The following is a 57,671-nucleotide window of genomic DNA, read 5'->3' as shown; positions in this document are numbered from 1 at the left end:
AGAAAGAGAATAATATCATCTAATGTCATAGATAAAGAGTATGTTTCTTTTTTTGTTGAGAGGGAGAAATATTGTTTCCCACTTCTCGATTTTGTTTTGCTTGTTGTATTTCCTCTTGGTATTGTTTTCTCACGTATGAATTCCAGCGAAATCCACAAGCTGCAGGTGTCCGATTTAGTAGCTTTGCTACTTCCTTGAATGCAGTTAACTGTGTTCCACCGTTACGAATATTCTGGAGTACTGTGGATGCGAGAAGTAAATCGTTATCGTTCGTCCAGGAATCTTGTCTTGAGAGTACCACGTTTTAACCTCCTTTATATGTTTTATAACATTAATCAAATTAAACGTTCTCTTTTCCTTTTGTAAATTTGATATCAATCTCTCATTTTAATCTACTTAGAATAAATCCGTTAATACGTAGATTGCTGATGATGCGTTAGGTGGATTTACTTATATCACCCACCAATTTATTAGTGAAAAATTAATTTCGTTGTACATAATATTATAGGATCTTCTGACAAGAGACAATTACGCTGATATAGCCACTAATAGGAAATAAGAGTACTTTATCTGTTTGTATTTTGGGTTCTGGATAACGATTGTAATATGAGTTTTTAATAGACATTTAGTAGATATTTGTTAATTTAACATCTCTAAATTGAGGCATGTAACTTGAATATAATAGATTAAAAGAGGATATATACTATTGGGGTTAAAAAGAAAACGAAATAGAGAGGATATTTTAGGGTAGGAAAATTTGAATGGAATTGTCATTAAAGATAGGACCTTTCAAAAAGGGAGGATAATTGACAACTGTAGGTACTATGATTAGGAATTTAATTCTAATCATTTTATGTTGAGAAATAAAAAATTATTTTGTAAAAGGCGCGATGGGATGGGAATTCATATAAATTTTACAAGAAGAGAAGGTAAAAGTAGAATTTTATTGAGAATAACTTGTGCTAGATTAACTTAAAAAACCTTATAATATAATTATATTATAAGGTTTTATTTTAACTATAATAATATTTATTGTGATTTTTTATCGAAGAATAAATTTAAATCTGTTTTGTCTGTGTCGTCTGCTAAAGCATTTTGTATAATATCATTTAATAATTGCATTTTTTCTTTTTCAAAGAATGGGACACTAATATAATAAGGTGTTCCTGCTTTTTCAATTCTTAATATTGTCTGGATACCGCTACCCGCAATTCCAATACCTAATAGTAGTAAAATTAATCCACCAATAAAACTATCACTTAAAGTACCTAATCCAAATAAGAAAATTAGTATTCCTAAAATCATTGGTTTAAAGAAATACTTGGTAGATAACATTGCTCCAGAAATATTTTTTAGAGGAATGTTTTGTTGGTCTTTACCAGCAGGAACAAAACCAAATAATGTGTTTGATAAGTTGGTTTTTACAAACCTATTATCAACGTCTACTCTGCCTTTTATCCAAAAGAATAATAGGCTGGTTGAAAATTCAAGTCCTTTCATCTTTTCATCTCCTGTTATAAATTACTAATAATAAAATCTATATATCGTTATATTAACATTAATTATGAAATATGTGTATATTTTTTTGCGATTTTATATAAAATTATAATATACAGAATAACAAGAGTGAAAAAGTGTTAAGGGCAATACGATTATAGGGAGACTATTAACTAGTACAGGTTTTGCTGAAGTAAAAGCGAAACGAATTCTGTTTGATGAGGTGCCAATGGATTATTGGTCATTTATGCAATATATAATTTATCTAATGAGGGAAATGTTATTGTAGGATACGGAGATGGTATATTTGGTTTGGGAGATAATGTACCTGTGAACAAGTAGATGCACTACTTTATCGAGCGCATTTGAAGGGGTATGTGAAAGATGATCAGATACTACATATTCAAGGGAAGTCGTCATTTGCTAATCTTTATCATGATATTAATGAAAACTCAACAATGTTTTTAAAAGAAATTTTGACGGTGACAGAGTTAGGGATTTTTAAAGGAGACAAAAAAGGAAATCTTAGGACAAAAGGTACGTTTACACGCGCGGAGATGGAACAAATAATTAAAAATGCTTTTCCCTACAGTGTGAAAGCTCCGCATTAATTTAAAGGTATACCTGCTAACTTTTGGGTAGAAGAAGAAATTAGTGTAGTTTACTCTAATTATATTTTAGCAGGAGTAGAGATAGGGGAATTTGCTCCATTTATGACAGCAACTCGTGAACAGTATGCTCAATTTTTATATAATGCTCTTTGAAATGATCTTTTATGGAATCTTAAAGATCTATTTGAATAATGAGAAGAGCTTTTTCTAAAAGGTAAATCAGTTATTAAACAAAGGCTATGGGATTTTCTTACTGTAACCATTTCTTATTTATCACTAGACAGCTTGATTAATAAGAGAAAAAAGTTGGTGAGATAAAGGGCATCATTCTAATTAGAATGATGCCCTTCTTAATTTTAAATATAATTTAATGAAATACTTTTTCAATTGTGGGCATAACAGCTATTGGTGGTAGGGATTTAGTCCATGCAGCTGCATATACATTTAATTTCTCACCTAATGTGTAGTTTTCACTATCTGAAACAGGAACTCTTAAAATCTTATTTTGAGAAACTAGATTCCACCAATCATGTTGATAAGCAAGAGCTTCATCTTTTGTAGACGTAGCTGCAACTACTAAATAATTGTTCTCTACTGAAATGACATATCCAGTAAAAGGTTCTTGTTCTTGGTTCTGAATAGAATGAACAGGAATATTGTTGGCGGAAATCTTGTTAAAATCTGCAAAGGCCGGTGTTAATCCGAATGTAAATCCACATCCTAGTGTTAAAGCTGTTACCGTTGTTACGAATGTTTGTTTTTTGTTAAACATGATATATCCCCCTTATATTTTATCCTTACACTATCCACTTTCAATTTACATACATATAAAGCCTTTTAATATTAAGATATTTAACAATTTTGTAACAATTATTCCATAAATGTTAATATTATCTATTAATGGAATTGGGTTTATGTTATAATTCACTAGGTGAACTATTATTGTTCATTTCATCTCTTGATGAATGTATGCCCTTCCTTAAGTGTAAAGATGTTCGATTTTATTGGTGAAGAGAGGATATATCCCTCTTCTTTTTTTATTAATATGGGACTTTAGGGAATGAACAGAAAAAGAACCCTATGGGGTTCTTTTTCTAGGCATATTAACAGTAAGGAGAGTAATGAAATGCTATTTTCAAATCTTTACAAGGAGAAAAATTTGAAAAAGCTTATCATGTTATTATTTTTACATATATGTAATATAAAGTGAATTGATAATATTTAGACTTACTATTAGTAATATTTAATTAAGATAGTTAGTACTACATTAATAGTGTTAACTATCTTGATTGGTATGGAATGTGATAGAAAGCATAAGTTTGTCGCAAATTTATAATTTCAGAATTTGAAGAATATTCTTTATATGGATTTTAAAGAAAATACAAAATTTTTACTAGATGTGAGAAAAAAGAATCGAAAATATCCTTTAAAATAAGATATATTTGGTTCAAAAAATTAGAGGGCACCAATTCATTAAAGCAGTAAAAACGTTTTAATGAATTAGTGTCCTTTTTGTTTTAAAAAGAGAATATATTTTCTCAACAGGACAAATGGTAATCAGCTATAAGTATTAGTTATAAGAATAAAAGGAAAATAGAAATTAATAATAAAGGAGAATGCGAAATGATAACATTAATATCTGAAAAAAATCTAGCTGAAATCCACGAAGACGATGTAGATGTATTAAAAGTAATGGCACATCCTGTTCGATTACAAATTGTAAATGAATTAATGCACCATAAAATGTGTAATGTTACACAGTTAACGGAAATATTAAGAATCCCCCAATCTACTGTTTCACAACATCTATCAAAATTAAGGGGAACCGTACTCCGTTCAGAAAGAAGAGGGTTAGAGATGCATTATTATATAGATAATGCTAAGGCACGTCAGATTGTTGAAATTTTAGGTTTGTAGATTAATAATACATAAAAGGTTTTCTGTTACAAGGCAGGAAACCTTTTTTATATGTATAACTAATTGTGTGATAATATCATACTGTAGAAACTACCTAACAATAATTTAAATTTAACAGCTTGTTTTATCTTGCCATACACAATTTAACACGATATATAGGTATAAACTTACAAAGAAGGGTTTTAATTAGAAATTAGATATAACAATGGATAATGGTAAGTGTATTAAAGAAATTATAGAATTAATGAAATAAAAAATAATCAATAGTTGTTGTAAAGGCATATATTTATAAGAATGTGGCAGGAATGAAATGAACTTTACAGTTACTTTAACTTGGATGAAAAGAGATTTAATAATTGTTTAATAGAGTTCATTACCTAGTAAATACGGAGTTCCTGGGCTTGAAGGGGAGGATATAAAAAGATAATGTGAATAATCCGAAACAAATATGTTTCGGATTAGAGGTTCGAGATTTTATCCATTTTCATTCAACGGTTTGTAAAAGGTAATAAGTTGAATTTTCTGGATTTTAATAAAGGAAATGTATTAGGTTAATCAATAGATACTCCACCAGAGACAATCAGTTTTGTTGGTGCTGGCGTATCTCCACCATTAAACGAAGAGTGTTGTGATACATTTAAACTAATTATGCTACATGCTAATGCACTTACTACTACCATATTTAATACAATTTTCTTAATCTTTTTCATTATTTTAACGCTCCTTTTCTCAAATATTTCTTATCAGCATTATTACTAATATAGAAATATTTGCTTGCCTTAACATGATTATCTGCCTCATAAAATTGGATTGCTAAAATCCCTGCATATTCTTTTACACAATCCCACATTTCCTCTTTTTCAAAATAAGAAATAGCATCAGTAACTACTTTTTCTAGTTTAATTCTAGGTAGTTCTGTGATTAGTTCATTTAAAACTGCGAAACGATGCTTATATTCCTCATTTCCTGATTCATTTGTATACTTCATTCCTTGCTCGATATATGATTTTGCTGTTTCAATGCCTTCTAAATTATAATATGCTCTTGCTAAGACAAATAATGCTTTAAAATGATTCGGTAGGGTATTTATAATTTCAGAACTCTGTCTGATCGCCAATGGAAATAAATCTTGAATATTATATAACCAGCCCAAATTATGACGTACTCTTAATAATAATTGTTCTTCATTATACTTTTTAAAAACATCAATAACCGTATTGAGACATTCTTCAGCTCTTTCAAACTCTCTTAGATCTATACAAGCTAAACCGTATACATTGTCGCATAAGGCAACATTAATTTCATAGCCTACATGATTCTGGTATACTTTTTTTGCCTTTACTACATGTTGAATTGCTTCAAATGGTTGATAAGATTGATAACAGTAAGTTGAAAATCTATACTCAAACTCGGCTTTTTCTACTGCGTCAGGTATATCAATTAAAAGTTCTTCCGCCTTTTCATAGTGTGTTTTTGCTTCAGTATAATTTGCTAAAATTGTAGAATGAATTGCCTTAAAGAAATGATAATAGTAAGCTAAAAATAAAAAATCATCTTTGATAGTAGAGAGTTTTTCTATTTGATTAAAAGAATCTTTTGTAATACTCATTGCATCTACCAAGACCATATATCTAAAATTCAGTAGGGAATAATAGAATGATACATAGTGATCTGCTTTTAGTCCTTTTAAACTTTCTTTTACTTTTAGGTATGTTTGTTTTGCTTCTTTTACATGATATAAACGAATTTCTTCATACCATTCGTGTAATAATCCCATCAATTGCTCATTACTCTTCTCTTGAACAGTCATAATATCCCCCTTTTCTATGTAAAGGCTTATTCTGATAATAACAGGAATTAGATACATTAAATTTAACAATGAGTTTTTTTCATCAATATACAGAATATTCAGGATATGGCAGTTACCCACCCTTTGTAATGCGACAAAATATAGCTAAGATAGTACAAATTTCGCTAAGTGATTTTTTGATGCTTAAATGTTTGCTATTGAATATATCGTATAAGAGGTGTCTTAGTACTATGGTAGAAAAGGAGGTAGCTTACATTGCTATTTTTTTGAGAAAATATTGGACTTATTAAGTTTGAAGGAATTCAATATAAGTATACTCATGTCTACTTATATTGAAAAGTGAGCGTTAGTTTATGATAAGTTTTGGGATTAATTTACTAAGGACAATGACAAATTTAAGAACAAGAAGAAAAGTAATGGATGCTAGAATTCTGCAAGCGTTAGGGTAGAATTTAAATGTTTTTTGAAAAAAAGAATTAGCTGAAGGGGATACAGTTGCTCTTCATGTACATTCTCGTACTAATTCTCAAGATAAGGGAGTTGCTATAGTTGATATATTTCGTATCAAGGATGGAAAGATTGTCGAACACTGGGATGTAATTCAAGAGATTCCAAGTGAAGCAGTTAATGATAATACGATGTTTTAGGTAGAAGGATATATATAAATTTAGATTTATAATAAAAAACCCCATTTTGATTAACCTTTTTTCAAAATGGAGTCTTTTTATTTTCCATATAAAATTAACAGTACCCTTGATGTATGAGTCACATCATAGTAAAAACTCTTCTATAGGCAAGAAGAGTTTTTTAGTAAGTCTATAGCATTCTGGGAGAAATTAATGTTTTTATTATTAATAATGAAAAATAATTAGGATAAGAAGGGGAAAATAGCATGAAAATGAAAGTAGTGATTTTAACAGGTTCAGTACTTGCAGCAACAAATGTTACGGGCAGATACAACTTTTAAAGATGTTCTTACTGATCATCATTTGGTCATATAAAGCATAAAAGAGAAAAATATCGTAGCAGGTTATAGAAATCGTATATATGGTTTCGGTGATAGTATTATACGTGGTTAAGTTGCTAGATTACTTTATCATTTTAGCCAAGATGGTTTTTAAAACATAATCAGTACGATTAAATGGGAGACATGAGTCATTGCTTATCGATGGTAAAGTAGACGTATATAATTTAAAAGGAAACCCATGCAACAATATAAATAATAATTTGTATGTGAACGTAAAAAATACCAAGATGGCCCTGAAGGGGAGGGGGGGCTTGGTGTTTTTTAGCTAATATCACGATTTTTAAGTAATTTTCATATTCTGTTAACCGCACTAATATCAAGTTTTTTAATTCAATCGTTTAAATTTCGCAAGTGTATTCTTTATCTCTTTATCTTCCACATATCAGTGGGTAATCTTTGTATAATCTGATCTTATCTCTAAATCACAACTGTTACCCCAGTACCATCAAGTTAAAGTTTCATTTTATTTTGCTAACTTGATGGTGATGTGACGTAACCTTAATTATTTGGAAATTTTAAAAAAGTCCCCTTAGTCATGTTAAAGGGACCTTGATCACGCAAATGATCTGTAAATCAATTCATTTTTGATAGACAGATCATTTGTATGATAATTTTTGTAAATAATTGCTGAATAGTGAATTTACATAAATGCTTTTAGAAGTTCTTGAATTAATGGGATTGCTCCACCTATAAATTTTAAAACTGCCATTGTGATTTCCATATTATTCTCTCCTCTTTTTTCGTATTAAGATATGATAAATCTTTATAAATTCATTATAGTAAGCGCTTACAATTATTACAATACATTTTCGTATGCAATATTGCATATTTATACATTAGATCTCTATCATTCATTTTTTAATGGTACTATAGCGAGGTGAGAGTCTTTAAGGGTTCTCCTTAATAGGAGGAAATATGGAAAGAGTGCAAGCGATTTACAGTAATCAAAAATTTAAGAGTTGGGTTAAACAGGTATTAGCTGTAGGAGGAGTAATAGGGTGCTGTTATTTGGTGTTATATGTTTTCTGCTTCTTAGTTATCATGTAAATATTATACAACGAAACTAGTAGAGTCTTACCTAGAGAGGTAAGGCTCTTTTATTGTAGTACCTCGAGATGAGCAAACTACATACAATATCTATCAGGTTTTTCAGATCACTTTGTATGGTTCCTTGTTTAGAACAATAATTCCTATCATTGAAATTAAATAAACTTCTATTTAAAAGTTTGAATTTATATTGAAAACAGAATTCTATTGATAAAAAATATGTTTTTACTAGATACATATTAAAAAGACAAGTATAAATTATATTAGATTTTGGCAAAGTCTTTTTGACTTGGAAAAGGATTTAAATATTACTTGTAGATTTGATTCCTTTTTACATACTATAATCCTTATATTGCTACGTAAACATAATACAGTAATAATGATTTAAAAGCAAGAATTTTAGTAGCGGTACGTTCACACATCCATCAACTTAAGATTTTAAAGTAGCTCTTAAACAAAAAACTTCTTTTTTTAATTGATTCATAGTAAACAAGAAAGGTTGGCAAATTAACAACTAAAGAGATTTCTTCAGGTAAGCTAATAAGTAATCTATCAAAAGGTCCTTTACAAAATTTATACATAAGTCAATTATAAGATCATGTAAAATTTAAAATTATGTAAATGTTATACATTTTTGTAAAAGACATTCATTGACACTTGCGTATATAAGTAACTATACTCGTTACATCAAATTGAATGTGTGATAATACGATTTTATTATTACAAACATGTAAATATAAAAATAGAAAATCCCAATTTGATAAATACAATGGTAGAGGTGTTTATTTTAATGAAGCACAAATTAATTGCAACAGGTATCCTTGCAGGATCTATATTATCCTATTCTTCTAATATTTTAGCAGATACTCATAAATTCCCTGATGTTCCTGTATGGGCTGATAAATCTGTTAATTATTTAGTTGATAAACAGGTATTGAATGGTTATCCAGATGGAACTTTTGGTTCAAATGACTCATTAGACAGAGCTTCGGCTACAAAAATTATGTCAAAAGTTTTAGGGATACAAATTGATCCTAATGCAAAACCATCTTTTACAGATTCACAAAACCACTGGGCTACTCCTTATATTGCTGCTGCTGAAAGAGCTGGTATTGTTAAAGGTGAAGGTAATGGAATCTTCAATCCATCCGGAAAAGTAACTCGCGCTGCTATGGCTACGATGCTAGTAAATGCATATAAACTACAAAACACACCAAATTATAACGAGCAGGTTAGATTTGAAGATTTAAAAGGGCATTGGGGAGAAAAATATGCCAATATTTTAATAGATTTAAAAATTTCTAATGGTACTGAGAACGGTTGGCAACCAAATAGATTTATAACACGTGCTGAAGCTGCTCAACTTACTGCAAAAACAGATATGTTACAACAAAATTCAAACGATGAAAAAGAGATTATTACTGCTACTTCATATGAAGATTTAAATTTAACAGTGGCTTCGAAAATTACAGCTCAAGAGATTGATAGTTTTATTGCGAAATATCATTCGGATAGTCCTTTAGTTGGACATGGGCAAGATTTTATCAATGCGCAAAATCAATATGGCGTGAGTGCTCATTATTTAGCAGCGCATGCGATTTTAGAATCTGGATACGGAAAATCAGAAATCGCATATCAAAAACATAATCTATTCGGTCTACGTGCATATGATGGAGATCCGTTTAAATATGCGAAATATTTACCAAGCTACGGCGATAGCATTGCTTATAACGCTAATTATGTACGAGAAAGATATTTAGAAGAAAGTGGTATGTATTATAACGGGCCAACATTAACTGGCATGAACGTGAAATATGCATCAGATAAAGGTTGGGCTAAGAAAATTGCGGGTATTATGGAACGTATTAAACCGTTTCGTGTAGAAGACTATACATATGCAAAAAAATTACCAAAGAATCCTGAAACATTAGATGTCGACGCATTATCTAATGAAATTCCATATAAAATGTATGCAGACGGTTCAAGCTCAAATGTTGTATCATCAGCTACTTACTATCAGGTACCTTATCCATTTAATTTAAAAATTAAAAGTAGACCAGATGTAGCTGTCGAGGAGAATAAAGTTGGTACAGTAACTTCTGGAACAACCATCTTTATTTATCGTGAAGATCCAAATGGATGGGTAGAATTCTCTTTTGAAGCGAATGGAGAAAAATACTGGACATTAAAAAGTAAATTAAGTATGTAATTAAAAAGATCTATTTCACTACTTTTAATCGATTAGATTATAATCTCATATAATTGAGAGACAATTTTTTTACTTTCTTAAAATAAAGTTATGTATACAAGAAAAGTTAGAGGATTATTTTCTCTAACTTTTCTTCGCTAGTATTTGAAATTAAAAAGATGGTGGAGTTACTCCAAATATAACAGTGACCTTGTTTAAAGAAGTGTTTTCCCATTTATGCTTTGCATAAGGTGGGATTTTAACACTATCACCTGTATTGAGAAGTAAAACCTCATCATTTAGATATAGTTTTACTTGTCCTTCCATAATAAATGCTATTTCTTCCCCTTTATGTGCCACAGGCTCCATAGATGAAGCAGTTTGAGGTAACAGATTCATTAAAGCCAATTCTAGTGATCCATCTAAATTAGGAGATAATAGCTCATACGAAACATTGCCGCTTTCAGGAAAAGTTATTTTTTTTCTTTGGTTAGCTCTTACAACTAATTCTTCTGTACTGGTATCCTCTAAGAAAAAATTAAACAATGGAATATTTAATGCTACAGAAATTAATTTTAGTGTTTGTAATGATGGATTTGTGATTCCTTTCTCAATTTGACTTAACATGGAAGGTGTTATATCAGCTAACTCTGCTAAACGTTTACTGGTTAATCCGGCACCTTTTCTAAATGCCATAATTTTTTGACCAACATTAGTATTGTTCATATATGTAATCCCCTTTAAATAAGTAAATGAAATTAAATTATTATTAATTTTATTTACTTATACTTAATATATTGTTAATATATACTTAATTATAATAAATTATGATTAATTTTAAAATATCGTATGTACATATGGCAGCAGCTGCGAAAAAGTGGGAAAAAGATTTACTTAGAAATAAAGGGGCTACTATTTTTGAATATACAGCTGGTTATAGTAAAGCAGTAGAAGAAGGAGGAACATAAGTTAATAAGAATCAAATGTGCTATTTTATTAACGATGAAAAATCAAAGCATGTATTTTAAGGTAATGCAGTAGTTGCTACTCGTCTGAATAATTGATATACAAATAAAAGTTGATGGATCGCATCCTCTATTTGTATATCTACCATGTGGAGTAGGATTTGGTGGAGCTTCGTTTAGTTTAAAAATTATGGTATGGGATCATGTACATGTAATTTTTGCTGGGCTATCCATTCTTCGTATATGCTAATAGGTATGATGACCGGATTATATGATGGGATTCCCATACAAGATTTTTAATGAAAAGGATTCTAATAAGTAAAGGACAACTTAAGAGTAGACTTCAATGCTGTATTGTAAAATTTTTAAGGAAGTGAAAAAAGTATGAAATCAGCTTTAAATAGTATTATGATCTCCTCGATTTTTGCAGTAGGAGGGATCCTTTCGCTTTTGTTTAATTTAATGGGGGATCAAGATTGGATCTGGAATTGGGTAGGGCTATTACTAGCATATCTATCTTTGGGCATTTTAATCGGTTTATATAATAAAACTGTGGATCACAAAACATTTCCTAAAATACTAAAAAGAACTTTGTTTATTTCCTTTAATGTTACTATATTAGGGATAATAATAGGGGTAACATACCAACTATTAGGAAAGTGGAATCTTACTATAATGATGTATTATTGGCTGATAATTTTATTACTACATTTAATTACTGTAATAACATTAGTCATCCTAGTATTCGAAAACGGTAATAGTAAAAATTACAGCTTACTATATAGTTTTATTATACTTTTAAACATTGTCCTTACCTTAGGACCAGTATTATTTCCAGTAGTTCTAACTATTATAGGAAATGCCATGAACGTTAGTGCAGGGCACTAATTTTCACCTATATAGATTATTAAAATGATTAGTCCAAAATTGAGATTGGTTAAGTTAAAAAACTTAATAAGCTAATAGGATAGTAAAACTAAACGACATAAAGTGGAATGATTTGATAGAAAGAAGATTATAATATGAAAATTAAGCTTAAGAAAAAAAGAATTATAAGTGTATTGTTAGCTATTACATTAGTAGCAATAGGGTATTACATGTTTCAATCTATTACAAATCCTAAGCTGGTAAATGCGGAAGAGGGAAACAGTGTTCAACAAGTGAGCAGTCTACCTAAAAATGAATTAAAAAAACCAATACCTAATCGTTTTGATGGTAAAGAAAGAAAAGTTGCATATTTAACTTTTGATGATGGACCAGGAAAATATACAGCTAACCTATTAGATGTATTAAAGAAAAATGATGTGAAAGCAACATTCTTTTTAATTGGCGATAATGTGAAAAGGTTCCCAGATTTAGTGAAACGAGAGCATGTAGAGAACCATTATGTGGGTATGCATAGTATGACACATGATTTTAAAAATTTATACACCAATCAGGAATATGTGAAGGAAATGAAAGAGGATCAATCTTTAATTAGAAATGTTATTGGAAACTCCCCGAAATTAACACGCCCACCATATGGATCAATGCCTGGATTAAATGAATCACTTCGAAATGAAGTAGTCAGAAATAATTTAAAAGTATGGGATTGGACAATTGACTCTCTAGATTGGAAATATAATAAACTACCTGTGGATGTAGCGGCCGCAAAAATTGTTCAAAATGTCTTAGCAGGTGCGACGTCTTCAAAGGAAATTGTTTTAATGCACGATATTCATCCACAATCTGTTGCGGCAGTTCCAGCAATTATAAAAGGATTAAGAGAAAAAGGGTATGAATTTGAAGCTTATGGTGAGAACAATCATTTTCCAATAAACTTCTGGCATGATAGCCGGATATAAAAGTATTTATGAGTTAAATGAATGGAATAAGAAATTGATATAGGGTTTAAATATATGTAAGAGCGCGTTGATCTAAATATATACCAACACGCTCTTTATTTATTTTTTATTATTTAAATGTAAGTATAGGGTTTTTATCGTATATAAATAATTAAATATCTTTTATTTTTATACAATAAATTACTTAATTGTTATATAAATATTGAATGAATTTAATTGTCGTTTTTAAAAAACAGTAAAATTGGCACAACACTAAACGTAATGGTAGTTATAGCAAGTGTCTCTTGTATCATATTATCTATACTAGGATTTTGGGGCCTTAATAAAGGGGAGCATTGTGAAGTCTTTTAATAGTATGCTGGATAACTTGCAAAAATTAATTGGAGAAGTAAAAAACACAACACAAGAAGTTACTTTTTCTACTGATGGGATGTTACAAGTTACTAAACGAGCATCTCATATATCAAGAGAGGTTGTTCATACTTATATTTGTTATCTATCTTGTCTCTTATTACTTGTATCTTCCAACCACTTAGAAACATATTCTTGCATACGAGATTCTAATGATTGAATCGTTTTATTTGATATAGCAAGTGCTTGATCCGCATACTTATTCGGGAACATGTTGCGCAAAGTAGGTTCATTTTCAGCACCATCTCCTGGTTCACGGTAATCTTCAATGATGTAATCATCGCCATTTTTTGTGACTGTCACACGGACTGGAAGTAAATGTCCTGCTTGAGGAACTGTCTGTGTTTCGCGGTTATATCCTTGCATGAGGGAATGGAGATAGACATACATTTTTTCATCCTTCATCTCAGTTCCATAGATTACATGCGTCTCAAATTGTTTTTTTGTATGATTTAATTTGTCTTGATTCCAGGCAATGATACTTTCTGAAATAAGGGAATCTAGTTTGCTGTTTAGCGGAATCTCCGTTACATCCTTTGCATCATTTTGGACTGAATCACACCCTGTTGTAATGAAAACGAGTGTGATAATGCTTACGGTAATCATTATCTTTCTCAAAATCTTATTTTCATATGTTAATGCAAAACGTCTGCTCATCAATTCACTCCATTTCTCTTCGTGCTAATCATCCACTGACATAAATATTTTATATAACAATAGTAAAATCGTCTTCAAACTAGAAACTTATTCTATCCAAGGGAATATATTGCATTATATAATACATACTATACCATTCTTACACATAACGGGAGAGACTCTATGAGAAAAGTTATAATGTATTGTGGGATCTTTAGTATGATTCTTTTAAGCGGTTGTATCCGATTCGGAAAAGACACTACAGATACCATTTATCTCATTCCAGAAGCATACGAAGGAGACCTTTTGGTTCTATACAATGTTCCAGGAGCTGAGTTGTTGCCAGAAGAAGATGGGTTTCGTGTTGTTACTTTTTCTGCAGACGGGACCGCAGTAACATCAACACCTAATATGAAATATGGGGAAGTCAACGATACCTATTACACGGTTAACAAGGAAGGAAAGCGCACCAAACTTGACGAAAGCTGCATACGCGTTGGTTCAAATGGAAGCACTACTGAAAACATCGGTGAAGAAAATGAGCATACTTTCTCATACGCGAAATTGGAAGTCACACCTAGTGCATGCTCACAAAGCTTCTCATCATACGGGAGAGAAGTACCAGAAAATCAAGAACATCCTGTAGAGAAGAAACTGAGGGACTTACTGGTGCGTGTAAAAGAGCAGTATATGAAAGTGAAGAGCTAAATTTTAAAATTCTAAAAAGGGTGAATGGATGGATGATGTTAGGGATAGGGCTAATTGTATTAGGCATTTTACTTGTCAGCATAGTATCATACCGAGAAATAAAGAAAGCAGGGGGCGTTACCTGGATTGAAATTCTAGTCTATCCCTTTTTATTATTAATATGCGCGCTACTCGAGCATATTGATTTGCCAGGGTTTTTAATATTTTTAGGTTTGGTATGTATTGTTTTTGGTAGCTGTATGGTCATGGGCGTCAATATTCTATAACATTAAGAGCAAAGCATCTAGTTCAGATGCTTTTTTATTTTATTTTGTAATTTTTATTTTTAATGTCTATCACACTAGTTACCCAGACATACAGGGTTCCAAGTGCTGGTAAAAAACTTAGCAAGTTGAATGTATTCTCTATAATATAGAATGAAATAAAAATGGAGGAAAAATAAATAGACAATGGAAGAAAAATGTATACGTCACGTTTTAAAGATTTTAAACTTTGCACTTTATTCACCTCAGCTTTTCTGGCATTATGTTTTAAATAAGAACCCGTAAATTTGCAGATTCTCCTGGTGATGATTTTAAAATATGTAACTCAGTTTTAATCATAGAATGTATTGAGTCACTATAAAAATCAAATATTAATTTTCTAAAGAATCCTATACAAACCTTATTGCGTTAGAAATACAGACCTAATTATAACCGTTGTAAATGGATCCAATTAGATTTCGGCCATCCCAGTATCCGCATCATAACTAGTAACACTTCCTGTCATCCCTTTTAAAATACCAACATGGACTGTTGCATCCGCACTAACTGTTACAATTTTCATCACATTCAGCTCCGTTTCGATAATATGCTTTGAATTCCCGCGTGATCATTTATTCGTTAGATAACAAAAACGCACCGTAACCCAGTGCGTTTCAGACAAATATACCTATATGTTTTACTTTGTAATTTGGAAGGAGCCACCATAATAATATGAAGTGTCTATCTTCAGTACTGCTACATATGTACCTGGTGTGTAAACTGTTGTAATAGGTGTTGTGAACCTAGAATAGTAGTGGTGCCCAGCCTCACCTGCAGAAATGGTTTTGTAGCGCTGCAATTCACCTTCTCCGTTCAATCTATAAATCTTTACAACACCCACATCTTTTCCGCCTATATATACCGTCGTATCAAACGTACCACCTTGTTTTAACCTACCAGGGGCTAATTCTTGTATATAGTCCGCATTGTGATGCAATAAGAAATACGTTTGCCATGGCCAATCATCCACAACAGCTGAAGCTTGCTTAATCGTATTTACTTCAGCGCGCGCTTTATCAGGTAGCGTACTGTCTAAAACGATAAAACCCGAAAAGGTTAAGGCACCAATTAAAGCAAATGAACATAATTTTTTCATATTAAATTCCTCCCGTTTATCTGACATTTTCATAGTCTACTTACAGGTATTAGGTTGTCATCCATTAATTGGATTGTTATTATAAAATCAATATATCATTTTCTTTTAATTTAATCAAATTAGAATTTTCTAACAAATTATGAGAATAGATAAAATTCTACCTTTCTCCGTTTTTTCTATCATACAGAAGAAAGAACAGAGGCGATAAAGAAATTTTATTCCTCTCTCTTTTTAAACTAACAATATTCCCCACTTGTACGGTACGAAACTATATAAAATAGACACGAAAGGGGACTTGAATTAGCGAATATTTACATATAATCTAAGAGATGCAAGCTTAACATTTCATAACGGATCGATGGTGCCGTTTCAAGATGGACAATGCGCTATAACAAGTGAAATGTTGTATTTTTACCATGATGTTTTACTCCAAGTGCGACAGAAAACACCCAGTATTTTTATTCGTAATCATCCAACAAAGAAAGAGGGATATGGATATTTGGTACAATCACGGAATTGTAGAAGAAAGAGAATAAAAGAAGAAAATATATACTGTTCCAAATTAATATTCCATGTGCTTTTGAACATACATTCCCTACTTTAAATGTATATATTTAATATATAAATATATCGTGTTATAATGTAAATTAGAAACTCGCGTGTTTCAAATACAACATTTTTATCTTCTTGATGACCTCTTATCTTTCCGTAAGAGGTCTTTTTTTTATCCCTTCGTATTGCATAGCCGCTAAAATACTATGAAAAGATACTAGAGATTACTCCACTGTGATATTCTCTAGTATCTTTTCTTTATCTATATTATCTATTGTTGGGTAAACGATGAATTATTACCTTTTGTATAATTTTTATACATCCTGCAAATACGTTATTTTTTAGTAGGCAATTAAAATTTATATACATAATGCATAGAACAGTAGTGAGGAGATAACAGGAAGTAATAAATATTTTGGATGACTTCTTATTTTGTAAAACTAGGGTGTAGAAAGGATGAAACAGATGGAAGAAAAACGAATTGCGATTTTTGTAGTGGATGGCAATGTCAAAGTCGCGAGCAAACTCCGTGATGTTGTGTTAGATATTGTTGATTTTGATAATTTAGGAGAATACGTAGAGCCTGCTTTTACAGGGATATTGTATTAAGAACAGGAGGGAGTATGATTCCAAAAGAAGTAATGGTATAATACGTCTCAATTTCCTGATTTAGCAAATCTGCTACCAACTGAAATTGTTGTTTATCCGGCTATTTGCCGCGCAGCCCGATTGGTGAGGGCTGATTAAAGTTTCACTTTATTAAATTGGATTAAGAGATTCTTGAAATGAGGTAGAAACAAAACAGCTTTGTGGGAATTAAACAAAAGGCTGTTAAAACAATTAAAGTGTTAGTTAAAAAAAGCTGATAGCTGAGCGAGAAGTAAACAATTAAAAAACTTTACTACATATGTAGCAAGTTTTTTCTTAACGTACGAAAATCTCATTATGCATTACTATTAACTTAAGATCATGTATCTTATGATGAAATTCTATCTCTCTATTCATTTATTCGAAGATTCTTAAAATTCTTGCGATAAAACGTGGATGTATTTATAATTATAGTTAGTTAAGCTAACTAATTATAGTTGGATTTTCAACACAGGAATAGTTCAATAAAAAACAAGAATCTGAAGCAAATTTGTTAATCTATAGGGCGATTCCTCAAAGAATAGAGCTGTACGCAGAATGAATTTAAAAAAACGGTAGCGAAGGGAAACTAATTAAATGGCAGCTAAGCTTGGTTTATTTATGTTATGAGTATCTGATAATGCACGAGACAAAGAAATGGTATGTCGCTAATTACTTGCTTTCTGTGCTTCTTGTGCATCATTAATTGAGAAGTAAAGTTATTAAATAAAATACATGTAAGTATAAAAGATAAAGTTGGAGAAGGTAGATAAATACGTTGGATTATTAAATTCAACGTATTTTTACAGAATAAAAGTTAGTCTAACTTATTATAAGTTAAGCTAATTTAATTAGAAGGAGGTGAAAATTGTTTACAACTTGTCTTAGTAATAACACAAATTACTTAAATATACTGATTTCTATGGAACTTAAGAAATTTGGAACAAATAACAAGGAGGGTTTAATTAATGAATAGTTCTAAAGAAAATAATCCTATTTTGGCGGTCGTTAGCTCCAGCGGTAATCAAATTCATTTCTTCAATACGAAAAATTTTGAAAGAATAGGGGTTATAGATTCTCCAGTTACAGAACCTCATGAATTATGTTTCGATTCTAAGCGTCAATTGTTATATGTAAGTATTACTTATCGCTCAGGTTTTTATAGAAATAATCCGGAAAAAAGCCATGAAATTTTAGTTATCGATATTGATCAATTTAAAGTAATTGATATCATTGATATTTCGCCGGAATTTGCACCACATGGTTTAGTTTATAATGAAAAAAAAGACTTATTGTATGTAAGTGTTGAATCTGGTGAAGGAGGAATTTTAATTATTAATCTTAACACGAGAAAAGTGCTAGATAGAATCTCTACAGAAGCAACAGGTCCACATTGGTTTGTGACGAATCCAGATGGTACAAAAGGATATTCCTCTAATAAAGAGGCGCCCTTTATATCGGTTTTAGATACACATAATAAGGAGTTAATTGGAAAAGTATCTATGCCCTATGGTAGTGAAGAACTAGCTATTTCTCCTAAAGGTAATCGAGTTTATATCCCTTCACCATGTTTACTTGGAGACTACAAAGAGGAGCAACCTACACTTAGCATCATTAATACAGAAACCGATAAAATTATAAAGACAAAATCATTTTCAGATTTAATTACTCCGGTTCATGTAACGAATGATGGGAAAGTATTGGTAGGACATACGCGTTTTCAGAATAAGAATGGAGAGAGAACAAGAAGTATGTTTTCTCCAGCACCAGGGTATGTTTCTGTTCTTGATGGAGAATCGTTAAATGTGTTAGGTACAATAGAAGTAGATTTACTCCCAATTACAATGCGTTCTTCTACGGACGGAACGGTTGGATATGTTTCTAACCTTAGATCAGGGACAATAAGTGTATTAGATTTAGTTAATTACAAGAATGTTCATACCATTGAAGTTGATCCAGGAGATCGAAATGCAGATCCTTCTGTAAATCAAGGAGCTCACGGTATAGCATATATAGAAAGGTAAAATAAGAAAACGCTATTCTTTTTGTAGAAATTTACAGAAAGTATGGCGTTTTTTATGTATCTATTAATTTCTGATGAATTCCAATTAGGTCTATTTTTTTTGCTGGTTAGGAGCGCCTGTTATTCATTATTGACTTCTGATAAATAGATTATGTTTCCATGTTAAAAGAGTAGGCAAAGTTTTTTAATGCTTGTTATTAGCTTTTGTATGAAATTAACTTTGGATAATTGATTATTGTATTCTTCTAATTGGATTAGATATTCATAATTAATTTGCAACAACCAAACTTCTTTGAAAACGAACTAAAAGGTATTTTAAATGTATGTTTTAAAACACCACTAATAATGATAACGTTTGCTAAATATAGGAGCTCCTTAAGTTTGTAAGAAGCTTACAAACCTCCTTCTTCCAATGCAACTTAAGCGTAAATTAATTTTTTGTAAATATGGAACAATGTCCTTACTTACACTGTCTATTAAGCGTTAAACATTTTTTATTAAATATATTAAGAAAGGAATCATCATTTTTAACTAAGGGAGAAGATTGAATTGAAAAAATTATGGATGCTGCTTTTCGTTTGTTTCGCAGTTATGTTGGTAGGATGTAATAAAAACGAACCGCCAAAACAAGCATTTGAAGAATATATCAACTTATGGAATGATAGAAAATTTGCAAATATGTATGATCATTTATCAGATCATGCCAAAAAATCGATTTCTAAAAAAGAATTCACAGAAAAATATCAAAAAATCTATGAGGGGATTGGAGCTAAAAATTTAAAAGTTAAAATGAAAGGAGAGAATACGAAAGATAAAGAGCTTTTTCTTTTTGAAGTTAAAATGGATACGGATGTAGGATCAGTTTCATTCATCCACGAAGCAAAACTTGTGAAAGATAAAGAATCTTGGAAAATAGATTGGACACCGGACTTCATTTTCCCAGGAATGAAAAAAGATTACAAAGTACGTATGCAAATAGAGCAAGGAAAACGAGGAGAAATATATGATCGAAATGGAAAAGGGCTTGCAACGAATGGTAAAGCAACTGAGGTTGGAATTATTCCAGAGAAACTAGGCGAAGCAGCAGCGCAAACGAAAGGAATAGTAGCGCAATTACTTGATATGTCTATAGAAGAGGTCGAACAAAAGCTCACAGCGAAATGGATAAAACCAGACTCCTTTGTACCAATTGGCGTTTTAAAAGAGGGAACTAGACAGAATGATTATATTGAATTAGAAGGAGTTTCATCTCGCCCAGTAAATATTCGTACGTATCCATTAGGTGAAGCAGCGGCACACTTAACTGGATATATAGGAAAGGTGAATGCGGAGGAGTTAAAATCACTTCAAAAACAAGGTTATCAAGCAGATGATTTAGTAGGTAAGACCGGTTTAGAGAAAGTGTTAGAAAATAAATTGCGTGGTGAAAAGGGTGGACGCGTATTTATAGAAGATGAGAATGGGAAAGAGATTAAAAACGTAGCAAAAAAAGAAGCAAAAGAAGGAGAAAATGTTACGTTAACAATTGATGCTGCAATTCAAGAAAAAATCTTTAATGAGATGAAAACTGAAGCAGGATCTAGTGCAGCGGTCAATCCTAAAACAGGTGAAACAATCGCACTTGTAAGTAGCCCTGCTTATAATCCAAATATAATAGTTAGAGGAGCATCGAAAGCCCAACGAGAAGCATGGAATAACGACTCGAAACTACCAATGACGAATCGCTTTACACAAGCATTTGTACCAGGTTCCGTATTTAAAACGATCACAGGTGCAATTGGTTTGGAAACAAACACAATAAATCCGAAGGAAGAATTTAAAATTCAAGGATTGAAGTGGACAAAAGATTCGTCTTGGGGAAATTACTATGTAACGCGTGTAAAGGATGCAAGTCCAATTGATTTTGATAAGGCAATGAAGTACTCTGATAATATTTATTTTGCTCAACAAGCTTTGAAAATGGGAAAAGATCAGTATGTAAAGGAATTTAAAAAGTACGGATTTCATGAAAAATTACCAATCGAATACGAATTTCCTATTTCAATCATTGCAAAAGATGGGATAAAAAACGATATTCAACTAGCAGACACGGGCTATGGACAAGGACAAGTATTAATGACGCCACTTCATTTAGCATTAACATATGCACCGATTGTGAATGAAGGGAATATTCCGTCGCCACATCTTTTAAAAGAAGCAAAAGTAGCAGGGAATTGGAAAGAAAATGTGGTTTCTAAAAAGAATCAAGAGATATTAAAGAGTGCATTAATCAAAGTCATTAATGACCCTGATGGTGCAGGGAGAATTGCAAAGGTTGATGGTGTAACGCTTGCTGGTAAAACTGGTACAGCAGAACTGAAAGAGTCGAAAGAAGCAGACGGAAAAGAACTGGGATGGTTCGCAGCTTTCGATGCAAATGCGCCAGACATGATTGTTACAATGATGATTGAAGATGTAAAAGGAAGAGGAGGAAGTAACGTTCCAGGTGAAAAAGTAAAACATGTATTTCAGAAATAATACTTAATTATAAGGTGAATTTTTTGACTAAATTTATTACATGTTTGCTTAACTCAAAGATATAAATTGGGGAAAATATAGAACAATTAAATTTCAAAAAAGCATTCTTTCTAATCGAGAATGCTTTTTTGCTGCGACTCTAGAAAGTTAATACCTTATCTTAATTTTCATTTCTAAAAAGTTGGCATTGCTAATGGTAAATAGAAGAGTATAGCAAATTGAAATGGACAAGTGGAGTGTTACGTTAAATTCAAAAAACAGATTTTCATGAGTAGAATTTTATCATTGTATGCTTTACTTGTTTTTTAGTAGTATTATTCTGCTTGAAAAAAGATAAACAATGGAACAAATGAAATTTGTATCTTGTCTATATATTGAAACCATAATAAAAGTGAGGGCAGTTTTTATGTTTATTCAAATAAGTTTGAGGTGTGGAAATGGAACAGACGTTTATTGAAAAGTGTAATCATGATGAGCTGGACTATGTTATAAAAGACTATTGGCAAGATGTATGGAATTATTCATTTATTATTACGAAAGATCCACACTTATCAGATGATATCACGCAAGATGTATTTATAAAGGTGTTTAAAAATTGGAATTCATTTCGAAAGGAGTCATCTATTAAAACGTGGATATTAAAAATCACAAGAAATACGGCAATAAACTATTTGAAATCCTCTTATTTTAAAAGGATATCTTTAATAGGATTTTTTAGTGACGATAAGCAATCCCTGTCAGCAGAACAAGAATTTTTTAAGCAAGAAGAAATGAATGATGTGTGGAAGGTTGTATTAGAACTACCTAAAAAGCACCGTGAAATAATTATATTGGACGCAAAATATGAATTATCTTATGAAGAAATGGCTGAAACATTAGGAGTATCCATTGGAACTGTAAAATCGAGATTAAGTAGAGCGAGAAGTAAGGTTTCAAAATTAATAGGGGAGGGTAGTAGTGATGAACAATAAACAAAATCCTGACTGGTATAGAAAAATAAAAAAAGGGCCAATGGAGAATCGTAAAGATGAAGAAGAATTTATTTCTAAAATAAAGCAGTCTATATATGAAAATAATGAAGTGGATTTTGTAAAACATAAAAGACCATTTCGTAAAAAAGCATTACCTATTGTAGTTGTTTTAGTTTGTACAATGTTATTTTTCATTGTTCAACAACCTTGGCTTGATGATAATAAATCACCGGTACAAAGTAGTACTCAAATTAAGCCTAAAACAAAAGATGAGTCTGCTCAAGATCCATCATTAAAACAATTTATGAATGAACTATATCAAAGTACGAACTCGAAAAATGAAAATGACCTGTACAAAGCGTTAAATGATGAAGTTCTATTTAAAGGGAAGAGTTATAAGAAGGATGAACTGAAGTTTGATGAAGATATTTTTCATGAGTTGCAAGTCGCTCTTACAATGGGGGGAGAGTTTGCAAATGATACAAAAAAAGTATACAAAGTACCAAGTGGATTGACAGAAAGTAACCAACCAAAGCAAGCGCATTTTATATATGCAACGGTTACTGGAAATAAAACGAAAATTTTAGCTGAACCAAAACGAGAATCACAAGTGTTATATGAAGTATCTAATGAAATGGTAAAAGCTTGGATTCCAGAAAAAGTGCAAAATGATGGATATATAAAAATATCGACAATTAATGGCAATACTGGATACGTACAAAAAGAGTATGTTTTAACTGATATTAAGTATTCATTTATGTTCGAAAAAAATGATAATGGTGAATGGAAAATAATAAATGTAGATTCTATTTGGTAAAAGAGGAAGGTTCACTTTAATGAACCTTCCTCTTTGTTTTTATTCTCTTTTTGAAGTGTATGCCAAGACTCTAAAATTTCTGATGTAACGAGAGCGGCAATGTTTTTTTCTGAATTACTACCAGGAATAACGACAGAAACGGCAATTTGTGGATCTTCAGTAGGAGCATATGCAATGAAAAGAGAATGATTTATCATTCTTTCTTGCTCATTTGGAAAGCCTGTAATACCTGTTTTACCTGCGACGTCAAAAGGCAACTTTTTAATTTCCTCTATATTTTGACTCATTCCACCTTGCACGACACTCCAAAAGTTCATCGGGTAACGATTTGAACTTTCTAAAATTGGTTTAAACTTTTTTGTTTCCTTACCGTCCGGACTAATAATTGCACTTACAGTTTGAGGTTTATATTTATCACCTTTACTTGCCAAAGTTGCTGCATATTGAGCGAGTTGAAGAGGGGTATGCACTTCATTTCCTCCCCAAGAGGCGTTTAATAAAGCGGAGATTCCATTTTCAAACTTATTAGATGGATGGAATTCATATTGTCCGTCTTCTTCAAAGGGTAAATCAATCCCGGTTTTAGAACGTAGGCCGAATTGTATTAAATAATCTGTCCATATATGTGCCACTTTTTCTATATTCCCATTATTTTGGTTGAATAGGGGCAGAGCTACTTTTGCTGTCATAAATGTGTTAGATGAATTAATGATAGCCTGCCTCGGTGTAATCTCACCTGTTGGCGTTCCAGGTGCATTCGTAATGTTATTTTGATTATCATACTGAAAAGTCCCTTTATCTAAATAAGTATCTTCGGGTTGGAAAAGCTTTTCGTTTAATCCAATTAAAATAGTGAGTGGTTTTATAGTAGAAGCCATATTTACATAAGATTCACCATACTTTAATTTTTGAATTGCTTTATTTTGCGAAAGAGAGTTAATGTTTTCTTTTCTAGAAGATACACGTGTATTTAATATATTTGGATCAAAAACTGCCGTGTTGGCCATAGTTAAAATTGCGCCAGTTTTTGCATCGCTTACTACAGCATAACCAGCTTTAGCATCAGGTGTTTTCTTAATTTGAGATCTTAATGCTTCTTCTGCCTTTTGCTGCAACTCAGAGTCTAAAGCTAGCCGTACATCTTTACCTTTTTGTACTTTTTGAATATTCCATAAGAATTTTTTATTATTCAATTTAAAAATAAGAGTTTTACCTGGTTTTCCTTTTAAATCATTTTCATATTGCAGCTCAATCCCGCTTTTTCCAACAGCCTTATGCTTTGAATTAAGGTCATTTTCTACATACCCAATTACTTGTGAACCAATTTCGTGTTTAGGATAATATCGAATCCATTCATTTTTAATTATTACATTATTGGGTTTGTTTTTGTTTATGAATGCAAGTTCATTTTCAGTTATATCAGAGTATAACGGTATATCATTCATAGTCTGCTTTTTACAAGATTGTTGTAATTGAGATTTTATGTTCTCTGTAGAAATATCATGTTGAAATTCGCTTGAAAATTGATTAAAAAAAGCTAATGTGTTTGATGTATCTTGTTTCGATAGCTTTTCGTCATTAGAAGTGCAATATAGAGACTTAACTTTCTTATTTGTAGCTAGTATTACACCATTTTGATCAAAAATCTTTCCTCTTTCAGCTGAAGAAGTTGCGATAGTAATTGAAATGAAGTTGATTTTTAATAAAATTAGTAAAATCAAACCTACGATAGAAAAAACCGCAAAAAATCTCCATCTTTTTATATGTAACATATAACCCTCCCTTATGTAGCCTATTTCATCTTATATTTAATTATTTTTTTTGTAAATGTGGAACAACTTTATTGTTTAGGTTGTCTATTAAGTATTACAGCATGAAGAAAGGAATAATTAGCATGAAAATTTACTAGCAAGTTTATATGTAAGTTTAATAAGAGTCATTATACAGTTTAGCACTTCTAATGCAAGTGGCAAAAAAATAGAGAGAAAACAGGAAGGGAGAGTTATTAATTCCGTATCTAAACGAAAAGAAATGGTTGCTTACAAGGATTAAGCAAAAAATTGAGGCGATATTTATAACCGATTATCGGTATCTAATATATAAGGAATGCTTTTAGTATTTGTAGCAATTTCTGAAAGGATTAAATGGAGGATTTATGAAAGAACAAAAAGGCAAGAAGCAGAAGACATATATATCTATTCGATTAAATATAATGTTCCTTTGCATATTTGTACTATTCTCAGCTATTATTATGCAGCTAGGAAAGGTACAAATCGTTGAGGGAGAGGCTTATAAGAACCAAGTGGAAAGTAGTCAAAATGCAATAACTAGTATTCCAGTTCCACGTGGACAAATTTTAGATCGAGAAGGGAAAACAGTTGTTAATAATAAATCTCTTCGCACAATTACGTATACAAGGGTGAAGGGAATTACGAGTGAAGATATTTTAAAAACAGCAAAAGACTTGGCGAAAGTACTTGAAATGCCTGAACAAGATATAAATAAATTAACAGATATCGATAAAAAAGATTTTTGGATGCAGTTGAATTCGAAACGTGCGGAGACAAAGATTACTAAGAAAGATATAGAAAAGTTTAAAGAAAAGGGTATAGAGGGAAAAGAGTTAGATAAAAAAATAGAAGACTTAAGACGAGGTCGTGTTACAGAGGTAGAATTAGCAGAATTAACAGCACAAGATTTAAAGGTGTTAGCTATTAAAAGTAAAATGAGTTCAGGTTATCAACTAACACCACAAATCATTAAAAAAGATGTAACAGATGAAGAGTATGCGCGGATAAGCGAAAATCTTGCGAATTTTCCAGGAGTAGATGCAACTGTTGATTGGGAACGTAATTATGTAAACGGTAATTTATTTCGTTCTGTATTAGGAAATATTACGAGTAGTGAAGAAGGATTACCGAAAGAAAATTTAGATTCTTATTTAGTACGTGGATATAACCGTAATGATCGTGTTGGAAAAAGTTATATTGAACAACGATATGAAGATGTATTACACGGCACAAAAGAAGAAGTGAAAAATATTACTGATAAATCAGGAAACATTGTTAGCACAGAAATAATCTCTAAAGGAAAAAGTGGTAATAGTTTAACATTAACGATTGATATGGAATTACAAAAGAAAGTGGAAGAAAGTATAGAGAAAAACTTGAGAGCTTTTAAGAGTTCAGAGCCACTGCTCGATCGAGCTTTTGTTGTCATGACTAATCCAAATAACGGACAAATTTTATCAATGGCAGGCAAAAAGATTGTAGAAAAAGAAGGGAAAATAGAAGTTGAGGATTTGGCATTAGGAAACATGACAACTTCGTATGAGCTAGGGTCAGCTGTAAAAGGTGCTACTTTATTAACTGGATATGAGACAGGCGCAATACATCCAGGAGATCAATTTTATGACGCGCCGATGAAATTTAAAGGTACACAAGCTAAGAAATCGTGGAATGTATCCGGATTTGGTAATATTAATGATTTACGGGCTTTACAAGTATCTTCGAATGTATACATGTTCCAGACAGCTTTAAAAATTGCGGGAGTTAATTACGTACCAAATGGCTCATTGGATATTAAACAAGGAGCATTTGATACGATGCGCTATTATTTCAAGCAATTTGGTTTAGGTGTCCCAACAGGTATTGATTTACCGAATGAAATAATTGGACAAACGAGAAAAGTAGATAGTCAACCTGGGTTTTTACTAGATTTTTCTATCGGTCAGTATGATACGTATACGCCGTTGCAATTAGCGCAATATATTTCAACGATTGCGAATGGTGGTTATAGAATGCAACCTCAAATTGTACAAGAAATACGAGAACAATCAATAAAAGAAGAGGTTGGCAAAGTTATACGTTCCATAGAGCCTGTCGTATTAAATCGAATTGATATGAAGAAAGAACATATTGATCGGATAAAAGAAGGGTTTAGATGGGTATTCCAAGAAGGTGATGGAACTGGCGTGAAATATTTCAAAAACGCGCCATATAAACCAGCAGGAAAGACAGGAACAGCCCAAACTGTATATGGTGGAGATGACCCGATTGGTAGAAATGCAAAAGGAGAACGTATGGAATGTTACAACTTAACGTTAGTTGGATATGCTCCATATGATAATCCAGAAGTAGCATTTTCCGTAGTAGTTCCATGGCTTCATGATGATAAAAATGGAATTAATTCTATAATCGGAAAGGAAGTATTAGATGTATACTTTGATTTAAAACAGCAACGCATACATGGTGAAGCTACTAGTACAGGTAGTTCTAAGCAAAATTAGAGTACTTTTCTCAGGGAAAGACCCTGTTCATATAAAGCCATTTATAAGTAAAAAAATGAAATATGAAATAAGAGATAGAGGCGTCGTAGCTACTATCTCTTATTTTGTTAATAACTCTCATACTAGCTATAATTTTTTTAGTTTATGGAACAAATTTGGTTCGGTGATTGTCTATTATGTGTACGTATAAAAAGGTGCTAAAAATTTGGAAGGAATGATGATTTTGAAAAATAAGAGGATGCTAAAAATAGGAATATGCGTTGGTATATTAGGTTTAAGTATTACAAGCCTAGAAGCTTTTACAGGAGGGGCACTGCAAGTTGAAGCGAAAGAAAAGACTGGACAAGTGAAACATAAAAATCAGGCGACGCATAAAGAGTTCTCTCAACTTGAGAAAAAATTTGATGCTCGATTAGGTGTATATGCGATTGATACTGGTACAAATCAAACAATCTCTTATCGACCTAACGAAAGATTTGCCTTCGCATCAACCTACAAGGCTTTAGCTGCAGGAGTATTACTACAGCAAAACTCAATTGATACATTAAATGAAGTAATCACATTTACGAAAGAAGACTTAGTGGATTATTCACCTGTTACAGAGAAACATGTAGATACTGGAATGAAACTAGGAGAAATTGCTGAGGCTGCTGTTCGTTCAAGTGATAATACTGCAGGGAACATTTTATTTAATAAAATAGGCGGACCGAAAGGATATGAAAAAGCGCTTAGGCATATGGGGGATCGGATTACTATGTCTGATCGCTTTGAAACAGAATTAAACGAAGCTATTCCAGGAGACATTCGTGACACTAGTACAGCGAAAGCTATTGCTACGAATCTTAAAGCTTTTACGGTCGGAAATGCACTTCCAGCTGAAAAACGTAAAATTCTTACAGAGTGGATGAAAGGAAATGCTACAGGGGACAAACTTATTCGTGCAGGCGTACCAACTGACTGGGTAGTTGGAGATAAATCAGGTGCTGGTAGTTACGGGACAAGAAATGATATTGCTATCGTTTGGCCTCCAAATAGAGCACCAATTATCATCGCAATTTTATCTAGTAAAGATGAGAAAGAGGCTACCTATGATAATCAACTCATTGCAGAGGCAACTGAAGTTATAGTTAAGGCTCTTAGGTAATAGTATTTTAGTTTTCGCATTTTTAACATAAAAGTATTAAAAGTATAAAGTTAGAAAACGACTCTTTTCGTGTGATAAGAGTCGTTTTTGTGTTCTTATTATTAAAAAGGTAAAAGTAAAAATATAACGAATATATATGACGTATCTCATATGAAATTTTATGTACTGTATTATTTTATTAATTTAAATAAATTTCAAGAAAGTATAATATAATTCAGTTAGCATATAGAAGTGTTTGATGAGAATATAAAGGAGAAAATATGAAAAAAAAGATTAATAGAATCGTAATGATTATTTGTATATTAGTAGGTTTTACAATCTTTTTATATTTACAGAACAATTTAATAAGTATAACTGAGGTTAAAATAACCTCTAGTAAAATACCATCCTCTTTTAAAGGGTATAAAATTCTACAAATTTCAGACTTACACAATAAAAAATTTGGCGATAATCAAGATGTGTTAATTCAAAAAATAAAAAGTATAGACCCAGATATTATTGCGATTACGGGTGATTTAATTGACAGTAAATCATACGATGCAGAAGTTAGTATGCAATTAATACGAGAAATTGTAAAGAAGTATCCTGTATATTTTGTGACAGGAAACCATGAACAATGGTCTGGAAAGTATAACAATTTAGAAAAAGAGTTGAAGAAATATGATGTCAATGTTTTAAGGAATGAACATGTAGGCATTCGAAAGGGTGAGCAAGAAATAAACTTGCTAGGTATTGATGATCCAGAGTTTGTTACTGGAAACCGTGATGAAGGAAATATTATAATAGATGAAATTAAAAAAGCGAAAATTGAAATGCAGCCAGATAAATATAATGTATTATTATCCCATCGGCCTGAATTTATAAAGGAATATACGAATGAGAGGTTGGATTTGGTTTTATCGGGACATGCTCATGGAGGGCAAGTTAGATTGCCATTTATCGGTGGATTAGTTGCGCCAAATCAAGGTGTTTTACCTAAATATACAGCAGGTTTATATGTAGAACAAAATACATCAATGGTAGTGAGTAGAGGATTAGGAAATAGTATCATTCCGCAAAGAATTTTGAATAGGCCAGAGATTGTAGTCGTGCAGCTAAATTAAGCTGTACGATTTTTTTATACAATAATGAGTAAAGGGGCTTTATGTATTTTGCAGGAGTTAACATTACAATTTTGTTAAAAATTTTCTACGTTACATAAAGTAACAAAATTTGACCCTGAGTGTTTGTTATAGTGTAAATAATCAAAAAACTTAAAATTTGTCGAGTGAAAATTGTGATAAGTAATTCATGTAAAAAACTTAAAGGGGTGTACACATGCATAAAGAATATGAAATTGAAGAATACACGGCGATTGAGGAACAAATACATTATTATTGTAAATGTTTATTAGTAAGTCATCCTGATCAAATAATAAAATATTTAGAAAAAAGGTTAGAAAAATATGCAGAAACATTACAATATGCCCATTTATATCCTGACACAGTTATTTTACCGTTACAGCAATTAGTTATTGAATATTCTTTAGACGTTGCTAGAATTCGGAAGTATATGAATTTAAAAACGTAAAGTGAAATTTATAGTTTAAATGAAACAGAGTCGACTTTAGGAAATGAAATTCTAATGTCGACTCTGTTTCATTGTTTAATATCGTTGATTGAACATACATACATACTAATCAATGAAGTTTGACATATAATTAAGCAAGGGTAAAATAAAAGTGAGTACTCACTCATTTTATTGGAAAAGGAGGATGAAACGTGCAACAACCTTCCATTATTTTACGGACTGTATCAAAAAGTTTTGGAAAAAAAGAAGTGTTACACAATCTTTCATTGCAAGTTGAAAAAGCAGAGATTTTTGGTTTTGTTGGACCTTCTGGATCGGGGAAAACAACGCTCATTAAAATGATTGCAGGTATTATTGAGGCAACGAAAGGTGAAGTGCTTGTTAATAATACTAATATGCCTAATTTAAATGAAATGAAAAGAATTGGTTATATGGCCCAGGCGGATGCATTATACGAAGAATTGTCAGCATATGAAAATGCAGATTTTATAGCAACGATGTATGGACTAAAGGGAAAACGTAAAAAGAAAAGAATTGCAGAGGTTTTTGAACTTGTACAATTATCACAGTATATGAAAAAGCAAGTACAACAATTTTCAGGTGGAATGAAAAAACGTTTATCATTAGCAATAGCACTCCTCCATGAACCAGAAATATTAATTTTAGATGAGCCTACAGTGGGGATAGATCCGCTTCTTAGAAAAACGATTTGGGAAAAATTTTATGACCTTAAAAAGAAAGGCACAACGATTATTGTAACGACGCACATTATGGATGAAGCTGAATTTTGTGAGCGTCTAGGATTAATTAGAGAAGGGAAGCTAGTTGCGGTTGGAACAACTGAAGAATTGAAAAAACGCGTGTCATCTGGACGGATTGAAGATGTCTTTTTGCTAGAAGAGGTGGTGCCATCATGAGAGTTACTGGTGTAATCATTCGTATTATTCGCCAATTTTTTCGAGATAAGCGTTCGTTAGCGATGATGTTTGGGGCACCGATGTTATTACTGTGGCTATTATCGCTAGTGTTTACACAGAAAGACTATATACCTCAAATTGCTGTTGTTGATATGCCCGCTCAAATAGTAAAAGTGATGAAAGATCAAGAAGCATCAATTTATGAATACAGTAAAGAAAAGGCGATTTCTGAGTTGGAAAAACAAACGGTAGATGCAGTACTTCGAATAGAGAATGGAAAAATGAAACTTCTGTTGGAAGGTAGTGATTCGTCAAAAAATCGTGCTGTACTTCAAGTATTGCAAAAAAGCATAGAGAACAATGAAGTATCAATTATGAAACCTGAAGTAAATTATTTACATGGCTCTAAAGACTTTACGATGTTTGATGGGCTTGGTCCTGTATTAATTGGTTTCTTTACATTTTTCTTTGTATTTATATTATCAGGTGTATCTTTCGTAAGAGAACGTTTAAGTGGTACGCTAGAAAGGTTATTATCCACCCCAGTAAGAAGATGGGAAATAGTCGCAGGTTATATTATTGGTTTTGGAATCTTTGCCTTTATACAATCCATTATTATCGTAAGTTTTTCCGTTTATATTTTAGATTTATACGTAGCTGGATCCATATGGCTAACGCTACTTATTACATGTATGCTCTCTTTAACTGCACTAACATTAGGTACGTTTTTATCGGCATACGCAAATAATGAATTTCAAATGATTCAATTTATACCGCTTGTTATTGTGCCACAAATCTTCTTTTCTGGATTGTTTCCAATGGAATCTATGAATAAGTGGCTACAAATGTTAGGAAAAGTATTTCCACTCACATACGGCGCTGACGCAATGAGACAAGTGATGATTCGGAATCAAGGGTTTACAGAGATTGCATTAGATCTTACTGTATTATTACTTTTTTCAATATTATTTGCAGTAGGAAATGTATTTGCTTTAAAGAAACATCGCAAAATATAATAATGACAAAAAGGAGCTTTATAAATGCAGAAGGATTGGCTGGAGGAATTAATAGCTGCAACTAATACGGATAAACGAAATGAACGTCAAATGCGAATATTAGAGGCGGCTGTTGATATGTTTGGAGAAAAAGGATACGCTTCAACTTCAACAAGTGAAATTGCAAAACGGGCTGGTGTAGCGGAAGGAACAATCTTCCGCTACTATAAGACGAAAAAAGATTTATTACTAGCGGTCGTAATGCCAACTTTAACTAAGTTCGCTGCACCATTTTTCGTACAAACCTTTGCAAAAGAAATATTTAAATCGGAGTATGAATCGTACGAAGGACTTTTAAGGGTTGTAATTCATAATAGATTTAAATTTGCTCAAAAACACTTTCCTATGATAAAAATATTAATTCAAGAAGTACCATTCCAACCAGAACTGAAAAATGAAATACAACAATTAGTAGAAACAGAACTGTTTTCACATTTCAAAAAGTTGATTGTGAAATTTCAAGAAGAAGGGGAAATTATTGAGATACCACCATCTTCCGTACTACGTCTTACTTTATCAGCTGTATTAGGTTTATTATTAACACGATTTTTATTATTGCCTGAAGAAAAATGGAATGATGAAGCAGAAATTGAAAATACGATTCAATTTATATTGTATGGATTAACTCCACGAATTTAATCGTCGAAGTGTGAATTACATACATTACTTTTTAAGTAAAAATAAATCGCCTTTAAAAAGGCGATTTATTTTCGTTATATATTTTTGATAAATAAGTACTTGTTTACTAAAAACATTCTAAATCAGCGTGTTTCTTTGTCTCTTCTTCTAAGACCTAATAATCCTGCTAGTCCTAATAAACCAAGCCAAGCCCAATTATTATTTCTATCACGATTATCATTTAAATCATTTGTTGTATTTACATTTCGAGTTCTTACATCATTATTAACTCTGTCTAAATTATTGTCATTTACTCGAGTTGAAATATCAGTGTTATTCACTCTATTCATATTATTTCCATCGTATTCAGCTTGCGCAGATGTACCTAAAAACATAATAGAGAGTGCTAAAACACTTAAAATAGATGATAATTTCTTTTTCATAACAATTCCCTCCTTTCTTAATCATTAATTTCTCCGGAGCATCTGTGTATTATTCATTTCACAATATCTAAACCAGTATAAAAGGGCGCACATTTATTGAAAATAGAGTTGAATGATTGTTAATATATCATTGGATATATATTTCTCATAAAAATAAATGAATCAAACTTTGCTTAAAATGTTAATCTTAGTACAATTTATAGTATACGGACTAGCACTAAGGAGGTAATGAGATGCGACAATTTGCAAAACCAACAATCGTCGTAAGTAAATGTTTAGAATTTGATGCTTGTCGTTATAATGGAGAGATGATTCCAGATGTAACAATACGAAATTTGCAGCCATTTGTTACATTTATACCTGTTTGTCCAGAAGTCGAGATTGGATTGGGGACTCCTCGTGAAACGATACGAATTGTAGAAGAAAATGGTGAGAATAGACTTGTGCAACCGTCGACACGAGAAGATGTAACTGAAAAAATGGAGCAGTTTTCAAATGACTTTTTACAAACGATATCGGATGTGGATGGTTTTATTTTAAAGAATCGTTCACCAAGTTGTGGTACGCGTGATGTGAAAATTTATTCTGGTTTTGAAAAAGCGCCAGCAAAGGGAAAAGGAGCTGGCTTATTTGGCGGAGCAGTAGTAAAAAAATTTTCGCATCTTCCTATTGAAGAGGAAGGTAGATTGTCGAATTTTATTATTAGAGAGCATTTCTTTACAAGGCTATTTACAATCGCATATTACAAAATGATTAAACATAATAAAAATATGAAAGACCTTGTATCGTTTCAGTCGGATAATAAATATTTATTTATGGCATATAATCAGGTGAAACAAAAGGAATTAGGGCGTATAATTGCAAATCACAAAAATGAAAAGATTGAAGTGGTATTTGAAAACTATGAGAAGACTTTATATGAATTATTTATGCGCACACCCCGTTATACATCGAATGTAAATGTATGCGAGCACATTTTTGGATATTTTAAAACAAAGCTAAAAAAACAAGAAAAAGATCATTTTATAGAACTGTTACAAAAGTATGCAGAAAAGAAAATACCGCTTAGTAGTTTACTTACAATTTTAAAATCATGGGCCATTCGATTTGATGAAAAGTATTTATTAAGACAAACGTATTTCGAACCATACCCTGAAGCCTTAGTAGAAATTTCTGATTCGGGAAAAGGTAGAGATTATTAAACAATAAATTACATAATTCGACACAAAACCTCCTATGTTGTTGTAGAACAATGTAGGAATTTTTTTGTGCATTAGTACAGAATCTGTTTTAAAATTAAGTTATGACAGAATTATAGCAATTGTCTAACTAATGTTCTTGTCTTTTAAGTTGTTATGTTTGTAGTAGAAACTCGCACGCTGTCGAAACTCAATATTCGATAAGGGGTGTGTAGCGGAATGGAATTTACTCTAACTCGCGAAAAACAAATGATTAAAGAAATGGTACGTGACTTTGCTGAAAAGGAAATCGCACCGAAAGCTGTATATTATGACAAAACTGCAGAGTTTCCATATGAAACATTTCAAAAAATGGGCGAACTAGGATTATTAGGCATCCCATTCCCAGAAGAGTATGGAGGTTCAGGTGGCGATACAGTATCGTATGCGTTAGCAGTTGAAGAAATTGGTCGCGCTTGTGGTGGCACTGGTTTAAGCTATGCTGCAACAATTTCATTAGGTGCTTCTCCAATTTATTATTTCGGTACAGAAGAACAAAAACAAAAGTATTTAGTTCCAATGGCGTCAGGTAAAACATTAGGTGCCTTCGGATTAACGGAGCCGAATGCTGGATCTGATGCAGGTGGCACTCAAACGAAAGCGGTATTAGATGACGATGAGTATGTAATCAGTGGTGAGAAGTGTTGGATTACAAACGCAGAGTATGCAAACACAATTATTGTAACCGCTGTCAACGGCATTGAAGAGAATGGTAGAAAACGCATTTCGGCATTTATCGTGCCTACTACGAGTGAAGGGTTAACGATTTCTAGTCCTTACGATAAGATGGGTGTTCGTGCTTCTAATACTTGTGAAATCGTACTTGATGGTGTTCGTGTACCGAAAGAAAATATTCTTGGTGATGTAAATAAAGGTTTTAAACAATTTTTATATACACTTGATGGAGGGCGTATTTCAATCGCAGCATTGGCAGTTGGTATTGCACAATCAGCCTTTGAACGTGCATTGCAATATGCGAAAGAACGTCAACAATTTGGAAAGTCAATCTCTAATTTCCAAGCGATTCAATTTAAATTAGCTGATATGGCGACTGAAGTAGAGTTAGCTCGTAATTTAGTACATAAAGCAGCTTGGTTAAAAGATAACGATAAACCTTTCGGTAAAGAAGCGGCTATGGCAAAACTATTCGCATCGGAAGCAGCAAGTCGTATTGCGAATCAAGCAGTACAGATTCATGGTGGATATGGCTATATGCGTGAATATGAAGTTGAACGACATATTCGTGATGCGAAGCTATTAGAAATTGGTGAAGGAACTTCTGAAATTCAACGTCTCGTAATTGCTAGACATTTAGGATGTAGATAAAAGGGAGGAATCACTATGTTTCAAAAAATATTAATTGCGAATCGCGGGGAAATTGCTGTTCGTATTATGAAAACTTGTCAAAAACTTGGCATACGCACTGTTGCTATTTATTCTGAAGCAGATGAAAATGCCCTTCATGTGAAGATGGCAAATGAAGCTTACTTAGTAGGTGGACCGCGTGTTCAAGAAAGTTATTTAAACCTTGAAAAAATTATTGAAATAGCTAAGAAGACAAATGCAGAAGCGATTCATCCAGGTTATGGTTTATTATCAGAGAATCCGTCTTTTCCGGTTCGTTGCAAAGAAGAAGGAATCGTATTTATCGGTCCTTCAGAAGAAATCATTACGAAGATGGGAAGTAAAATCGAATCACGTATCGCAATGCAAGCAGCAGATGTCCCAGTAGTCCCAGGTATTACTACAAATATTGAAACTGCTGAAGAAGCAATTGAAATTGCAAAACAAATTGGTTATCCATTAATGCTTAAGGCATCCGCAGGCGGCGGAGGCATTGGTATGCAGTTGATGGAAACTGAGCAAACGCTCACCAAAGCGTTTGAAAGTAATAAAACAAGAGCGCAAAACTTTTTTGGTAACGGAGAAATGTATTTAGAGCGATATATAGCAGACGCGCATCATATTGAAATTCAGCTTTTAGCAGATACACATGGTAACACAGTGTATTTATGGGAGCGTGAATGTTCGGTGCAGCGCCGAAATCAAAAAGTAATCGAAGAAGCACCTTCACCATTTTTAGATGAAGGTACACGAAAGGCAATGGGAGAAGTTGCTGTACAAGCTGCCAAAGCACTTGGCTATACAAATGCAGGTACAGTTGAGTTTCTTGTAGATGATCAGAAGAACTTCTATTTCTTAGAGATGAATACGAGATTACAAGTAGAGCATCCAGTGACAGAAGAAATTACGGGATTAGACCTTGTAGAACAGCAACTTCTTATCGCAAGTGGAGAGAAACTATCATTTACTCAGGATGGTGTAAAACGTAGTGGTCATGCCATTGAAGCTCGTATTTATGCAGAAGATCCGAAAACATTCTTCCCATCACCTGGGAAAATTACAAATTTAACATTACCGTCAAATGTACGGATCGATCACTTCTTAGAAAATCATGTAACGATTACACCTTTCTATGATCCAATGATTGCGAAAGTCATTGCACATGGCGAGACTCGTGAAGAAGCAATTTCGAAATTACATGATGCTCTAGAAGAATTAAAAGTAGAAGGTATTAAAACGAACACGCCAATGCTACTGCAAGTTTTGGAAGACGAAGTGTTCAAAGAGGGTATTTATACAACGGGTTTTGTAACGAAACAACTCGTTAAAAAATAAGATTTAACAATATTAAGGGGGAAAAAATGATGACGAAAGTATACGCATCGATGGCAGGAAACGTTTGGAAGATTGTTGTAGGAGTAGGAGATACAGTAGAGGAAGAGCAGGATGTCGTCATTTTGGAATCTATGAAAATGGAAATTCCAATCATTTCAGAAGAAGCCGGCACAGTTATGAAAATTAATGTGCAAGAAGGCGATTTTGTAAATGAAGGAGATGTATTATTAGAAATTGAATAGGGAGATATAGGGGGAAGCGAATTGAAACTACCTAATTTTGCTGTCATTAAAGAAGTCGGGCCACGTGATGGCTTACAAAATGAAAAAAAGATTGTTGGCACAAAAGATAAAGTAAAATGGATTCAACTACTTACAGAAGCAGGATTGTCGTATGTTGAAGTTTCCTCATTCGTTCACCCAAAATGGGTCCCTGCATTAGCAGATGCAAATGATGTATTTTCTGAGCTGAAAAGGGATCCAAATGTTACATATGCTGCGCTTGTTCCGAATCAAAATGGTTTGGAACGAGCTTTTTTGCAAAATGTAGATGAGGTGAATGTTTTTTTATCAGCAAGTGAATCTCATAATAAAAGTAATATTAATAAATCGATTAAAGAAGCATTAGTTGTAATTGAAGATATAACAAAACAGGCATTATTCGAAGGGAAAAAGGTAAGAGGCTATGTTTCTACTGTATTTGGATGTCCTTATGAAGGGGATATAAGTGCTACAGCAGTTGACGAATTATGTAATCAACTATTTTCATACGGCATTTATGAAGTTTCTCTTGGGGATACAATCGGTGTAGCGAATCCATTACAAGTAGAACAAGTATTAGAACACCTATTAAAGAAGTATGATGCTTCGCAGTTTGCAATGCATTTTCATAATACGTATGGAATGGCTCTAGCGAATGTAGTTAAATCATTAGAATACGGTATTACAACGTTTGATAGTTCTTGTGGTGGACTTGGGGGCTGCCCTTATGCACCAGGAGCATCAGGTAATGTTGCTACTGATGACCTAGTACATATGCTCCATAAATTAGGAGTCCAAACGAATATAGACGAAGAAAAGTTATTGAGAGCTAGTCAATTTATTCAAAGTAAGTTAAATATCCAATTACCGAGTCATGTGTATAGAGCGCTTCAACATAAAACGATAAGTAGGTGAGTAGATGCTACAATTACAAAACATTTCCGTTGATTACGTAACACCTCACGTAGTAAAGATTTCGTTAAATCGTGCGAGACAAGCAAACTCATTATCTTTGGCATTATTAGATGAATTACAAACTATATTAACTCAAATAAGTGAAGATTCAAGCGCACGTGTAGTTATTTTGACTGGTGCTGGTGAAAAAGCATTTTGTGCTGGTGCAGATTTAAAAGAGCGTGCCGATATGAATGAAGAACAAGTTCGTCATGCTGTTAGTATGATTCGCACTACTATGGAGATGGTTGAACAATTACCACAGCCAGTTATTGCTGCTATAAATGGAATCGCACTTGGTGGTGGTACGGAATTAAGTTTAGCTTGTGATTTTAGAATTGCTGCTGAATCTGCAAGTCTTGGTCTTACTGAAACGACACTTGCAATTATACCAGGAGCAGGTGGTACACAGCGCTTACCAAGATTAATTGGAGTTGGTAGAGCGAAAGAATTAATTTATACAGGTAGACGTATTTCAGCGCAAGAAGCAAAAGAATATGGTTTAGTAGAATTTGTTGTACCAGCTAATTTACTTGAAGAGAAAGCGATTGAAATAGCAGAGAAAATTGCTAGTAATGGACCTATTGCTGTTCGATTAGCAAAAGAGGCAATTTCAAATGGTATTCAAGTTGATTTACATACCGGATTACAAATGGAAAAACAAGCGTATGAAGGTGTAATCCATACGAAAGATCGAATAGAAGGATTACAGGCATTCAAAGAAAAACGTAAACCGATGTATAAGGGGGAGTAAATATGTTAGACCAAAAACAACAATCTAATTCATTTGAAGAACGTGTTGAAACGATTAAACAAGGCGGGGCACCGAAATATCATGAACAAAATAAAGCAAAAGGAAAATTATTTGTTCGAGATCGTTTAGCGCTTCTATTTGATAATGGCGAATATGTAGAAGATGCATTATTTGCTAACTGTGAACAAACAGGCTTACCTGCGGACGGCGTTGTAACTGCAACGGGTAAAATACATGGTCGTACTGCGTGTGTAATGGCTAATGATTCTACTGTAAAAGCTGGATCATGGGGATCACGCACAGTTGAAAAGATTTTACGTATTCAAGAAACAGCTGAAAAATTACGTGTTCCGTTATTTTATTTAGTCGACTCTGCTGGAGCGCGTATTACAGATCAAGTAGAAATGTTCCCAGGGCGCCGCGGTGCAGGAAGAATCTTCTATAATCAAGTGAAATTATCAGGTAAAGTTCCTCAAGTATGTTTATTATTTGGACCTTCTGCTGCTGGTGGTGCATATATTCCAGCCTTTTGTGACGTTGTAATGATGGTAGAAGGAAATGCATCTATGTATTTAGGATCTCCTCGTATGGCTGAGATGGTTATCGGTGAGAAGGTAACTTTAGAAGAGATGGGCGGAGCTCGTATGCATTGCTCTGTATCAGGATGCGGAGATGTTTTATGTAAGACAGAAGAAGATGCGATTACACAAGCAAGACAATACATTTCATATTTTCCAAACAACTACTTAGAAAAGACTCCATTGGTTACACCTCAAGAACCGAAACAATTCGATAAAACGTTAGAACAAATCATTCCAGAAAATCAAAATGCTCCTTTCAATATGAAAGATCTCATTAATAGAGTTATTGATGAAGGTTCATTCTATGAAGTAAAAAAATTATTTGCTCAAGAGCTAATTACAGGCTTAGCACGTATTGATGGTAAGCCAGTTGGTATTATTGCAAATCAGCCGCGTATGAAGGGCGGTGTATTATTTCACGATTCAGCTGATAAAGCTGCTAAGTTTATTAATTTATGCGATGCATATCATATTCCATTATTATTCCTTGCGGATGTACCAGGATTTATGATTGGTACAAAAGTAGAGCGTGCTGGTATTATTCGTCACGGTGCAAAAATGATTTCTGCAATGAGTGAAGCAACTGTACCGAAGATTTCTATCGTTGTTCGTAAAGCATATGGCGCTGGTTTATATGCGATGGCAGGTCCAGCATTTGAACCAGATTGCTGCCTGGCATTACCGACAGCCTCTATTGCGGTAATGGGTCCAGAAGCTGCGGTTAATGCTGTATATGCAAATAAAATTGCAGCTTTACCAGAAGAAGAGCGCGCTAGCTTCATTGCTGAAAAACGTGAAGAGTATAAGAAAGATATTGATATATACCACTTAGCATCAGAGATGGTGATTGATGGTATTGTTCATCCAAACAATTTACGTGAAGAGTTAAAAGGACGTTTCGAAATGTATATGAGTAAATATCAATTATTCACGGATCGTAAACATCCTGTATATCCAGTTTAAAAGCCCTAATTAGGGCTTTCTTGCTCAAAAAGTTAAGGAGGGGAAAACATTGAAACAAGCAGTTTGGTTTCCAACAGAAGAGTATAAGGAAAAAACACGTTTATATGGTTGGATGAAATCATTGGGATATGAAGACTATGAAACTTTTTATAATAAATCTATTGAGGAAACAGCTTGGTTTTGGGGAGAGGCAGAAAAAGCAGTAGGCTATCAATGGATGAAACCTTATACAGAAGTGTTAGATTTAGAAAATGGTACACCGTTTGCACAGTGGTATAATGGCGGAACATGTAACGTTGTAGAATCAGCTTTATCCCGCTGGCTTGCGGATGAAGAAACGAGAATACAGCCAGCACTTCAGTACGAAGGGGAAAATGGAACTTCAAAATCATTTACATATGAAGAGCTTGATAACTGGGTAAGCCGTGTTGCAAATGGTTTGAAACACGCGGGTATTGAGAAAGGTGACCGTGTAACAATTTATATGCCGATGATTCCAGAAACAGTTGTTGCGATGCTAGCTGTAATGAAAATCGGTGCAATTATTTCACCAATATTCTCAGGCTTTGCGTCTGATGCAGTCATGACACGTGTGCAAGCGGCAGGTTCAAAAATGATTATTACCGCAGATGGATTTTCACGCCGAGGAAAAATTGTTTCTTTAAAAGATGAAGTAGATAAAGCTTGTGAACATTGCCCAACTGTTGAAAAAGTGGTAATCGTTCGTCATGCAGGAAATGATTTTACACCACATAACTATGACTTTTCGTGGAGTACGCTAGAAAAAGAAAAACCATTCATACATGCCGAAGAAATGCAAAGTGATGATCCATTAATGCTCATTTATACATCAGGAACGACTGGTAAGCCGAAAGGAACAGTACACACGCATGCAGGATTTCCTTTGAAAGCAGCTTTTGATGCAGGATTTGGAATGAATATTAAACAAGGTGATCGTGTATTATGGGTAACTGATATGGGCTGGATGATGGGGCCATTTCTATTATTCGGTTCACTCATTAATGGAGCAACGATGGTTATGTACGAAGGTGTTCCAGACTTCCCAGAAGCAGACCGGTTATGGGAGACAGTTGATAAATATGAAATTACTCATCTAGGTATTTCACCAACGTTAATACGAGCATTAATGGCAAAAGGTGATAAGTATGTCAATAAACATTCTTTAAAGAGTTTGGAAGTATTCGCATCAACAGGAGAACCTTGGAATCCTGATCCATGGATGTGGCTGTTTGAAACAGTTGGAAAAGGAAATGTACCAATCTGTAACTACTCAGGTGGAACTGAAATCTCTGGTGGGATTTTCGGTAATGTTCTTATTAAGCCAATAGCACCGATTAGTTTTAATGCATCTTTACCAGGAATGGCAGCTGTCGTACTGGATGATCAAGGTAAACCAATTCGAGATGAAGTCGGAGAATTATGCTTAGAGAAACCTTGGGTAGGTATGACGAAAAGCTTCTGGGAAGATGATGAACGTTACGTAAACACATATTGGTCGCGTTTTGAAAATAAATGGGTCCACGGTGACTGGGTCATTTACGATGGTGAACAATATATCATCACAGGGCGTTCAGACGATACGTTAAATATTGCAGGTAAACGTATTGGACCTGCTGAATATGAATCTATTCTTGTGAAACATAACGATGTAATCGAAGCTGCTGCAATTGGTGTACCTGATGAAGTAAAAGGTGAAGTTTGTCATTGTTTCGTAGTATTAAGAGACCATGTAACATTCACAGGAGAATTAAAGAAAGAATTAATGAGTTTAGTAAACTCTCATATTGGAAAAGCGTTGTGTCCTAAAGACATCCACGTTGTAGAAGATTTGCCGAAAACACGTAATTCTAAAGTGATGCGCCGTGTTATTAAAGCAGCTTATTTAGGAAAAGAATTAGGTGATTTGTCTTCACTTGTAAATCCTGAAGTAGTTCCGTTTATTCAGGGGTTACAGTCTAGTAAATTATAAACATAAGAAAGGATCTCTATATAAATAGAGATCCTTTCTTATGTTTATAAAAAGAGAAAAAGTGAAGTTGATGAAGAAAAATTCTACTATTAGTGTTAAGTATGTTTTATAGTTTTAATCAAAATACGATATTATGGAATGTCTACTCAATGGAGAAATACTAATTTACAACAAGGTGATAACAAAGCGTGCCTGCTTTATATGTCTGTTAAAACTTTTACGTGTTAATATATATAAAGCTGACTATACTCAGTCAGCTTTTTATATGTTACATTCTAGTATTTATTTCACTATTTGCCGGGCAGTAATGCCCCCACCTAAAAATTCAGCGAAAGTAAGGAAGTAGGTGTGGGATTAACTTTCCGGAAAAGCCCGATTGGTTCCAAAAGCCATATTCTTTCCTTTACGTTGACATTAAAAAAATTACCAATTTTTTCTTTTACAATGGCAACAAATAAAGAAACATTTACAACGACACTTATTTCGTTTAGAACCCCAATCATCATCACGATGACACTTTTCTTTAGATTTCCACCAATCATCGTCACGATGACACTTTTCTTTAGATTTCCACCAATCATCATTACAATGTTTTTTCTGAGAACTCCAGCAATCATTTTTCCAAGACATTCATTTCTACCTCCTTTCAATAGTGTTCATATTATTCTATGTTTTAATAAAAAAATGGCTTGTTTATTAACCTACTATTTTATCTTTATATGATAGAGTGTTTTCTACTCGATATAGAGTTCATACAAACCATGCTAATTTTTAAGAGATAGTGGAGAGAACTACTACTAGTTATGGTGTTTTCCAATAAACATTTGTTGAAGAAAGCGTTCTGATTAGAAATAATATCTTATTTTCGAGTACGCTTTTTTAAATGTATATTTCACAATGAAAAATGGGAAATCCACAAATAAAGTCTATGTATATGTGAGTTAATGGAAAAATCTAGTGTGTTTTTAAGGAGCGTCTTATTTAAAAGAAAAAAGATTTGTTTTAGAAAGTGGTGTCTAAACATTAAATGGAGTAGGACTAAATTCACGGCCGCTCATTAAACAAGCTTTTAATTAGGAGAAGTCTGTTTTTATAATGAATAATGAAAAGAAAGTATAGTACAATTGTTTGTTTTTTTCTTTTTATGTGTTTGCCTCGTACCCTTTTAAGCTAGTGGACATACTTTACTAATAGAAAGGATTAGGGGGTGAGGTATTGGGTTCTCGATTTAATAATTGTAAAAAGAAGTGTACATGTAAACAAGATGATTGTTGGGAAGTATTCGAAGAGTGTAAAAAAGAACAGCATGAGAAATGTGATAATTCTTGTGTACAAGGAATTAGAGATGAACTTAAGAAATTAATTAATCGAACAGTTCAAATTAATACAGAGGGACGTACTTATGTAGGTACTGTTTCGTCTGTAAGTTGTGATCTAGTTAGGCTTGCGGCTATTCCTGGATCGGTTGGAGTAATTATTTCCATTTGTAAAATTGAAGCAATTTTCCCACCTGTTACAACGGTTACTGCTGACTTTGATTTTAATGGTATTGATGTAGCAAACAAAGCATAATTATGCTGCTTTTTTGTAAAGCCATTCACATGAATGGCTTTATTTTAATTTCATATAAAAGGAGAATATATTCTTTATATAGAAATAAGTTTCAGGTTATAAAGCATGATGTATGAAAGGAGCAAGGAAGTGATTAAACTAGAAAGCTTTAAGAAATCTGATTTTAAACAATTAATAAATTGGATTAACTCCGAAGAATTTCTAATACAATGGTCAGGAAATGCATTCACATTCCCTTTAGACGAACAGCAATTAGAGAAGTATATAGAAAGTGCAAATACACTCGCTTTCAAAGTGGTAGATGAAGTGACCTCAGACGTTATTGGTCATATTTCGCTTGGGCAAATAGATAATATTAATAAGTCCGCTAGAATTGGAAAAGTATTAGTTGGTAATACGAAGATGAGAGGACGTTCTATAGGAAAACATATGATGAAAGCAGTACTTCATATTGCTTTTGACGAATTAAAACTACATAGGGTAACTCTTGGTGTGTACGATTTTAATACATCGGCCATTTTCTGTTACGAAAAAATAGGGTTTGTAAAAGAAGGCTTATTAAGAGAGTCAAAAAGAGTAGGAGAAACGTATTGGAATTTATGGGAAATGAGTATGTTAGAATATGAATGGAAGAAGTAGCAACAATAGTTATTTATAATTATATTATGTTAACAAAAGGGGCTTGGTGGGTATAGTGGATAATAAAACAAAAATAATTTCAATTGCAGCTGTTTCAGGGGGAGAGCTAGTATATTAAAACTGACAAAGAAACCATTTTTGAAAAAGGCCCACCTGCATTGTTTCTGAGGAATAAGAGGGTGAGCCCTAATTAAACGAAACTGAATGAATCTGTAAAAATTGTAACTAAAGTATGCATCAACAAGGTATTGAAAGGGATGAATAGTAAACTTTACAGATTATTCCATATGTAACAAAACTGGTTAGCTTCTGATTTAAGCGCTACTAAATGATTATTATTAATAGAGTTATTCGTATACATTCTGTTCTTTTGGATGTTAAGTACCGTATAATTCACATCGTTTCGTTCATTTGAAAATGTTGATTCATTTAATAGTGTAAGTGTCGAGTTAATGTTGTATTTATCAATTCGCTCTTTTTTTCCTTTGAAAAACAGTTTGATAAGATGTGGCTCATTATTAATGAATAAGCCAAGTTCAGGTGATGAACGGACGATTAAATCATCTGATTTCCAATGTGATTTACCTGGATCAAACCAGGAGATGTCTTTATTTTTTATGAATTTTTTGTATTGCTTTATAACATCAATGTAGTTTTGTTTTTTTTTCTGATCAACCGTTTGTACTAATGTTTCGAAACATTCAAAAGGTAGTTTGTTTTGATGAAATTTAATAACAGTTTCTCGTAATTGTTTCCAGTAATCAAAAGCTGGTTGATATTCAGGTTGGGATTTTAGATTTTTTATAAAGTTTGTTTTAGCTGTACTACCTTTCAGTGTGAAGTCTAAAAATTGTGTAAGCCCTACTTTAATTTCTGTCATATTACATCACCCTTCCAAACATTATTCATTTAATAATAGACGAAATACCCTACATTTTTAAAGAAATGAGCTAGATGCTAGAAAACCTAATGTCCATGCACAATAGATACGGGAAAGCCAATCCGTAAGTATAAATGATGGACCATCCAATTGAAGATAAATTAGATAATGGTTACCAGGTGATAGGTTATTAATATAATCGGATAGTGAGGCGAGTTTAAAAGATAACAATATAGATTATTTAGCTTGGATTTGAGAAAAAAGTGCATGGGAATAAAGAGGGATATAGGGAAATGGGCTCTCATCAAAAAATATAAGTTGGTATCAGTATACCGTAGAGAATGAGTGTATAGAACATACAAGTAAAAGTATTGGCTAGCACACTTAAAATAAGCCGTATAAAAAGTTAATCATCGTGTGCTTTGATTATATAATGTCGGCGAAATAAATAGTGTGAAGGACAGCGATCTTAACAAGTGTTTCATGTAACGTTCATGTACTTTAATTTTTTATAATTAATCAAATTTGAATTTTGTTTGTTGTTAAGAAAAGGTGAGAAGAAAATAAAAAAAGAGGGCTAATGCCCTCTTTTTTTATTAATTTGGTAATTAATCACAGATTGGTATCCCAAGCACTCTTAGAGCTAATGCTACTTGAAGGGAAATCTCTAATCTAGCAATTTCAATACCAGCTACTGAAAGAACTAAAAAAGGTTGTCCGTTTACAAATACAACGCAACTATCCATAGTTAAGCCTCCTTTCTAGTAATCTACTATAGTATATGAATAGAACTTTAATATGTAATAGTTAAATTGTTGGATTTAATAGAATTAATAGATTAACCCATTTAAACTAAACAAACGAACACAACGAACGGAAACAGAGATGGATGTATGCCTCGAAAAACATAGGTTTTAAGACATGGGATATGAAATTCATCATATTGGTCAGCTGTCTATATGGGCGAGGCAGTTAAACTTGCAACCAGTTTCAGCAAATTTAATTGGAAGAGGATGATAGAATTAAAAACCGACTTGCATCTCAAACGCAAGTCGGTTTTTATATATAAGAAGATTTCTTAATTGAAATCCTCGGATTTTTTCTGACGTATATGTAAAAACATTAAGGTGGTAATGATTAAAAAAATCATTATAGTTTGTATAATTAAATTTTTAAACTGAAGCAATATTGTCCACGATGTAAGGGTGTCTTTAAAAGCTTGGAGTGCAGAGTACGAGGAAGGATCAAAACCATACTGTAGCAACTTTTTTGTTTCAATAAATGAAATGTTTTCTTCATCTGCATCTAATATTACTGAAATTAGTCTAGTATCTTCAAGTTTTGCTGTACTGACAAAACTATAATTACCATTAGTTGAAAAACTAGTTTGTAAGCCATCAACACCTTGAAGTTTAATGTTTTCATTAAGGGAATATATCATTTTATTCGTATTGAAAACCTGGGAATCTTTGAAGGAAAATTGGTAAGAGGTTAGTTTCGTAATATTCAATACATCTGGAAAATCTTTTATTAATCGTGCTGCTAATTTAGCTGCGTCTATTGCTGTTGTAGTTGATTGTTTATTTGTATCATTATTAATTCCAGTAGAGTTTAGAAATGGAGATGGTTGTAATAACTTTAGTTCTTTTGCTTTTTTATTCATTAATACTGTAAAGTTATCTTCATTTCCAGCAATGTGTTCTGCAAGAGCGAGTGCAGAACGATTATTCCCTGCCAGTAGCAATGCATGAAGTAAATCACGAACCGTTGTTTTATCATTCGATGTTACTTGTATAGGGCTTGTTTCTACTCGGAAAACTTCGTTACTTATTTGTACGAAGTCATCTAACTGTATTTTTCTATCATTTAGTTGCTCCAATACGATATATTCTGTCATTAATTTAGATAAAGCAGCTGATTGTACTGGAGTTTCTTCATTTTTTTTATAAACAATTTCACCTGAATTAGCATTTATTAAGATAGCTGATTTAGCTTGAATAATCGGACCATTTACATAAAGGTAAAAATATAAAACGATAAGTGCAGTAATGAAAAAAGATAATAATAAAATAGCGAATTTTTTTAAGAATTGCATAAGCGATCCTCCTATTATGACATCAATAATAGTATTGTAAAAAAGAATGCTTAATTAGGAAGAAAGAAAAGGTAAAGAATTTCTAAAGAATTATAAAGGATTATTATTTTTTGTAATTAATGGAAAAAGTTCAATTTCTTATATGATAAGAAATTGAACTTTTTATTTGTGATATTAACCTTTGTAGGGGAGTAGTTTTACAGTGAAAGTAGTTTTTTCGTCATCACTATATACTTCAATTGTTCCTTTATGCAATTCGACTATACTTTTTGCAATTGCTAATCCAAGTCCAGATCCACCAGTGTTTGTAGAGCGCGATTTTTCAACGCGATAAAAACGTTCAAAAATATGAGGTAAATCCGTACTAGGAATAGGTTGTCCGTAATTTGTTATATCAATTGTAATCATATTATTGCTTTCATAAGCAGTAAGGTCAATATAGCGACCTTCGCTTCCATAAGCGATAGCGTTTATAATAAGATTTTCAAACACACGCACTAATTTGTCACCATCAGCTAATACCATGAGCTTTTGAGATGGGAAAGAAGGTCTACATTCTATATTAGCTTCTTGAACCTGTATTCGGAATTGAACAGTTAATTGTCCAAGTAACTCTACAATATCAATGGGGACAGAATACAAGCTTAACTCTTTATTTTGAACACGTGTATATTCGAACAAGTCATTCATTAATGCATTAAGACGAGTTACTTTATCATAAATGACTTGAATATAGTATCGCAATTCCACTTCATCTCTATAATTATCATGATGAATTAAATTTACGTATCCAACTATAGAAGTAAGGGGAGTACGTAAATCATGTGATACATTTGTAATAAGTTCACTCTTTGCTTGTTCCGCTTGTCTTTCTTCATCAATTGAGACTTTTAATTGTTCAACAATTTCATTGACCCCGATTGCTAACTCTTCCAAATAATTATGATTTACAACAGAAACTTTATGATTGAAGTTTCCATTTGCAATGTAACGAATTTCTTCTATCATTTTTTTTATACAAGTTTCATAGTAAAGTTTTCTCTCGTGACGATAAAAAATGTAAAGATAGGATGAAAAAATAGAAAATAAAAACAAATAAGAAACAATCATCATCCATAAAGATTCTTTAACCCCTTTATACTTTTCATAACCAAAAATTCGAATGAATTCTTTACCGAGTTCGGTTAGAGTAAGTGAACTTTCAATTACACTCGTAACGAGGCGATAAATAATTAATTCAGTAATAGGAGTGAGTGTGATAGCTAGTAAGAGCCAAAAAATAAGTTTCCATTTAGGGATATCTTTTAATATATCAAATGCTTCATTTCTCAATTTTATAGCCAACTCCCCAAACAGTGTGAATAAATTTTTCTCCATTCATTACCGTTTCAAGTTTATCCCGTAAGTTGCTAATATGGACCATTACCGTCTTATTTGAACCATAACCATCTTCATTCCAAACGCGTTCGAAAATTTCTTCTGAACTAAATACTCTTCCTGTATTACTCGCAAGTAAATATAAAATATCGAATTCAATAGAGGTTAGTTTAATATACTCTCCATTTACTTTAACAGTATGATTATGTTTGTGTATTTCAACAGAGCGAATACGAATAATACCATCTTCATTCTTTTGCGAAGTAGCATTTTGGAAAGATGATCTTCGTAATAAAGCTTTCACTCTAGCTACTAATTCTAATGGATTGAATGGTTTGATCATATAATCATCGGCACCTGTCATAAGACCTAATATTTTATCCATATCTTCTGCTTTTGCACTAAGCATTAGAATTGGTACAGTATTATTTTCACGTACTTCCTGACAAACTTCTAATCCGTTTCGTTTTGGCATCATAATATCCAAAATCATAAGGTCAACTTCATATGTAGAAACCTTCTGCAATGCTTCATCGCCATCATAAGCTTTATAAATGTTATAGCCTTCATTTCGCAAATAAACAGCAAGTAATTCAACAATTTCTTTATCATCATCAATAATTAATATGTTTTTATTCATTTTGTAGTTCCTTTCCTTACAAATCATCAACATTACTATAATATCAAACATTTATGTACTTGTAGCAATGATTCTGTATAAAATTTCATGTAACGTATTAAAAAGGAGTAAAAAGATTAATAACGAATATAAAATAACAAAGATATTTAAATTCTGCATTATACTGAAAGTTAGTTATAAGGGGGATTTTCTATGTTATATAATGATATATATTCATTTGCTCCAACTGGAAAAATAGACAATGATATTAAAGATTTTCTACTAAAATATAATAAAGAGTTTACATATAAACATTCAATTCGTGTGGCAAATGAGGCAAAAAAGATTGCAGAAAAGTTTCACGTAGATAAAGAAAAAGCAGCAATTGCAGGATATTTACATGATATTAGTGGCATTTTTCCGAACGAGGAGCGGATTGCAGTTGCTGAAGAATTTGGGGTAGAAATAGAGGAAGCAGAAAGAAAGTTTCCTATGATTATTCATCAAAAACTATCGAGAGTAATCGCAAAAGAAATATTTAAAGTAGAAGATGAAGACGTATTAGATGCAATTTGTTGTCATACTACACTGCGTAAACACCCAACAAAGATGGATTTAGTTTTATTTGTTGCAGATAAAATAGAATGGGATCAAAAGGGGACACCACCATATTTAATAGAAATAAAAAAAGGATTGGAAAAATCTTTGGAAAAAGCTGCTTTTGTATATATTTCATATTTGTGGGAAAGGAAAGATACATTGAAAGTTATACATCCGTGGCTAGAAGAAGCATATTGGTATTTAAAAAGAATTGTACAGTAGAAGGGACAAGGAAATGCAATTAAAAGAATATATGAATCAAACATTTCCAGGAGTTACATTAGTACCGTACTTATATTCTCAGTGGGGAAATCATTTGTATTTTGATTTTGGAAAAGATAAATATCAAATTGTAGAAGGAACCGACGATTTAAATATGGAATACTTTTCTCAGCTATATACATATAATAAATTCTTATTTGAAGACATATTTTCAAAAGAAGATGTAGTGTTTGTAGTGACAAATGTTTATAGATTTAAAAAGGAAAACACAAAAACTCCACAGAAAATAAATGTATACAATAAATATATTAAGAAAAGAGATTTAAGATTTCATATAAGACAAGAAACGTTACCGTTTCTATTTGAAGATGAAGAGGCAGATTTATCCCGCTATTTGCCGGGCAGTAAGACCCCCACCTCAAAATTCAGCGAAAGCAAAGAAGATAGGTGGGGGGCGGGCTGCCCCTAAAAGCCCGATTGGTGAGGGCTGATAATCAGTGGGGGATGAACTGATTAAAGTTTCACATTATATTGTACATATCAATTTTCTTTAAAATGTCTTGCGGAAGATATTAAATATGAATCGCTTATACAAGCTGCTAATCATGAGGATTTCTCTGTTTTGTATCCTCGATTTGGACGGAAAAAAGAAATTTCTTATCCAGATGTATTTCTCATAAATGCAACGAAAGATATTGTCATGTTTATGTATGATGATAGAGGATGTGAAGTAATTGCGAAGAATAAAGAAATAATACGAGATTTATATAAGAAATATAAAGAATGGATTCCAGATTATGAACGAGAAAGTATAGATAACTTATTTAAATGACAATAGGGGAAGTGAAGCGTGTAATGAAACGTATTGCAATTGTATCTGCATGGGAACCAGAACTGACGTATTTGCATCAACATTATCCGAGTGAACGTGTTGAAAAAAGAGCAGCTTGGGAATTTCATTTTCATACTATCAATGAGCTGGAAATTATATCAGTTGTAACTGGTGTCGGTAAAGTAAGCTGCGCTAGTTGTGTACAATTGTTAATTAGTGAGTTTCAGCCAGATGAGTTGTTTATGACAGGAATATGCGGAAGTTTATCAAACAAAGTGAAAAACGGTCATATTGTAGTAGCACTAAACGCAATACAACACGATGTTACTGCTGCTGGCTCAGGAGAAGATGTTTTTAATTTATATAACGGTAGAACAGCACCTATTGAAACAACAAAATCACTTGTAAGAAGAATAAAAAAAATACGATTGTATGATCCGATACATTTCGGTACATTTTTATCTGGAGATCAACGTATTCGTAGTTCAGAAATGAGATATTTACTTCATACTGTATACGGAGCATTGGCAGTTGATCAAGAAGTAGCAGCTTTCGCCTATGTGTGTCAAATAAATAAAAAACCATTTTTATGTTTAAAAGCTGCTTCAGATCAAGCAAATGATAAAACGAAAGAAGAACAAAAAATCTTTAAAATGCTAGCATGCGAAAGAGCATGTGAGCATTTAATTGCTTTTTTACGTGTTTATGAGATTAATGTAGTAAATAATAGATAGTTTGTTATAAAACAAATTAATAGTAAGTTATATGTAGGGAAATGTCCGTTCATTTCAAATTAAGAGCTGAAATTTATAATAGATGGAATATATTATATGGGTACATGTTGAGGTTAATACAAGCAATTGGAGGGCAATTTTATATGATTCAATATAAAAGGTGTAGTGAAGTAAATATTGATTTAGTATATGAAGCTTTTAAAGATGGATTTTCCGATTATATTATTAAGATGGAAGTTTCAAAAGAGGGTTTTATACAACGTTTTTTTGGACCAGAAGGTAATTTGCTAGAACATTCTTTTCTTGCTTTAGACGGTGACAAATCAGTTGGCGTAATATTAGGTGGTATAAAGGATTATGAAAGTATAAAGACTATGCGCTGTGGAACATTAGCGGTTCATCCTAATTACCGCGGTATTGGTGTGAGTCAAAAATTATTTGAACTGCATAAAGAAGAGGCGATTCAACATGGATGTAAGCAACTTTTTCTCGAAGTCATTGTAGGAAACGACCGAGCGATTCATTTTTATAATAAGTTGGGCTATGAAAAAGTGTACGATCTTTCTTATTATAATTTAAATGATTTGACTAAAATAATGAATAAAGATTGTAAGGATATTGAAGTAAAACAATTAGAATTTCCAACTTTTAAAGATGAAATTCAGAAATGGTTAAACTTCCATATAAATTGGCAAAATGATGTTGATTATATCGAAAAAACAAATAATGTATTTTATGGTGCATATGTCGATAATGACTTAAAAGGCTCTCTATGTGTAAATGAACAAGGTAAAATTAGTTTTATTTTCGTAGACAAAGTTTATAGAAATATTGGTGTTGGGATGAAATTATTAGAAGTAGCAAGAGAAGAATTAAATTTATCAAGTTTATCAATTGGGTTTCCTAACAATAATTTACTGGAGGGTTTTTTAAAGAAATGTGGATTTGAAAAGAATTTTTTAGCGCAATATGAAATGTATTTATTACTCTAAAAGCGGAAGGGATTTATTCTTTTCGCTTTTTATTTTTTCTGTTAAGTTGGTAAATGCTTCGCAACTATAATTTGTAATGAGAGGAATTTGTTTATCCTTAAGTTATCTTTTTAATTGTCAATTTCATGCTAATAATTTTCTTTGTATAATATTCTAATTTTATGTAGAATAGATACGATGGGAGGGGATGAAATGAATAATGGATTAAAGTTTAAGATTTTTGAATTGCATTGTCTTGTTCAAAAGACTTATTCTGATATTAAAATAGCGTGTGATATTGCTATTTATCAAGAAAACACTTCTAAATATTTAATTTCATTAGGATTTTTAAATAAATCATATATGACTTATATAGAAGCAAAAAGATTCTATCGCGAAAATGAAGAGCTTGTAAGTGTAGAATTTGATAATTTCTTTGATATGTATGATAAATTAGAAAACGAATTAAAACAAGTTATTTCAACTGAAGATAAAAATCCTTCATTGCTACATAGCAGACTTGATCAGTTTCAACAGAAAGTTGAAAATATAAATGACCTAATAAAAGTATTGCAAAATGCTCGTTAATGAGTGCTTTTTTCTTTTTTGTATAGAAATTATGTATTAAAAACATTTTAGGGATATTACATATTAAAGAGGTGGCTTTTGTTGATTACAAAAGTCATCTTTTTATGTTAGGAATAGATTGTATACATTTTAGCAGTTTCATATAAATAATAGGAATTTATACGAGGGGAATATCATGGGAAATAAAAAAGAAATAGCTATAGTTGCATTAACAACAGGATTCGTTTTAACAAGTGTAACGCCATATGGATTAGGTCATGCAGAGGAAACTGGTCAAATGCAAGTAGAAATTCAAGAGGATTCGTTCCGTACAGGTGATCTTACACAACCATCAAAAAAGGCGCCAGAGAATGTAGTGAAAGATGCACTTAAGGAAAATACGGAGCATGCTTTGTCTCCAAAACAAGTTAGTGCAGAAACAGGAGTAGATTACAAGGTTCTTCAAAAACGTGGTTCTTATGATGGAACTACACTTGTGCGCATGCAACAAATATATGAAGGAAAAGAAGTATATGGTCACCAGTTGACTGCTCACGTAGATAAAAAAGGTATTATTAAAAGTATTTCAGGAGATAGCGCACAAAATTTAACACAAGAAGGTTTAAAGAAACCTATTAATTTATCAAAAGAAGAAGCAAAACAATATATTTATAAAAAGTACGGAAACGATACTAAATTTATTTCTGAGCCAGAAGTTAAGGCAGTTATTTTTGTTGATGAAAATCATGGACAGGCTAGCAATGCATATCAAGTTACATTTGCTGCTACAACACCAAATTATGTATCTGGAACTTATTTAGTGAATGCTCATAATGGTGAAATGTTAAAAGATATGGTACAAGAATCAAGTTTGAAAATAAGTGAAGAGTATGTTCAATCCGTTAAGGAAAATAAAACTAGCAATTTTACATCATTAACTGGAACAGGAAAAGATGATTTAGGCGTAACTCGTACATTTGGTATTTCTAAACAGACCAGTGGGAATTATGCGCTTGCTGATTACACAAGAGGACAAGGAATTGAGACATATGATGTAAATTATAGAGATATTACAAATGAAGAAAGTTATTATCCTGGTATACTAGCAACTAGCGTTTCAACAACATTTAATGATCCAAAGGCGGTAAGCGCTCATTTCTTAGCAACAAAGGTATACGATTTTTATAAAGAAAAATATAAGCGTAATAGTTTTGATAATAAAGGAAACAAAGTAGTTTCAGTTGTACATGCATGGGATTCTGGAGGAACAAATGATCCTGAAAATTGGGAAAATGCATTTAGTACTAATATTAATAACATTAGTATGCTTTTATATGGAGATCCTATGGTAAAAGCGTTCGATATAGCCGGTCATGAATTTACACATGCAGTTACATCAAGTGAATCTAACCTTGAATTTTCAGGAGAATCTGGGGCAATTAATGAGGCATTATCGGATATTATGGGAACGGCTATAGAGAAATACATAAATAATGGGGAATTTAACTGGACAATAGGAGAACAAACTGGATCGATTTTTCGTAATATGAAAAATCCAACTGCAATTAATTTTTCAGATGGACTACCGTATCCTGATGATTATAGTAAATATAATGATTTAAATGGAGAGGATTATGGAGGCGTTCATTTTAACTCAAGTATTATTAATAAAGTTGCGTATTTAATTGCACAAGGTGGTACTCATAACGGTGTAAATGTAAATGGCATTGGTGAAGATAAAATGTTTGATATTTTCTATTATGCAAATACTGATGAATTAAACATGACTTCTAATTTTTCTGAATTGAAATTGGCATGCCTTAAAGTGGCAACTAATAAATATGGAACGAACTCAATTGAAGTTCAAGCAGTCCAAAATGCTTTTGATGCTGCAAAAATTATAGAAAAAGTGAAAGAAAACGAAAAAACAGCAGAAAACCAAGCTCCAGAGTTAACTGTACCGTTTACGATTACACTACGTGTAGGAGATACGTTTGATCCAATGAGAAATGTAAAAGCTGTTGATAAAGAAGATGGTGATTTAACAAATAAAGTAAAGCATAAAGGCGATGTAAATACTTCAAAACCAGGTACATACATTGTGGAATACTTGGTTGTTGATTCTAAAGGCGGGAATGCAACGGCTATACAGACTGTAATTGTAGAGGGAAATGGAGAAATATCAGATTTAGAACCTAAATTAACAGTGCCTGTTGGAGCGATACTTCATGTAGGAGATTCATTTGTTCCAATGGCAGAAGTATTAGCTATCGATAAAGAAGACGGTGATCTCACTTCTAAAATTAAAGTTGATGGTGAAGTAGATACATCAAAAGCCGGTACTTACGTATTAACGTACACGGTTACAGATTCTAAAGGTCATGAAGTAACGGCGAAGCAAACTGTAACGGTCAAAGTTAGAGAAGAAATTAAAAATGAAAAACCAATACTAAAAGTACCTGCTACAACTTCGATTACTGAGGGTGATCAATTTGATCCGTTGATAGGAGTATCGGCTACTGACAAAGAAGACGGTGATCTTACTTCTAAAGTAGCGTATAAAGGAACTATAGATACAACTAAAGCTGGTATTTATGAAATAATATATAGTGTCAGAGATTCCGTGGGTAATGAGGTAAATACAATACAAAAAGTATTAGTGAAACATAAAGAAACTAGCAAAGCAAATGGCCTTGCTAATAAGACAAATAAGAGTAATATTTCAAACAACAGTAATAGCGATAAAAAAGAATATACATATAAGGAGCTTCCAAAGACGGGTGTAAGTACAAATAACAACAGTGCAGAAATCGGCATATTGATGATTATTTCGAGTACAGTACTTACTTTGGTTCGCAAATTTAGAAAGATGCAAAAATAATAGTAGGGATTATTCGTTTGAAGAAAAGAGTTCATTATCCAGAAGAAATAAAGTAGAAAGTAAGTAAAACAAAATATGGATTTTTTACTTAATAAGATTTTAGTAGTTAAGCGGTGCATTTGGCTTCTATAAAAATTTGTAGTTGGATTATGTTCTGTCTACAAAACTACATTACATAAAAAACACGTTATTATTCTCATTAAAATAAAAGAATAGTAACGTGTTTTTTGGTTTGGAAAAAGCATAAATCCTATAGTTCATGAATCTGGGAGTGCTTCTAATCTGCCATTGATGAGTTATTGAAAACATTTTGTTTTAATGGAAGTTTCATTCTAAATGACAACATGAGAATTTCGATATTTACCAGGTGTTTCATTTGTGAATTTTTTGAAAATTTTAGTGAAATAACTTTGGTCGCTAAAATTAAGCGAAGCGCATATGTCTGATAAGGGATAGGTGGTGAAAGTTAATAATTTCTTTGCTTCTTCGATTCGTTCACGTTGAATGTACTCAATTAATGAAATACCGACTTCTTTTTTAAATAATATAGATAAATAATCTGAATTTACATTTGCAAATTTAGCAAGTTGTTTAACAGATATTGGATTGTAAATATTTTTTAAAATATAGTTTTTGCAAATAGCAATAGTCTGTGAATATTGC

The 57,671-nt window shown here is 32.4% G+C and carries 51 protein-coding genes and 5 pseudogenes (1 of these 56 running past the window's edge); 38 read left to right on the top strand and 18 right to left on the bottom strand.

Annotated elements, in window-relative coordinates; genetic code table 11:
- Positions 1-301: pseudogene (locus MR167_RS06770) on the bottom strand (RsfA family transcriptional regulator) (it extends 166 nt beyond the left edge of the window).
- A gap of 728 nt (positions 302-1,029) precedes the next feature.
- Positions 1,030-1,500 carry a hypothetical protein gene (locus MR167_RS06765; protein WP_000677076.1) on the bottom strand — a complete coding sequence of 157 codons (471 nt, stop codon included), beginning with the start codon at positions 1,498-1,500 and terminating at the stop codon, positions 1,030-1,032.
- Between the two features lie 374 nt (positions 1,501-1,874).
- On the opposite strand from MR167_RS06765, the gene MR167_RS06760 reads away from it, so the two are divergent.
- Positions 1,875-2,108 carry an S-layer homology domain-containing protein gene (locus MR167_RS06760; protein WP_002162801.1) on the top strand — a complete coding sequence of 78 codons (234 nt, stop codon included), beginning with the start codon at positions 1,875-1,877 and terminating at the stop codon, positions 2,106-2,108.
- Between the two features lie 367 nt (positions 2,109-2,475).
- Here the strand turns inward: MR167_RS06760 and MR167_RS06755 are convergent, their stop codons facing one another.
- A complete protein-coding gene (locus MR167_RS06755) occupies positions 2,476-2,880 on the bottom strand; it encodes a DUF3221 domain-containing protein (protein WP_000482311.1) in 405 nt (134 codons plus the stop codon).
- An 851-nt stretch (positions 2,881-3,731) separates the two neighbouring features.
- Between MR167_RS06755 and MR167_RS06750 the strand changes: the two genes are divergently transcribed.
- Positions 3,732-4,025 (top strand): ArsR/SmtB family transcription factor, encoded by a 294-nt coding sequence (locus MR167_RS06750; RefSeq protein ID WP_000631350.1) that lies wholly within the window; start codon positions 3,732-3,734, stop codon positions 4,023-4,025.
- Between the two features lie 551 nt (positions 4,026-4,576).
- Here MR167_RS06750 and MR167_RS06745 read toward each other — a convergent pair.
- Both MR167_RS06745 and MR167_RS06740 read right to left on the bottom strand, forming a co-directional pair.
- Positions 4,577-4,735, bottom strand: a complete 159-nt coding sequence (locus MR167_RS06745) for a Phr family secreted Rap phosphatase inhibitor (RefSeq protein WP_000721348.1) — start codon at positions 4,733-4,735, stop codon at positions 4,577-4,579.
- Positions 4,735-5,835: a response regulator aspartate phosphatase gene (locus tag MR167_RS06740; RefSeq protein ID WP_106082168.1), complete on the bottom strand. Its 1,101-nt coding sequence runs from the start codon at positions 5,833-5,835 to the stop codon at positions 4,735-4,737. The genes MR167_RS06745 and MR167_RS06740 overlap by 1 nt, the downstream gene beginning before the upstream one ends.
- A gap of 467 nt (positions 5,836-6,302) precedes the next feature.
- Here MR167_RS06740 and MR167_RS06735 point away from each other — a divergent pair.
- A pseudogene (locus MR167_RS06735) lies at positions 6,303-6,482 on the top strand (nuclear transport factor 2 family protein); the annotation flags it as partial.
- 1,020 nt (positions 6,483-7,502) lie between these two features.
- Here MR167_RS06735 and MR167_RS06730 read toward each other — a convergent pair.
- A pseudogene (locus MR167_RS06730) lies at positions 7,503-7,689 on the bottom strand (hypothetical protein).
- Between the two features lie 1,010 nt (positions 7,690-8,699).
- Between MR167_RS06730 and MR167_RS06725 the strand changes: the two are divergent.
- Positions 8,700-10,118, top strand: coding sequence for an S-layer homology domain-containing protein (locus MR167_RS06725; protein WP_242314232.1), 1,419 nt, complete (start codon positions 8,700-8,702; stop codon positions 10,116-10,118).
- 150 nt (positions 10,119-10,268) lie between these two features.
- Here MR167_RS06725 and MR167_RS06720 read toward each other — a convergent pair whose 3' ends face one another.
- Positions 10,269-10,823 carry a helix-turn-helix domain-containing protein gene (locus MR167_RS06720; RefSeq protein WP_242314230.1) on the bottom strand — a complete coding sequence of 185 codons (555 nt, stop codon included), beginning with the start codon at positions 10,821-10,823 and terminating at the stop codon, positions 10,269-10,271.
- A 101-nt stretch (positions 10,824-10,924) separates the two neighbouring features.
- Between MR167_RS06720 and MR167_RS06715 the strand changes: the two genes are divergently transcribed.
- The 3 genes from MR167_RS06715 (at position 10,925) to MR167_RS06705 (ending at position 12,906) form a co-directional block, all read left to right on the top strand.
- Positions 10,925-11,065, top strand: a complete 141-nt coding sequence (locus MR167_RS06715) for a hypothetical protein (protein ID WP_003260087.1) — start codon at positions 10,925-10,927, stop codon at positions 11,063-11,065.
- A gap of 381 nt (positions 11,066-11,446) precedes the next feature.
- Complete coding sequence (locus tag MR167_RS06710; protein WP_000833540.1) at positions 11,447-11,950, top strand: DUF3902 family protein; 504 nt, start codon at positions 11,447-11,449, stop codon at positions 11,948-11,950.
- 134 nt (positions 11,951-12,084) lie between these two features.
- Complete coding sequence (locus MR167_RS06705; RefSeq protein WP_000694595.1) at positions 12,085-12,906, top strand: peptidoglycan-N-acetylglucosamine deacetylase; 822 nt, start codon at positions 12,085-12,087, stop codon at positions 12,904-12,906.
- A gap of 492 nt (positions 12,907-13,398) precedes the next feature.
- On the opposite strand, the gene MR167_RS06700 is transcribed toward MR167_RS06705, so the two are convergent.
- Positions 13,399-13,974 carry a peptidase M56 gene (locus MR167_RS06700; RefSeq protein ID WP_242314229.1) on the bottom strand — a complete coding sequence of 192 codons (576 nt, stop codon included), beginning with the start codon at positions 13,972-13,974 and terminating at the stop codon, positions 13,399-13,401.
- Between the two features lie 162 nt (positions 13,975-14,136).
- Between MR167_RS06700 and MR167_RS06695 the strand changes: the two genes are divergently transcribed.
- Positions 14,137-14,661: a DUF6843 domain-containing protein gene (locus MR167_RS06695; protein ID WP_001233342.1), complete on the top strand. Its 525-nt coding sequence runs from the start codon at positions 14,137-14,139 to the stop codon at positions 14,659-14,661.
- Between the two features lie 32 nt (positions 14,662-14,693).
- The gene (locus MR167_RS06690; protein ID WP_000979114.1) at positions 14,694-14,927 is read left to right on the top strand and encodes a hypothetical protein; all 234 of its coding nucleotides are present in this window, start codon (positions 14,694-14,696) and stop codon (positions 14,925-14,927) included.
- 673 nt (positions 14,928-15,600) lie between these two features.
- Here MR167_RS06690 and MR167_RS06685 read toward each other — a convergent pair.
- Positions 15,601-16,059, bottom strand: coding sequence for a DUF5065 family protein (locus MR167_RS06685; RefSeq protein ID WP_000732058.1), 459 nt, complete (start codon positions 16,057-16,059; stop codon positions 15,601-15,603).
- A gap of 1,008 nt (positions 16,060-17,067) precedes the next feature.
- On the opposite strand from MR167_RS06685, the gene MR167_RS06680 reads away from it, so the two are divergent.
- The 5 genes from MR167_RS06680 (at position 17,068) to MR167_RS06660 (ending at position 23,566) form a co-directional block, all read left to right on the top strand.
- Positions 17,068-17,220 (top strand): hypothetical protein, encoded by a 153-nt coding sequence (locus MR167_RS06680; protein ID WP_000812115.1) that lies wholly within the window; start codon positions 17,068-17,070, stop codon positions 17,218-17,220.
- A 986-nt stretch (positions 17,221-18,206) separates the two neighbouring features.
- Positions 18,207-19,262, top strand: coding sequence for a YncE family protein (locus MR167_RS06675; RefSeq protein ID WP_001088901.1), 1,056 nt, complete (start codon positions 18,207-18,209; stop codon positions 19,260-19,262).
- A 548-nt stretch (positions 19,263-19,810) separates the two neighbouring features.
- Positions 19,811-21,778 (top strand): penicillin-binding transpeptidase domain-containing protein, encoded by a 1,968-nt coding sequence (locus tag MR167_RS06670; protein ID WP_242314227.1) that lies wholly within the window; start codon positions 19,811-19,813, stop codon positions 21,776-21,778.
- Positions 21,779-22,215: 437 nt separating this feature from the next.
- Entirely contained in the window at positions 22,216-22,749 is a 534-nt protein-coding gene (locus tag MR167_RS06665; protein WP_000438327.1) for an RNA polymerase sigma factor, read from the top strand.
- The gene (locus MR167_RS06660; RefSeq protein ID WP_242314225.1) at positions 22,739-23,566 is read left to right on the top strand and encodes an SH3 domain-containing protein; all 828 of its coding nucleotides are present in this window, start codon (positions 22,739-22,741) and stop codon (positions 23,564-23,566) included. Before MR167_RS06665 ends, MR167_RS06660 begins: the two co-directional genes overlap by 11 nt.
- An 11-nt stretch (positions 23,567-23,577) precedes the next feature.
- Here MR167_RS06660 and MR167_RS06655 read toward each other — a convergent pair whose 3' ends face one another.
- Complete coding sequence (locus MR167_RS06655) at positions 23,578-25,338, bottom strand: peptidoglycan D,D-transpeptidase FtsI family protein (RefSeq protein ID WP_000902382.1); 1,761 nt, start codon at positions 25,336-25,338, stop codon at positions 23,578-23,580.
- Positions 25,339-25,721: 383 nt separating this feature from the next.
- On the opposite strand from MR167_RS06655, the gene MR167_RS06650 reads away from it, so the two are divergent.
- From MR167_RS06650 to MR167_RS06620, 7 genes are all read left to right on the top strand, one after another.
- Positions 25,722-27,854, top strand: a complete 2,133-nt coding sequence (locus tag MR167_RS06650; protein WP_000662990.1) for a peptidoglycan D,D-transpeptidase FtsI family protein — start codon at positions 25,722-25,724, stop codon at positions 27,852-27,854.
- 217 nt (positions 27,855-28,071) lie between these two features.
- Positions 28,072-28,998: a class A beta-lactamase Bla1 gene (gene bla, locus MR167_RS06645; protein WP_041487946.1), complete on the top strand. Its 927-nt coding sequence runs from the start codon at positions 28,072-28,074 to the stop codon at positions 28,996-28,998.
- 260 nt (positions 28,999-29,258) lie between these two features.
- Positions 29,259-30,101 (top strand): metallophosphoesterase, encoded by an 843-nt coding sequence (locus MR167_RS06640; RefSeq protein ID WP_000727189.1) that lies wholly within the window; start codon positions 29,259-29,261, stop codon positions 30,099-30,101.
- 214 nt (positions 30,102-30,315) lie between these two features.
- Complete coding sequence (locus MR167_RS06635; RefSeq protein WP_000548621.1) at positions 30,316-30,567, top strand: hypothetical protein; 252 nt, start codon at positions 30,316-30,318, stop codon at positions 30,565-30,567.
- A gap of 191 nt (positions 30,568-30,758) precedes the next feature.
- Positions 30,759-31,484, top strand: a complete 726-nt coding sequence (locus MR167_RS06630; protein WP_242314223.1) for an ABC transporter ATP-binding protein — start codon at positions 30,759-30,761, stop codon at positions 31,482-31,484.
- Positions 31,481-32,500, top strand: a complete 1,020-nt coding sequence (locus tag MR167_RS06625) for an ABC transporter permease (protein ID WP_016077676.1) — start codon at positions 31,481-31,483, stop codon at positions 32,498-32,500. Before MR167_RS06630 ends, MR167_RS06625 begins: the two co-directional genes overlap by 4 nt.
- A 24-nt stretch (positions 32,501-32,524) precedes the next feature.
- The gene (locus MR167_RS06620) at positions 32,525-33,178 is read left to right on the top strand and encodes a TetR/AcrR family transcriptional regulator (RefSeq protein ID WP_001168192.1); all 654 of its coding nucleotides are present in this window, start codon (positions 32,525-32,527) and stop codon (positions 33,176-33,178) included.
- 122 nt (positions 33,179-33,300) lie between these two features.
- Here MR167_RS06620 and MR167_RS06615 read toward each other — a convergent pair whose 3' ends face one another.
- On the bottom strand, positions 33,301-33,600 hold the full coding sequence (locus MR167_RS06615; RefSeq protein WP_000728151.1) for a WGxxGxxG family protein: 300 nt from the start codon (positions 33,598-33,600) through the stop codon (positions 33,301-33,303).
- A gap of 233 nt (positions 33,601-33,833) precedes the next feature.
- Here MR167_RS06615 and MR167_RS06610 point away from each other — a divergent pair, with 233 nt between their 5' ends.
- From MR167_RS06610 to MR167_RS06575, 8 genes are all read left to right on the top strand, one after another.
- Positions 33,834-34,802 (top strand): YbgA family protein, encoded by a 969-nt coding sequence (locus MR167_RS06610; protein ID WP_098438085.1) that lies wholly within the window; start codon positions 33,834-33,836, stop codon positions 34,800-34,802.
- Positions 34,803-35,018: 216 nt separating this feature from the next.
- A complete protein-coding gene (locus MR167_RS06605) occupies positions 35,019-36,164 on the top strand; it encodes an acyl-CoA dehydrogenase (protein WP_136996468.1) in 1,146 nt (381 codons plus the stop codon).
- 15 nt (positions 36,165-36,179) lie between these two features.
- On the top strand, positions 36,180-37,517 hold the full coding sequence (locus tag MR167_RS06600; protein WP_000486744.1) for an acetyl-CoA carboxylase biotin carboxylase subunit: 1,338 nt from the start codon (positions 36,180-36,182) through the stop codon (positions 37,515-37,517).
- Positions 37,518-37,543: 26 nt separating this feature from the next.
- The gene (locus MR167_RS06595; RefSeq protein WP_001987345.1) at positions 37,544-37,759 is read left to right on the top strand and encodes an acetyl-CoA carboxylase biotin carboxyl carrier protein subunit; all 216 of its coding nucleotides are present in this window, start codon (positions 37,544-37,546) and stop codon (positions 37,757-37,759) included.
- A gap of 21 nt (positions 37,760-37,780) precedes the next feature.
- Entirely contained in the window at positions 37,781-38,692 is a 912-nt protein-coding gene (gene mvaB / locus MR167_RS06590) for a hydroxymethylglutaryl-CoA lyase (RefSeq protein ID WP_000775428.1), read from the top strand.
- Between the two features lie 4 nt (positions 38,693-38,696).
- Positions 38,697-39,485, top strand: coding sequence for an enoyl-CoA hydratase (locus tag MR167_RS06585; RefSeq protein WP_000939799.1), 789 nt, complete (start codon positions 38,697-38,699; stop codon positions 39,483-39,485).
- A gap of 2 nt (positions 39,486-39,487) precedes the next feature.
- Positions 39,488-41,029, top strand: coding sequence for an acyl-CoA carboxylase subunit beta (locus tag MR167_RS06580; RefSeq protein WP_063675383.1), 1,542 nt, complete (start codon positions 39,488-39,490; stop codon positions 41,027-41,029).
- A 49-nt stretch (positions 41,030-41,078) separates the two neighbouring features.
- On the top strand, positions 41,079-43,019 hold the full coding sequence (locus MR167_RS06575) for an AMP-binding protein (protein WP_000806483.1): 1,941 nt from the start codon (positions 41,079-41,081) through the stop codon (positions 43,017-43,019).
- Positions 43,020-43,336: 317 nt separating this feature from the next.
- Here MR167_RS06575 and MR167_RS06570 read toward each other — a convergent pair whose 3' ends face one another.
- On the bottom strand, positions 43,337-43,636 hold the full coding sequence (locus MR167_RS06570; protein WP_242314222.1) for a hypothetical protein: 300 nt from the start codon (positions 43,634-43,636) through the stop codon (positions 43,337-43,339).
- Between the two features lie 598 nt (positions 43,637-44,234).
- Here MR167_RS06570 and MR167_RS06565 point away from each other — a divergent pair.
- Together MR167_RS06565 and MR167_RS06560 are read left to right on the top strand one after the other, a co-directional pair.
- Positions 44,235-44,591 carry a hypothetical protein gene (locus MR167_RS06565; RefSeq protein WP_000535572.1) on the top strand — a complete coding sequence of 119 codons (357 nt, stop codon included), beginning with the start codon at positions 44,235-44,237 and terminating at the stop codon, positions 44,589-44,591.
- A gap of 105 nt (positions 44,592-44,696) precedes the next feature.
- Positions 44,697-45,230 (top strand): GNAT family N-acetyltransferase, encoded by a 534-nt coding sequence (locus MR167_RS06560; protein WP_000990084.1) that lies wholly within the window; start codon positions 44,697-44,699, stop codon positions 45,228-45,230.
- 271 nt (positions 45,231-45,501) lie between these two features.
- Here the strand turns inward: MR167_RS06560 and MR167_RS06555 are convergent, their stop codons facing one another.
- Both MR167_RS06555 and MR167_RS06550 read right to left on the bottom strand, forming a co-directional pair.
- The gene (locus MR167_RS06555) at positions 45,502-46,110 is read right to left on the bottom strand and encodes a hypothetical protein (protein ID WP_000136050.1); all 609 of its coding nucleotides are present in this window, start codon (positions 46,108-46,110) and stop codon (positions 45,502-45,504) included.
- A gap of 608 nt (positions 46,111-46,718) precedes the next feature.
- A complete protein-coding gene (locus MR167_RS06550) occupies positions 46,719-46,856 on the bottom strand; it encodes a DUF3956 domain-containing protein (RefSeq protein ID WP_000376554.1) in 138 nt (45 codons plus the stop codon).
- Between the two features lie 181 nt (positions 46,857-47,037).
- Here MR167_RS06550 and MR167_RS06545 point away from each other — a divergent pair.
- A pseudogene (locus tag MR167_RS06545) lies at positions 47,038-47,127 on the top strand (DinB family protein); the annotation flags it as partial.
- Between the two features lie 61 nt (positions 47,128-47,188).
- Here MR167_RS06545 and MR167_RS06540 read toward each other — a convergent pair.
- The 3 genes from MR167_RS06540 to MR167_RS06530 all read right to left on the bottom strand — a co-directional run bounded on the left by MR167_RS06540 (position 47,189) and on the right by MR167_RS06530 (position 50,222).
- Positions 47,189-48,205, bottom strand: coding sequence for a D-alanyl-D-alanine carboxypeptidase family protein (locus MR167_RS06540; RefSeq protein WP_086391150.1), 1,017 nt, complete (start codon positions 48,203-48,205; stop codon positions 47,189-47,191).
- Positions 48,206-48,379: 174 nt separating this feature from the next.
- The gene (locus MR167_RS06535; protein WP_001243314.1) at positions 48,380-49,537 is read right to left on the bottom strand and encodes a sensor histidine kinase; all 1,158 of its coding nucleotides are present in this window, start codon (positions 49,535-49,537) and stop codon (positions 48,380-48,382) included.
- Positions 49,527-50,222, bottom strand: a complete 696-nt coding sequence (locus tag MR167_RS06530) for a response regulator transcription factor (protein ID WP_001038808.1) — start codon at positions 50,220-50,222, stop codon at positions 49,527-49,529. Before MR167_RS06530 ends, MR167_RS06535 begins: the two co-directional genes overlap by 11 nt.
- A 192-nt stretch (positions 50,223-50,414) precedes the next feature.
- On the opposite strand from MR167_RS06530, the gene yqeK reads away from it, so the two are divergent.
- The 6 genes and pseudogenes from yqeK to MR167_RS06495 all read left to right on the top strand — a co-directional run bounded on the left by yqeK (position 50,415) and on the right by MR167_RS06495 (position 57,008).
- Entirely contained in the window at positions 50,415-51,023 is a 609-nt protein-coding gene (yqeK, locus tag MR167_RS06525) for a bis(5'-nucleosyl)-tetraphosphatase (symmetrical) YqeK (protein WP_017763190.1), read from the top strand.
- A gap of 13 nt (positions 51,024-51,036) precedes the next feature.
- A pseudogene (locus MR167_RS33650) lies at positions 51,037-51,855 on the top strand (DUF3885 domain-containing protein).
- Positions 51,852-52,589 carry a phosphorylase family protein gene (locus MR167_RS06510; RefSeq protein WP_002082744.1) on the top strand — a complete coding sequence of 246 codons (738 nt, stop codon included), beginning with the start codon at positions 51,852-51,854 and terminating at the stop codon, positions 52,587-52,589. The pseudogene MR167_RS33650 and the gene MR167_RS06510 overlap by 4 nt, the downstream one beginning before the upstream one ends.
- Before the next feature lie 143 nt (positions 52,590-52,732).
- Positions 52,733-53,581 carry a GNAT family N-acetyltransferase gene (locus MR167_RS06505; protein WP_242314220.1) on the top strand — a complete coding sequence of 283 codons (849 nt, stop codon included), beginning with the start codon at positions 52,733-52,735 and terminating at the stop codon, positions 53,579-53,581.
- A 192-nt stretch (positions 53,582-53,773) separates the two neighbouring features.
- The gene (locus tag MR167_RS06500; protein ID WP_001059022.1) at positions 53,774-54,148 is read left to right on the top strand and encodes a hypothetical protein; all 375 of its coding nucleotides are present in this window, start codon (positions 53,774-53,776) and stop codon (positions 54,146-54,148) included.
- A gap of 175 nt (positions 54,149-54,323) precedes the next feature.
- A complete protein-coding gene (locus tag MR167_RS06495; protein ID WP_106082186.1) occupies positions 54,324-57,008 on the top strand; it encodes a M4 family metallopeptidase in 2,685 nt (894 codons plus the stop codon).
- 332 nt (positions 57,009-57,340) lie between these two features.
- Here MR167_RS06495 and MR167_RS06490 read toward each other — a convergent pair.
- A partial coding sequence (locus tag MR167_RS06490) for a helix-turn-helix domain-containing protein (protein WP_242314218.1) occupies positions 57,341-57,671 on the bottom strand: 331 nt, incomplete at its 5' end.

It is taken from the genome of Bacillus cereus group sp. BfR-BA-01355 (assembly GCF_022663675.1).
Taxonomy (GTDB): Bacteria; Bacillota; Bacilli; order Bacillales; family Bacillaceae_G; genus Bacillus_A; species Bacillus_A thuringiensis_S.
Note: the sequence above shows the minus strand (reverse complement) of the source record. Positions and strands in the feature narration are given on the sequence as shown.

What these genes read in the sequence shown, in the direction of transcription:
- MR167_RS06745 (WP_000721348.1), bottom strand. Translation starts at nt 4,735, where the DNA reads ATGAAAAAGATTAAGAAAATTGTATTAAATATGGTAGTAGTAAGTGCA.
- MR167_RS06550 (WP_000376554.1), bottom strand. Translation starts at nt 46,856, where the DNA reads ATGGATAGTTGCGTTGTATTTGTAAACGGACAACCTTTTTTAGTTCTT.
- MR167_RS06725 (WP_242314232.1), top strand. Translation starts at nt 8,700, where the DNA reads ATGAAGCACAAATTAATTGCAACAGGTATCCTTGCAGGATCTATATTA.
- MR167_RS06620 (WP_001168192.1), top strand. Translation starts at nt 32,525, where the DNA reads ATGCAGAAGGATTGGCTGGAGGAATTAATAGCTGCAACTAATACGGAT.
- MR167_RS06595 (WP_001987345.1), top strand. Translation starts at nt 37,544, where the DNA reads ATGATGACGAAAGTATACGCATCGATGGCAGGAAACGTTTGGAAGATT.
- MR167_RS06570 (WP_242314222.1), bottom strand. Translation starts at nt 43,636, where the DNA reads ATGATTGCTGGAGTTCTCAGAAAAAACATTGTAATGATGATTGGTGGA.
- MR167_RS06705 (WP_000694595.1), top strand. Translation starts at nt 12,085, where the DNA reads ATGAAAATTAAGCTTAAGAAAAAAAGAATTATAAGTGTATTGTTAGCT.
- MR167_RS06655 (WP_000902382.1), bottom strand. Translation starts at nt 25,338, where the DNA reads ATGTTACATATAAAAAGATGGAGATTTTTTGCGGTTTTTTCTATCGTA.
- MR167_RS06660 (WP_242314225.1), top strand. Translation starts at nt 22,739, where the DNA reads ATGAACAATAAACAAAATCCTGACTGGTATAGAAAAATAAAAAAAGGG.
- MR167_RS06720 (WP_242314230.1), bottom strand. Translation starts at nt 10,823, where the DNA reads ATGAACAATACTAATGTTGGTCAAAAAATTATGGCATTTAGAAAAGGT.
- MR167_RS06495 (WP_106082186.1), top strand. Translation starts at nt 54,324, where the DNA reads ATGGGAAATAAAAAAGAAATAGCTATAGTTGCATTAACAACAGGATTC.
- MR167_RS06540 (WP_086391150.1), bottom strand. Translation starts at nt 48,205, where the DNA reads ATGCAATTCTTAAAAAAATTCGCTATTTTATTATTATCTTTTTTCATT.
- MR167_RS06500 (WP_001059022.1), top strand. Translation starts at nt 53,774, where the DNA reads ATGAATAATGGATTAAAGTTTAAGATTTTTGAATTGCATTGTCTTGTT.
- MR167_RS06765 (WP_000677076.1), bottom strand. Translation starts at nt 1,500, where the DNA reads ATGAAAGGACTTGAATTTTCAACCAGCCTATTATTCTTTTGGATAAAA.
- MR167_RS06695 (WP_001233342.1), top strand. Translation starts at nt 14,137, where the DNA reads ATGAGAAAAGTTATAATGTATTGTGGGATCTTTAGTATGATTCTTTTA.
- MR167_RS06625 (WP_016077676.1), top strand. Translation starts at nt 31,481, where the DNA reads ATGAGAGTTACTGGTGTAATCATTCGTATTATTCGCCAATTTTTTCGA.
- MR167_RS06555 (WP_000136050.1), bottom strand. Translation starts at nt 46,110, where the DNA reads ATGACAGAAATTAAAGTAGGGCTTACACAATTTTTAGACTTCACACTG.
- MR167_RS06755 (WP_000482311.1), bottom strand. Translation starts at nt 2,880, where the DNA reads ATGTTTAACAAAAAACAAACATTCGTAACAACGGTAACAGCTTTAACA.
- MR167_RS06750 (WP_000631350.1), top strand. Translation starts at nt 3,732, where the DNA reads ATGATAACATTAATATCTGAAAAAAATCTAGCTGAAATCCACGAAGAC.
- MR167_RS06715 (WP_003260087.1), top strand. Translation starts at nt 10,925, where the DNA reads ATGATTAATTTTAAAATATCGTATGTACATATGGCAGCAGCTGCGAAA.
- MR167_RS06635 (WP_000548621.1), top strand. Translation starts at nt 30,316, where the DNA reads ATGCATAAAGAATATGAAATTGAAGAATACACGGCGATTGAGGAACAA.
- MR167_RS06600 (WP_000486744.1), top strand. Translation starts at nt 36,180, where the DNA reads ATGTTTCAAAAAATATTAATTGCGAATCGCGGGGAAATTGCTGTTCGT.
- MR167_RS06605 (WP_136996468.1), top strand. Translation starts at nt 35,019, where the DNA reads ATGGAATTTACTCTAACTCGCGAAAAACAAATGATTAAAGAAATGGTA.
- MR167_RS06710 (WP_000833540.1), top strand. Translation starts at nt 11,447, where the DNA reads ATGAAATCAGCTTTAAATAGTATTATGATCTCCTCGATTTTTGCAGTA.
- MR167_RS06560 (WP_000990084.1), top strand. Translation starts at nt 44,697, where the DNA reads ATGATGTATGAAAGGAGCAAGGAAGTGATTAAACTAGAAAGCTTTAAG.
- MR167_RS06610 (WP_098438085.1), top strand. Translation starts at nt 33,834, where the DNA reads ATGCGACAATTTGCAAAACCAACAATCGTCGTAAGTAAATGTTTAGAA.
- MR167_RS06615 (WP_000728151.1), bottom strand. Translation starts at nt 33,600, where the DNA reads ATGAAAAAGAAATTATCATCTATTTTAAGTGTTTTAGCACTCTCTATT.
- bla (WP_041487946.1), top strand. Translation starts at nt 28,072, where the DNA reads ATGATTTTGAAAAATAAGAGGATGCTAAAAATAGGAATATGCGTTGGT.
- MR167_RS06505 (WP_242314220.1), top strand. Translation starts at nt 52,733, where the DNA reads ATGATTCAATATAAAAGGTGTAGTGAAGTAAATATTGATTTAGTATAT.
- yqeK (WP_017763190.1), top strand. Translation starts at nt 50,415, where the DNA reads ATGTTATATAATGATATATATTCATTTGCTCCAACTGGAAAAATAGAC.
- MR167_RS06585 (WP_000939799.1), top strand. Translation starts at nt 38,697, where the DNA reads ATGCTACAATTACAAAACATTTCCGTTGATTACGTAACACCTCACGTA.
- MR167_RS06675 (WP_001088901.1), top strand. Translation starts at nt 18,207, where the DNA reads ATGAATAGTTCTAAAGAAAATAATCCTATTTTGGCGGTCGTTAGCTCC.
- MR167_RS06740 (WP_106082168.1), bottom strand. Translation starts at nt 5,835, where the DNA reads ATGACTGTTCAAGAGAAGAGTAATGAGCAATTGATGGGATTATTACAC.
- MR167_RS06650 (WP_000662990.1), top strand. Translation starts at nt 25,722, where the DNA reads ATGAAAGAACAAAAAGGCAAGAAGCAGAAGACATATATATCTATTCGA.
- MR167_RS06640 (WP_000727189.1), top strand. Translation starts at nt 29,259, where the DNA reads ATGAAAAAAAAGATTAATAGAATCGTAATGATTATTTGTATATTAGTA.
- MR167_RS06685 (WP_000732058.1), bottom strand. Translation starts at nt 16,059, where the DNA reads ATGAAAAAATTATGTTCATTTGCTTTAATTGGTGCCTTAACCTTTTCG.
- MR167_RS06680 (WP_000812115.1), top strand. Translation starts at nt 17,068, where the DNA reads ATGAAACAGATGGAAGAAAAACGAATTGCGATTTTTGTAGTGGATGGC.
- MR167_RS06530 (WP_001038808.1), bottom strand. Translation starts at nt 50,222, where the DNA reads ATGAATAAAAACATATTAATTATTGATGATGATAAAGAAATTGTTGAA.
- MR167_RS06690 (WP_000979114.1), top strand. Translation starts at nt 14,694, where the DNA reads ATGATGTTAGGGATAGGGCTAATTGTATTAGGCATTTTACTTGTCAGC.
- MR167_RS06700 (WP_242314229.1), bottom strand. Translation starts at nt 13,974, where the DNA reads ATGAGCAGACGTTTTGCATTAACATATGAAAATAAGATTTTGAGAAAG.
- MR167_RS06665 (WP_000438327.1), top strand. Translation starts at nt 22,216, where the DNA reads ATGGAACAGACGTTTATTGAAAAGTGTAATCATGATGAGCTGGACTAT.
- MR167_RS06510 (WP_002082744.1), top strand. Translation starts at nt 51,852, where the DNA reads ATGACAATAGGGGAAGTGAAGCGTGTAATGAAACGTATTGCAATTGTA.
- MR167_RS06580 (WP_063675383.1), top strand. Translation starts at nt 39,488, where the DNA reads ATGTTAGACCAAAAACAACAATCTAATTCATTTGAAGAACGTGTTGAA.